Source organism: Devosia sp. MC1541 (genome assembly GCF_012847305.1).
GTDB lineage: Bacteria > Pseudomonadota > Alphaproteobacteria > Rhizobiales > Devosiaceae > Devosia.
On the sequence record NZ_JABBDZ010000001.1, the window covers coordinates 402,435 to 460,105 of the forward strand.

Below are 57,671 nucleotides of genomic sequence, written 5' to 3' on the forward strand. Positions count from 1 at the left end.
GACGCAGCTTGGCCAGAACATCATAGGGCGACGGGCGGATATGGCTATCGACGGACACCGAAGTGACACCACGCGGCAGTTTAATGCCGCGATCTGCCAGGCCCTCAACGGAGAATATCTCATTTTCAACCGAGACAATTTCCTCAGCGAACACACCAGCAGACTGCGCCTCTGAGGCGCGATTGAAACTGCGTTCCGCAAACAAATCAACGTCTTGCCGGGTGATGTTGTATTGCTTTGCGAGGTTCTCGGCCGTGTCACCCATGTTCACTAAGCCAGCGGGATCGAACAGGGCTTCCATGAGGAAATCGCGGAATTCGACATTGCCGAGCGAGAAGCCATTGCGGTGCGTATAGGCCACAATCGGGTTGCGGCTCATGGACTCACACCCGGCAGCCAGGGTCAGATCCATCCGACCCAGCGAGACAGAGTCCGCCGCTTGGGAAATGACTTCCAGGCCCGTGCCACAGATGCGCTGGACTAGGTGGGCAGGTGCTTCAATTGGCGCCCCCGCGTAGAGGCCAATGTGGCGCGGTGTGCAGTAGGCATCGTAGGACGCTTGGGCCATTGAGCCAGCAATGGTGTGGCCGATATGCTTTGGGTCAACGCCAACCCGCTCTACAGCGGCGCGAGCGGCCTTAATACCAAGATCGATTGGGGATATGTCCGCGAAGGCCCCGCGATAGTCCACAAAGGGCGTGCGCGCGCCGCCGAGCAGCCAGGCATCCTCAAACGTAAAGGCCAATGGTTTGGACATGCCTAGGCTCCCTTTCTGTCAAAGATCATGACTTCTTGCACTGGCTCTTCGGCGTAGAGACGCTGCATTAGCTCGGCACGGTGGGTGCGGACAGCGCGTTGATTTATCGACCCTTTATCGGTGACCTCGCCCTTATCGATGTCAGGGGGATCGCTCAGTATAATAGCCCGAGCGACGTGATTGGAACTGCCAGTGGCGTTGAGCGCGAGCTCGGATAGCGCTGTCTGAAAGCGCTCAACAACTCGGGCGTGGCCGACGGCGAGAGCAGCGTCCGTATCCTCGGCCAAGCCTGCATGGCGGCAACACGCTTGCAGGTCTGGGAAGATCATGGCGCCGATGAAATTCCGATCCAAGCCGGTGATGACCACGTCACGAATGAGCGGGGGGCAGGCGCTGATAACGGCACTGCGAACGGCAGCAAAATTCACCCAAGTGCCTGTCGACAATTTGAAATCCTCGGTCACGCGACCGTCGAAGACGAGTCCCAGATCGAGGTTCAGGGGATCGACGAGTTTGACGGCATCGCCGATACAATAATACCCTTCCACGTCAAAGGCTTCGGCGGTCTTTTCATCATCGCGCCAATAGCCGGGGGTGACATTCGGCCCCTTGATCCGCAGCTCAAGCTTTTCGGCATTGTTGACGAGTTTGATTTCCATGCCAGCGGCAGGGAGCCCGATATGACCGGCCTGCTCTACCGGCCAAGTCGTTGTAAATGCGAAAGGAGCTGTTTCGGTGGAGCCGTAGCCGGTGATCATCAACACCCGCTCACCGGTCTCAGCGACAGAGGCTTTGGCGAGGCCATCAAATACGTGTTGCGAGAGCCCCGCCCCGGCATATTGCATAAGCTTGAGATTGGCGAAGAGGTTTTTGCGTGCCAGCGGGTTCTCATCGAACGCGGCGACGAGCGCCTCATAAGCCTTTGGAACATTGGTGAAAAACGTCGGCTGCACCATGCTGAGATTTTCGAGCGTACGCCCGAAGCGCGCCGGCGTGGGCTGACCGTCGTCGATGTAGAACGTGCCGCCATTGTAAAGGGCAATGCCGACATTGTGGCTGCCGCCAGCAACGTGGTTCCAAGGCATCCAGTCGAGCAAGATGGGCGGCTCGTCGGCCAAAAAAGCTAATGCCTGCAAGATCATCTGCTGATTGCAGGCCATCATCCGATGGGTCGTAATGACCCCCTTGGGCATGCCGGTTGAGCCGGAGGTGAAGAGGAATTTGGCAATCGTGTCTGGGGTGATCGCTTGGTTCGCTGCGGCGACCGCGGGCGAAACTGGCGTCTGCAGCAGGTCGTCAAACGAATAGCCTACGCGTGAACCGATTGGATTTGTGCGCGTGATTACAGGCACTTGACCATCGAAACTGGCTTCAATGGCTGCACTGAAGGCCGCGCCGTCGCTGGCGTAGATCATGCCCGGGGTCAGGATTTTGGCGATATTTTTGAGCTTGCCAAAGTCGGTCGAAATCAGGGAATAGGCCGGAGAAATCGGCGCATAGGGAATGCCCACCCACAAGGCGGCCATGCCGAGCAAAAAGTGCTCGATTTCATTGCCGGAGAGGATGATCAGCGGCCGCTCTTGGCTAAGATTTGCATTGAGGAGAGATTGTGCAAGCGGTTGAATTTTATCGACAACTTGCGCGAACGTCAGCTTGCGCCACCCCTCACCGGCGCGATCAGCGATCAGCACACGATCCGGCGATTTTTGAGCCCAGTGCTTGAGCGCGTCGATGATTGAGCGCGGGTATGACCCCAGCGGATCAGCCGAACGAATGACAATGGAGCCGTCGTCGCGGGTCAGCGCCGTAGCGGCCATAGACCCCAATCGCACGTGGCGAATTGGTGCTGCCTGAATGTCCATGAGTCCCTCCCTCATGCATATTGTTATATTGCATAACTACATTGTTTCAAGAGGGATTTGATGGGGCACCGATTGGCCTATCGTAGGCACTATGCTGGCACTTTGGGGCGCCAGCACTGGCGTGGCAGGGGCGCTCTGTGGCGCTTAGGGCCGATAGCCGACGTCGATAACGCCGCCAGCTGAGGTGAAGCGGGAAACGCAGGCGCACATGCGATGCCCTTCCGACTTTTCCTCAGCACTGAAAAACACGTCGCGATGATCAACTTCGCTCTGGTGCTCAACAATTCGGACAGCGCAGAGACCGCATTCGCCACGCTGGCAGTCGTAAATCATGTCGACGCCGCTTTCGATCAAAGCCTCCAAGAGAGTCTGATCGGGGCGAACCTTGACGCTCATATCGCGGTTGAGAATGTCGACCTCAAAGCTTTGCTCGGTGAAGAGCCCACTGTCGCCAAAAACTTCGTAGCGCAAGCGACTGATCGGACGACCAGACGCGGCCCAAGCCTGTTTGGCGGCCTCCAGCATGCCGATGGGCCCGCAGAGGTAACACTCGGCATCGGCCGGGAGTTGAGCAAACTCTTCGGCAAAGTCGGCGTGCTGCCCCAAACTATTGTCGCAGAACTGTACGCGTTCGCCGAGGACGGAGAGTAACTCCTCGCGGAATGCCATAAGACCCTGTTCACGGGCGCTGAAAACGACACGAAGAGAGGCGCCGCGCGCCGCGAGGGCTTTGGCCATGCCGTAGATCGGGGTGATGCCAATGCCTCCGGCGATGAGGAGGTAGTGCCTTGCCCGCCAACTCAGTTCGAAGCGGTTCTCAGGAATGGTGAGGCGCGCTGCATCGCCTTGGCTATAACTCCACATAAAGCGCGAGCCGCCCCGGCTTTGCGGGTGAAGTTTGACCGCCACAGCGAGGTGGCCCGGGCGCGACGGGACAATTGTATAGGTGCGGACGGTGTCCTGAGCGTTGATGACGACTTTAATATTGGTGTGCGAGCCCGGATCAAAGCGCGGTACCCCGCCCTCGACGGCAAATTCGATATAGCGCACATCGTCGGCGATCTGGCGGACCTGGCTTACCTTGGCGTTGCGCCACTCAATCTTGTTGCGCATTCCCTACCCCACAACCAATGACAGCGCCGGTACGCGGCGGATCAGGCTCCGATCCTGATCGAGGACGAATTCGAGGTTCTGCAGAGCCAAGCGCGCGTGCTCACGCGCCAAATGTTCGGCCCGAGCCCCTTCGCGCCGCGCGATTGCCTGCACCATCGCCCGATGCTGATCTTGCGCGCCAAACAGCGAACGGCGAAACGCCGGGACATCTGCCTGCTTATCGAGAAATGCACTCGGCGACGCGAATGGCAGGCTGGTGACGCGGGCTATCTCTCGCTGGATGGTCTGGCTCGATAGGCTCCAGAAGAATGCGTGCAGCTGGGCGTTAAACCCGACATAGGCTTCAAATTCCATCGTCTCGACGCTGGCGCTGAGCGCGGCATCAATGCTGGCGAGAAGGCCATGGAGCACGTCGAGTTTTGCGCTCTCGACACCGCGCTCGGCCGCGCGGCGCAAGGCAGTCCCCTCCAGCACGCCCCGTAGCTCTATAGCGTCGACCACGTCCTCCCGGGTAAAACTGCGAACGGCATAGCCACCCGTTGGCTTGAGTTCGACCAGGCCTTCTTGTTCGAGCCGCGCTAAAGCGGCGCGCAAAGGCGTGCGCGAAATACCCAGACGCTCTGCTAGAGCGACTTCAGACAAGCGCTCACCCGACAGGATTTCTCCGCGAATGATCAAATCGCGCACGCCCATGAGGGCGCGCTGCGATTGCATCGCACGATCAGAGGTTTCGGTCATTCTGCGGCCTGCGCCAACGCATTCTCTTCGGCGATCATGCGGTCGATCAGCCTTCGCGCCCACATCGACCCGGCGTCGATGTTGAGATTGTAGATGACGTGATCGGGATTGGCGTCGATGGCCTTTTGCTGGGCCTCGAGAATGATCTCATCCTCGCGAAAAATGGAGGACACGCCTTCGCGCAGATTGTGGGTGCGAGACTGTTCGCCAAGCTTGTAGTTGCGGGCAAAGGCCCAGAAATAGTGGCAGGTTTTGCCAGTTTCCGGGGTCATGGTGTTGAGCACGAAACCGTTGACGCCTTGGCTTCGGTCGCCATTGGGAGCGCCCGTGCCCGTTGGGGCAACGCCAACGTCGATGGCAATGGTCGATGGGGCCTGAAAATTAATGATCTGCCAGCGATCGACATTACCCGGCTTGCCCAGCTGACCGCGCCAGAACGGGGGCGCGTCGATGTCGATCATCCAGCGAGTGATCGTGGCGGTCGTGTCACTATGGGTCGCCTCAAACGGCGAGTCGGCAACGGCGCGATTACCGATGGATGAACCGTGGACATAAGTTTCGTGGGTAAGATCCATGAGATTATCGATAACGAGGCGATAGTCGCATTTCACGTGAATGAGCTTGCCATCGGCAGCCCAATCCGGGTCGTCGTTCCAATGCAGGTCCGGCACCAAAGCCGGATCAGCCAGAGCCGGATCGCCCATCCAAAGCCAGATGAAGCGGTGCTTTTCAACCAGTGGATAGGATTTGACGCAGGCGGACGGATTAATCGTATCCTGCGAGGGCATGTAGACGCAGCGTCCGGTATCGTCGAACTCAAGGCCGTGATAGCCGCAGATGACATTGTCACCGTGCAGCTCGCCCAAAGAGAGTGGCAGCAGGCGATGCCAACAGGCGTCAGCTAGCGCGACGGCTGTGCCGTCTTGCTTGCGATAGAGAACGACTGGCTTGTCGCAGATTTTGCGCGCTAAAAGTCCGCGCTTGACCTCAACATCCCAGGCTGCGGCGTACCACGCATTGAGCGGAAATGTTTGAACCGTCATTTTGCCCTCCCCTGCAAACGACAGATACATAATTGTTATGATGTATACATGTCTATCGCTACAAGGAAAGCCTGTTTGAAAGGATACGCCGCATAAAGCCCCACTCGGGAGAGCAAAGCCCTCCCCTCATTGCGCGCGCGCTAGTGGATTAAGCCGCGCAGTTCATTTTGAATTTCAACAAGTTGCGGAAAGAACTTCGCAACGACTTCAGCATTTTCGTAGTGGAAGGCCGAGACGCCGATATTGATGGCGGCGATAACGACCTTGCGAGAATTGTATACCGGAACGGCGATAGAGCGCAGGCCGATCTCTGTTTCCTGATCGTTGAGCGCGTAGCCCTGCTCCCGGATTTTGGCGAATTCGGCCTGAAGACCCTCAAGGGTCGTGATGGTGTTTTTCGTGCGCGGCTCAAACGGACCTTCGCCGATCAGCGCTGTGAGATCGTGATCTTTAAGCTGCGCTAGCATGGCGCGTCCCATCGAGGTGCAGTGAGCCGGAAGGCGCGAGCCAGCCATCAGCGAAATCGACATGATCTTTCGCTGCGCGGCGCGAGCGACATAGACGATTTCGGACCCATCCAGAATTGAGGCGGAGCTGCTTTCGCCAATACGCTCGGAGAGATCATCAAGCATGGGCTGGATGATGCTCGGCATGGGCATGGTGGCGAGGCACGCTGTACCGAGGCGCAGGACGCGCGGCGTCAGGGTGAAATACTTGCCGTCGTAAGTGGCGTATCCCAAGTGGGCTAAAGTGAGCAGACAGCGCCGCGCGGTGGCGCGATCGAGTCCGCTCGCCGCAGCAACCTCAGAAATAGACTGACGTGGCGTATCCGCCCGGAAGGTTTCTATAGCCAATAAGCCTTTGGCCAAGCCCCCCATTATATCACGTTCCAGCACCGCGAACCCCTTTTGTGCGATAACTCAACAAAGGACACATATCGCACAAATGCAGTTGCGGGAAATCCCCTGAATGACCATTCTCCCGCGCAACAGGAAGGAGCTGTTCATGGATAAGACTATCCCAGCCCTCAGTGCCGCCGTTGCGGACATTGAGGATGGCATGACAGTGATGATTGGCGGTTTCGGTGGCGCAGGCGCGCCAATCGAACTGATCCACGCTTTGATTCAACGCTTTAAGGCAACCGGGCACCCGACCGGTCTGACCGTCATCAATAACAATGCGGGCAATGGACAAATCGGCCTGGCTGCCATGATCGCTCTGGGGATGGTGAAGAAGCTTATTTGCTCTTTCCCACGTTCTGCTGACCCGAAAGCCTTCACCGAGCGCTATCTGGCTGGGGAAATCGAACTCGAACTGGTGCCGCAAGGAACTCTGGCTGAGCGCATTCGCGCCGGTGGCGCTGGCATTCCCGCATTTTATACGCCCGCGAGCTACGGTACGACTGTTGCCGAAGGCAAGCCGGTCGGCGAATTCGACGGCAAGTGCTATGTGCAGGAACGTTGGCTGAAGGCTGACTTTGCGCTGATCAAGGCGGAAACCGCCGACACACACGGCAACCTCACCTATCGCGCTGCCGCGCGCAACTTCTCGCCGCTGATGGCAACCGCTGGCCGCGTCACCATTGTGCAGGCGACCCGTGTGGTTCCCGCCGGTGGGATTGACCCTGAAATCGTCGTGACCCCGGGCATCTTTGTGCAACGCGTTGTCGAAGTGGCGGACCCGCAGCAGGAAGAAACGCTAATGCAGCAGGGAGTGTCACACGTATGAGCAAGCTCACAAACGCACAAATGGCTTGGCGCGCAGCGCAGGACATTGCCGACGGCGCTTATGTCAATCTGGGCATTGGCTTTCCCGAAATGGTGGCGCAATTCCAACCTGCCGGTCGTCAGGCGGTGTTCCACACCGAAAACGGCATTCTCAACTTCGGCAGCGCCCCGGCCAAGGGCGAAGAAGATTGGGACATGATCAACGCCGGTAAGAAGGCCGTTACCCTCCTGCCGGGCGCGAGCTTTTTCAACCACTCCGACAGCTTCTCGATGGTGCGTGGCGGACATTTGGACGTCGCGATTTTGGGTACTTATGAAGTGGCCGAAAATGGTGACCTCGCCAATTGGAGCACGGGCGGTAAGGGCATTCCCGGCATTGGTGGCGCAATGGACCTCGTGCATGGCGCCAAGCGCGTTGCGGTATTGACCGAGCATGTCACCAAAGATGGCAAGCCCAAATTAGTGAAACGCTGCTCCTTGCCGGTTACGGGATTAGGGTGCGTGACGCGCGTGTACACAAGCCTTGCGGTGATCGACATCGAGAACGAGAGATTCGTGCTGCGCGAAAAGCTTGCCTCGATGAGCGTCGAAGAACTGCAAAGCGTCACCGGCGCAGAACTCGTTCTGCCCGCTGACATTCTCGATCTGACTGTGCCGGAGCTATAAATGCGTGAGGCTTACATCTGCGCTTACAAGCGCACCCCAATCGGCCGCTTTGGCGGCGCGCTCTCCGCAGTGCGCCCCGACGATCTGGGCGCTATCCCACTCAAGGCATTGATGGAAGATCACACCGGCGTTGACTGGGAAGCTGTCGACGACGTGATCTTTGGCAATGCCAATCAAGCAGGCGAAGACAACCGCAATGTGGCGCGTATGAGCCTGCTGCTGGCGGGCATGCCGCTTTCGGTGACGGGCACGACCATTAACCGGTTGTGCGGTTCCGGGCTCGATGCGGTTTTGACGGCGGCGCGCGCTATCATCAGCGGCGAGGCCGATCTCATGATCGCGGGCGGCACGGAATCCATGTCCCGCGCGCCTTTCGTCATGCCCAAGGCTGAGACCGCGTTTTCGCGTCAGGCGGAAATCTATGACACCACCATTGGCTGGCGCTTCATCAATCCGCTGATGAAAGAGCTATATGGCACCGACAGCATGCCGGAAACCGGCGAAAATGTTGCGCGCGACTTCGGCGTGAGCCGTGAGGCACAGGACCAGTTCGCTGTGGCCAGTCAGGCCAAGGCCGCGGCGGCACAGGCGAATGGTCGCTTTGACCGCGAAATCGTGCCGGTGACGATCAAGGGCCGCAAGGGCGATACGGTCGTGAGCCGCGACGAACATCCGCGCGCAGACACAACGATTGAGACACTGCAGAAGCTGCGCCCGCTGTTCCAATCGGGCAGCGTGACCGCTGGCAACGCCTCGGGGGTGAATGATGGCGCAGCGGCGCTGATCATCGCTTCGGCGGATGCCGCCAAAAAGCACGGACTGACGCCAATCGCGCGGATCGTTGGCGGCGCCACTGCTGGTGTTCCGCCACGCGTCATGGGAATTGGCCCAGCTCCAGCGACCCAAAAACTGCTGCAGCGTTTGAGCCTCGAGGCCGCTGATCTCGATGTAATCGAACTCAATGAAGCCTTCGCGAGCCAGGCCATTGCTGTTCTCAACGAACTTGGCATTTCGCCAGAAGATGATCGCGTTAACCCGAATGGCGGCGCGATTGCGCTGGGTCATCCGCTCGGCATGTCAGGAGCGCGTATCATCGGTAGCGCCGCACTGGAACTCGGCCTTGCCGGTAAAAAGCGAGCGTTGGCGACCATGTGCATTGGCGTCGGCCAAGGCATCTCGGCGGTGATCGAAGCCGTCTGAGCCGATATATTGCAGCCCGCCACATAACATCGATGTGGCGGGCTGCGTTTAGGTTTCCCGGAATGCGCGGCTCATGCTGTCGACGATTGGCCGTGACAGATATTCAAAGAATGTCCGCTGGGCGGTCTGGATCATCACCTCGACGGGCATGCCGGGTGTGGGCACGAAGTTTGGTACCGCTGCAAACTGTTCGGGCGAAATGCTGACACGGGCGACATAGACTTCTTGAGCGCCCTGTGTCGAGTTTTCGAGCATGGAGTCTGCAGACAGGTAATCGAGCGTGCCCTCGAGAATTGGCGTCGTCCGCTGATTGAGAGCCGACAAGCGGACGGCGACTTTAACGCCCTGTTTCACTTCATCAATCTTTTGACGCGGAATATAGGTTTCAATGATCAGTGGCACGCCGCTGGGCAGGATTTCCATGATCGGCTTGCCGCTCTCCACCACGCCACCGGTGGTGTGATAATAGGTGCGCACCACGACCCCAGAAACGGGCGAGCGGATCGTTGTGCGTGTCAGCACGCTTCTCGCCTGCCGGATTTGTTCACGCACACTATCCAGCTCAATCTGCACGTTTTGGATTTCGCTGAGGGCGGTTTGCCGATTGGCGTCACGCACTTGGATCATTTCGCCGGTATAACGCGAGATCTGAGTGTCGATCTCCTGCACTTCCGCCATCAGACGGGAAATGTCGCCGTCAGCATCGGCCACGGCTCGCTGGATTTGGCGCACTTCCGAACGGGTGATGAGGCCCTTATCGAGCAATTCCGTTTTGGTCTCCAATTCCGCAGTGAGAAGGTCTCGCTGGGCTTCCATCGATGAAATTTGCCCTCGCTCACCGGTCTGGCGATGGGTCAATGCCTCGACATTGCGCGTCAGCAGAGTGAGGTCATTGTCGAGTTTTTCCCGCCATGCCTGGAAATGGGCTTTTTGGCCAACGAGAATCTCCTGCATGGCTGTGGCCCCCTCGCCATAGGCCGCGACCGGAATTTCCGTCATGACTTTACTGTCGGCAACCTGATCGCTGAGGCGCTGGAGGATGGCGCGCAGCCGCATCTCACGCTGCATCAGCTGCTGCATATTGGTGAGAGCGGCCGTGTCATCCAAGGTCATGAGGGTCTGGTTTTCAACGACGGTTTCGCCATCGCGGACACTCAAACTAGCGATGATCCCGCCTTCAAGATGCTGGATGACCTTGTTCTCGCCTGTGGCCACAAAGGTGCCGGGGGAAATGACCGCCGCCGCCAAAGGGGCAAAGGCCCCCCAAGCCCCAAAGCCACCAAAAGTGACGAGGATAAGGGTGCCGCCAACAAGCACCTGTTTGCGGATGGAGCGCGGAACTTCGCGATACCATTCGACTTCGTGGTAACGGGCCTCGCTCACGGTCATACTGCGTCTCCCAGCGGCACGGCCGTATTGCCGTTCAAGGCACTCTTATTGGCGTTGGACTTTGCGCTGATCTGCGCCATGACCTCATCGCGCTTACCGAACAGGGCGACGCTGCCATTATTGAGCAGCATGATCTTGTCGACGACACTGAGCAAAGATGGACGCTGGGTGATCGTCACGACGGTGATCTTGCGCTTTCTGGCCTCCGTCAGCGCCTTGGCGAGGGCGACTTCGCCCTGCGTGTCGAGGTTTGAGTTGGGCTCATCCAGAACGACGAGTTTTGGCGAGCCATAGAAAGCGCGGGCCAGCGCGATCAACTGCTTTTGCCCACCCGAAAGCGGCGCGCCATCGGCGGCGACGTAGGTTTCGTAGCCCTGCGGAAGGCTCGAAATCAGCTCATGAACATTGGCCAGAACGGCGGCATCGAAGATGTCTTTGTCGGTCGCGTCATCGCGCATTCGACCGATATTGGCCTTGATGGAGCCGGGGAAGAGTTGGACGTCCTGGGGCAGATAGCCGACGTTTTCACCGAACTGACGTTGATCCCAATTGCGCAGATCCATCAGGTCCAGCCGGACATTGCCCGAGGTGGGAAGGATCGAGCCGACGAGCATTTTTCCCAGCGTCGTCTTGCCTGCGCCCGAACTTCCAATCAGCGCCAAAGACTCGCCCGGTTGCAGGGAAAAGGAGATGCCGTTGAGAATAACGCGCTTGTTTGGCGGCGGTACGAAGAGCACGCGCTCGACATCAAGCTTGCCACTTGGCGAGGGCAGCTGCAGGCGGGCGAAGTTCAATGGCGAAGATTGCAGGAGGCCGCGGATGCGCCCGATAGCGGCGCGGACATGGACGACGTGGTTCCACCCTTCAATAGCCCCTTCAATCGGCGAGAGAGCGCGTCCAGAGATGATCGACGCGGCGATCACCATGCCGCCGGTCATCTGCCCCTCCAGCGCCAAGAAGGCGCCCCACCCTAAAAGTCCCACTTGAGTACACAGCCGTACGAGCTTGGAAATACTAGAGAAAAACGTATTCATGTCCTGCGCACGCACTTGCGCTTTAAGCGACCCGGCAGTGTCTTTACCCCAGATGCGCACGGCCTCGGGGATCATCGCCAAAGCGTTGATGATCTGAGCATTGCGAGACATGGAGTCGAGATGCGCATTGGCTCGATAGAGGAAGGCATTGGCCTCACCGAAGGATTTGGCCGTGGCGCGCTGGTTGAGCAAGGCCACCACCAGCAGCACCAAGCTGGCGCCCACAATGATGACCCCGAGCGTTGGGTGAATAAGATAGACCACCACAATAAAGAGCGGCGCGAGCGGCGCGTCGAGAAGCGCCAGCAGCGTGCCTGAGGTGATGAACGAGCGAACCTGCTGCAAATCTGACAACACCTGATATTCCCGGCCATTACCCCCAAGCGAGGCGCGCGCTGCAGCGCTCAAGACCGGAGCGCCCAATTGCACCTCAGCCTCTACGGCCGTTCGCATGAGGATGATGCGCCGGGTGCCATCCAGAAAGACTTGTAAGAAGACCGCCCCGAGCACGAAAATCGTGAGCATGGCCAGGGTGTCGAGTGAGCGGCTGGTGAGCACGCGATCTGACATCTGGAAGAGATAGATGGGGATCGCCAAAACGAGGATGTTGATGAAGATGGTGAAGACGAAAACCAACACAAGATTGCGTTTGATGGTCGATAAGGCGCTCCGATAGCTGTCAGCAAAGCTGATCGGTTTCATGCGCTTATGGAAATTTCCGCCGCCATTGTCATTGGTTGCAGGCTTGTCGATTGTTACCGGGCGCTGCTCGTCCTCGTCCTGGCCATCGGTTTCAGGATCGGCGAGGATTGGCCCGCGCTCCATGTCGATGGTTGGCCCTAACGGCCGTGATCTGACAATTTCTTCGGTAGGACGAACCGGGGCGCTGCCGTTGCCCAGAGCGCCGGATACCGCACCGTAAAGCTTGGTATCAATATCGTCTCCCGCGCGAGCAGCGCGTGGATCGCCTTCCGTGATCATCCCTTCCAATGAGCGTGTAGCGCGATCGACCTGATCGAGAAAATCTCCGGCCGTCCTCGTTTGAGGGCCATAAGATTGATCTGGGCGCCCATTGCCTCGGTCGTTTGTGCCGTCCCCCACGAGAGGTCTCCCTTACACCAGCATCGACTGCATTGCGTCGAGCGAGGCGTCATGGTGTGTCGGTGCGGCGATTACGCCGTCGCTGTCCCCCCAGTCGTCCCCCTCATCTGCGCCTAAGAATGCGATTGCCTCGGTGACCAAGACGTCAGGATCAAAACGCCCGCCGTCGCCCCCGGAGAGAATATCCGCCTGGATGAGGATCGCGTCCGAATAGACGACACCATCGACATAGGCGCCGGTTCCCACCGTATCGACATCAACAATTGCGGCCAGATTGATCAGAGCATTGCTGCCGGTGGTTACCTGCCAATTGGCGGTTTGATCATCCAATATCGCCGCCTGAGCGATGGCCACTTGGTCAGCATCGCCGAGCACATTGAGCTGGCGCACATAGTGCAGATCAAAAATGCTCCCGGTTACGATCAGAACCGATAGGCCGGACATTCCGGCATAATCCGCATCACTGAGAAAACCTGAAGGCATGGCGGGTCGGTCGCCATCTTCAGCGTCCTCAAGAGCTTGTTGGTAATGGGACGGCAGGCCTAAGGCCCACTCGCCCGCACCGATGTTGGAAATCGACGCGCCATTGTAGAGCAGGTTTCCTCCGGTGCTGACCGAGCCCGCATAGCCATCACCGGAGATAAAATCATCGTCTAGCAGCACATTGGATTGCACGATAAAGTTGGCGTCGTAGAGAGTGCCACCGATGATGATGAGATCGTAATAGGTGCCCAAATCGCTGAAAGACGTGATGTTTTGTGCAAGATTGGCGCCGGTCACGAAATTAGATTGGGAGCCCGTGCTGTTGAGCACATGGATATCGTTGTCATAGATGAAAGTGGCTTGAACCAGCCATTGGGCAAAAACCAGATCGCCTTGGACGACCGTCACGCTCCAATTGGAAGGACCTGCTTCAGTGTCGCCGGTGCGCGTGCTGCTAGCAATGTCGAGTTGGGAATGGGTGAAGGTCGCGACGTTTAGCGCCATGGTGGGCGGGGCCACGGAGGCGGCAATTTCACCCACGAGGGTGTCTTGGTCGCTCACGCAATTGGATTGCACGATGACGTCAAGCTGACGAACATCGCCCTGAACACCGATGACACCGGTAAGCATTCCAGAATTGCTCAACTGGGCGATGTTGACGAGCAAGTTGCCGCCCGCCATCAGATCAAGGCTGCCTTCCGTTCCGGAGGAAGTCTCGTGCTGCGCGGTTACCTCTGCGGGCTCCGGCGCATCTTTGGGCTGAAACGGTTCGGGCAAGAGATCATCAAGAAGCGGAGCCTCTTCGACCAACTCGCCATTGACGTAGATGCCGGAGAGTGTGTCGCCAGAGGCGACAAGGTGATCCGGTGCAAAATCTTCTGCAGCAATGGTCTGCTGCACCGCAACAACAAAATCCCCCATCGAGGAGACGTCGGTCGGCACATCGAGGGCGCTGAATGGATTAACAGCGACCGTGTCCGCGAGCATTTCAGCAAGTCGTGGCGTTACGGTCAGATCAACCAAGGGACGGTCAGCGCCGCCGAGATCTAAGACATCATTGTCTTCGAGGAAAATCTGCTGCTTGACGACGAAGAGGACTTCACCCGGATCAGGACCGAGGTCTGGACCCGCTTCCCGGTGAACATAGCCAATCGCGCCGCCGGGCAAGGATTTGTGTGAGGGTTCACTATCGTCCTGTTCCGCAGGACGCTTGGCAGGCTTGGGGTCGAGTTTGATCCGGGCGGGATCAATGGGTGAATGACCATAGAACTCATAGGGGTGCGGCGTGTGCTCAACACCAGGCTGGAAATACTTGATAGCATGGGGCTGGATGACATCGAGCTCGTGGAGGCGTAGCGCCTCCTCATCCGGCACTTCATTTTCGCGATAGCGAAAAGTCAGTAGCTCGTGACGTAAGCGTGCTGTCTCCTCGGAGAATTCCCAGTGACCAATGAAGTGCGCGATGATTTCGTCGTATGGCGGGAGGTAAGCGTACATGAGCGTGGCCCTTCCCTGCGCAGGCATTCAACGCAGGTCGACCTGCGCTTGCGCGCAGGTCGTAAGTACTGAACGGGGTGAATTACGCTTCGGCGTCGTCGCCACCAACGCTCGTATAGTTGTTGTTTCCACCAACTACGGAGACGTCGACCGCATTCTGCTGCAGGTTCGCACCAAGGACGATTTCCTGCGTGAATGCTGTGGAGCTTAGCGACGATGCAGCACTGGAGGCTGCCGATGCTGCGATATCGTCGCCAGCATCGATAGACCAGCCGTCTTTGCCGTCTGCATCACCGATACCGAAGCCGTCACCTGTGCTGGAGTCACCACCGGCGCTATCCCAAGTCATATCGAAGGTGCCGCCGTTATTCTGCTGCACATTGCTCAGGTTGTCATTGTCGACCAGATCGGCGATCTGATTGACCGCAAATGCGGTGTTGTGGTCACCAGTCCCGAAGGCATTGTTGAAGATGTTTTCGAAGTTAACATCGTCACCGGGATCGAAGGAGATATCGCCACCACCATTGGTCATGAAGATATTGTCGAAGTCGACGTCCTTCATATCGATGTCAGCAAAATCAGCGTCGTCAGGGACACGTGGTGTGTCCAGATCGAGGTCCACATCGACATTGACGTTCACATCAGTGGTCGATGTGTTTTCGTTGACGTTGACGTTTTCGTTGCTGCTGCCGTTCAGGTTCACATTGCCATTGAGATTGCCGTTAAGGTTCTCACTGGACGAATGCTGCCACTGGCCCTGGTCCTGACCCTGCTTCTGGTCTTGATCCTGATCTTGTTTCTGATCCTGATCTTGATCCTGTTTCTGATCTTGGTCCTGAGCTTGGGCTTCTAGCTGCGCCTGCAGCTGGGCTTGCAACTCGGCCTGCACCTGTGACTGGTCCTGGGAGGGGTCGATGGTGCTTGGAGTGTGGTGATTGTTGTTGTTTCTATTAGATCTAGTCATTTCTCGCTCCACGAGAATAACACTGTGGCGAGACCCAACTCATTTCCAAAGGGTCCATAGTCACGGTGTTGGTGACCGGCTCTGAATCAGGCACACCACAATAGGCTCCGCGAAATGATCGCAGATGGCGTAGCGTTATGTACATGAACTCAACCGAGGGCAGTAAGACGATCTCGGACAACTATCCTGAGCGTCGGTAAGACAAGCTCACCATTCCGAGGCCCACCCGGAACATCACCGTTGGAGCATCGATTTCGGGCTAGAGTTAAGACGATCTTTAAGACTAGCTAGAACGGGCTATACGGATTTTTCAGGAAATTCTTGCATCGCAAAGACTTGATTTCAGAAACCCTTTTCCAAAGTTGAGCGAGATAAGTCGTTTTAACAATTAAGACTATTTTTTATCCAAACCCTTGTAGCTATAGTCGCCCTCAAGTCTCGATGCGTAATTCTCCCCAGAGTGTGGAGACGCGCAAAGTCTGGATTGGAGGGTACAAGTGTCGCTGCTTGGAAATGTCTTCCCCAACGTGGGGTCATTGGGCCCTGCTGCGCCTCCAGACTTGGGCGAAAACACGATCATATTGGGAGTTGAAGAGGATGCGTTATTTCAGGGCTTAGCGCATGCTATGAGCTTGGCATTCCCCAATTACACGGCGCGCTTTGACGAGAAATTGGACGCGCCGCACTCGCCCTCACTCATCCTTTTGCCTTCGGACAAATCCGATAATCTGCTTTCGACGCTGGCCGCGCTCAAAGAGAAATATCCCGCCTCGATCATTGGAGTCGTGGTTGTAAACGGCAAGTCTTGCGACGAAAAAGTACTGAGCGCAGCGGCGGCACAAAACCTCGCCCATGGTGTCTTGCCCATCAGCCTGTCGCTGCGCGTTTGGCTCGCCGCTGTCTGGCTGCTGCTCAACGGCGGGCGCTATCTTCCGCCCAGCCTTTGGACGCACGCAACCGAACCCAGCTTTAGTGGACTGGACACACCGGTGCTCACGCAAGCGCCCAGTTCAATTCTCTCCCCCGCCCTGAATATCGCCCCGAACCACCTCGAAAATCTGACGATCCGTGAACGCGAAGTCCTCCGGCTTTTATCGAAGGGATTTCAAAACAAGATCATCGCCGCACGCCTAGACCTGTCGGAACACACGATTAAGATCCACGTCCACAACATCATCCGCAAGCTTGGCGTTCACAACCGAACCCAAGTGGCTTGGCTGTTCCGAAACCGATCCGACGACCCAGAGTAGGCATCACCTCAGAAGGGAAACTGCATCATGAGCACTCTCGAGAGTGCCTTACAGCGCGTCGGTCGCCTGAACTATGTCTGGACCAATACCGAGAGCCTGTTCATCTACCTGATCGCCCATCTGCTTGGCGCATCGAAGGACGGCGCGATCATCGTCTTTCTGACCCTCAACACCACGCGGGCGCGGCTCGACCTCCTGCAGCGCTTGGCCAAACTCCCCGCAGTCGATCCGGATGACCGGCAGGCTGTGCTGTCCATCACAGATCGCCTCGGAAAAGAAAGCGCGCTTCGCAACAAGTTCAACCACTGCATCTACTCTTTCGATCGAGATGGCGCGATCACCACGCAGCTGATGCGCATTTCCGATCTTCATGACGATATTCGCTATGGGAAAACAGAGGCTTTGGATGACGCCGAGCTCAAGCGCATCGACGCGGCCATAAGCAGAATTGTGGCGGTCAACAAGGCGATCTTAGCCTTCATCCAAGCCAAAGGGATTAGCTATTGACCCCGCTAAGGGCATACCCCCATCGGACTAGCTACTAAGCAGCAAATCGGTTGCGACGTAATATTCCCTAAACCCAAGGGGAAACGCGATGCTGGTCACGGCCATTTCCACCACCACCGAATTGTCCGCACTCGAGGGCGAGTGGAATAGGCTCTATGCGCAAGATCCCCATGCGCATTATTTCCTCTCCTATGGTTTCATGCGCGATTGGCTGGTGGCTCTTGAAGGCGGCTGGCAGGTTTTGATCGCCCGCAACACGGCCGAAGGGGAGATTGTCGCCCTCCTCCCCTTGAGGTTCCGCCTGCGCACGCTGCCCTCGGGAAGATTCTATGTCACCTTGCTGATGGCCGGGAACTATGGCGCTGATTATACGGGGCTGATTTGCCGTCCGCAGGAGACGCGTCATGTTATCCCCGCGCTGGCCAAGGCAATCCGACACCTCGATTGGCAAGAGCTAGACTTCGACTACATCCAGGCCGCCGACCCGCGCTACGAGAAACTGCTCGATGAGTTTTCCGCTCGGCGATTTGACCGGACAGCAGGCGTGCGGACCAATGAGGAGCACACCAATAACCTCCTGTGTCCTGTCGTCACTCTGCCAGCAACCTTCGACGAGCATCTCGGCCAGCTCAGCGCCAATATGCGCCAAAAGCTGCGCCGCCTCTTGCGCACACTCGACGATCAGAATTCGGTCGAAATCACCTATCCGACCGCCGAGACATTTAACGCCGCCTATGACCAACTGGCCCAATTCTGGTGGCAAAAATGGTCCCACAAGAAGGGAGCAGAACGCTCGCAAAGCATCTTGCGGACCAATCGGCGGATTACCTTCAATGCCCTACAGGCGGGGTCGCTTTATATGCCGCTGCTGACGGTAGACGGACGGCTCGTTGCTGGGCTCATCACCTTTCTCGACCCGGTGCGCGGCACCGCCAATTTCTTTATGACAGGTCGCGACGAAAGCTATGAAGGCCCCTCGCCCGGCCTCTTGCTCCACGCCTTTTCCATTAGGGAGATGATCAGTCGCGGCTACCGCGAGTATAATTTCCTGCGTGGCGACGAACCCTACAAACTGCTCTTCGGCCCCAAGCTGGAACAGCTCCAATGCGTGCGCGTCAAGCGACGCAAATCCAGTGGGATGTTACCGCAAGCCGTGCTTGATCGCGCCGCGGTATTGGCAACTGCCGCGCACCAGAAATCGCGCTTCAAACAAGCGGCCGCCGGCTATACCCAAATCCTGCAATCGGCACCCAATACCGTCAATATCCTCTATAGGCTCGGACAATTATATGAGCAGACGGGACATGAGGATGCTGCCTATCTGACCTATGCAAAAGCCGCCCAATTGGTGCCCCGCAACCAAATGCTGAAAGACCGGCTCACCCGGCTTCGCCCCGCCCCCCATACCATGCCGCCTTCCGCGGCACTGAGCGCCCCATCACGCGACGCGAACTAGCAAAAAGCGCCATTTTACTTGGCCGGGTTTTGGCGTCCATCTTTGCGCTTGACTTGTATGGAAGGCGGCGCAATGTTGCGGTATCTGAGCAGGATATTCCTCTCAGGATCGGCCGGAGACGCGTCATGGACCTTTTGGGTCCAGCCAGGGTATGTGGTCAAGCGCGAGCTACGCGGTACGTCTGCTGTCGGACCGATGAGTAACGGACAGCTGCTCGTATCGACCTTCTGAGTTGCCTGCGAAGTAACAACCGTGCGGTCGCGGTTGGCGGGCACTACCGTTCCCTGCACCGCAGTTTGTCCCTGATAGACAGCGAGAGAACGGTTCGGCATCAGCCCACCTCCCTCTCCCCGAGACTAAAAATGAGCCAGAACCGTTCGGGCATTCTGGCGTGAGGAATTTAGAGGTACGTAACTCATGATTTCCGGGACTGGTTTGGAGGAACCACCCAGAGATCAGAAGAATGTTCTAGGGAGGAACACATGAGCAGACTTTCAAGACGCACATTCTTGGGCGCTTCGGGCTCAGTTTTGGCGCTCGCGGCGATGGGCCGTCCGGCCTTTGCGCAAAGCGCTGACATCCGCCATTTCTGGTGGGGCAATCCAGAGCGCGACAAACGCACTTTAGCCGTCATCGACATATTCAATGGCAAGAATCCGTCGATCAAGGTCTCCGGTGAGACCCTTGGTTTTGCGGACTATTTCACCAAGCTGACCACGCAGATTGCGGGCGGCAACATGCCGGACGTGATACAGCAAGGTTACGGGGTTTTGTTCGAATACATCGCCAATGGTGCGGTGGTTCCGCTGGATGAGTTCGTAGGCAAGAGCCTCGATATTTCCAAGATCGACCAGAGCGCAATCGACGCCGGTACTGTGGACGGGAAATTCTACGCCCTCTCCATCGGCGCCAACAGCCATATGGCGGTCTATAATACCCGCCTCTTTGAAGAAGCTGGGATCAAGGTGGGCGAAGACTTCGACCCTTATGGCTACACCTATGACCAACTCGCAGAGATCGCGGCCGAGGTGAAGAAGGCAACCGGCGTTCCAGGCACTGACGACAACACGGCCGACTATCAGAATTTTTCCGACTTCACGGTCCAAAAGGGTGCCAACCTCTATAATGAGGACAGCTCCTACGGCCCAACGCAGGAAATCGTCGAAGAATACTTTGCGACCTGGGAGAAAATCCGCAATGCGGGTGGCACGCCAGCAGGTGCTGAAAGCGCAGGCCTGTCGGGCGTTTCTGACCTCGCAGCCCAGGGCGTGGTCACCGGCAAGTCGGCCATGACCTATTTGTGGTCCAACCAATTGGTCGGCATTCAGGGCCTGATGCAAGATGCACTCGGCTGCGCCATGTATCCGAACACGGCAGAAATGCGTCCGGGGTCTGTCGTGCAGCCCAGCCAGTTCGTCTGCCTGACACGCGACAGCAAGAACCCAGAAGCTGCCACCGCCTATATGAGTGCCTTCGTCAACGATCTCGACATGACCAAGATCCTTGGCTTGGAGCGCGGTATTCCGAGCCAATCTGATGTGCGCGCTGCATTGCAGCCGCAGCTTTCAGAAGTTGAAGCCCGCTCGGTCGAGTTCTTTGACAAAATCCAAGGCAAGACCGCAGCGCTGACCGCCCCACCGCCGAGTGGCTCGGGCGAAGTCGAACAGACCTTTGAGCGCCTTGCCGTCGGCGTCTTGCTCGGAGAGCGCTCGATTTCAGAAGTGGCTTCCGACTTCGTCTCCCAGGCTCAGGCCATTCTCCGGCGCGCCTGACGCCTGAACCCGTCCGGCGCCTCTCTCCCGTGGCGCCGGCTTCTCCGGGAGATGCTGCAGCTCTGCCACTGGTCACGGGCAGGTGCTGCAGCCTTCCTGAGCCTTTGCACGAAGCGCTATCGAGGACTGAACTGGTGCAGAAATTCTTCGCCCGCAACTTTGCTGGCTACGCCTTCCTAACGCCTTGGCTGATCGGCTTCTTCCTCCTGTCGATCGGGCCCATTCTGGCCTCGTTCTATCTCGGCTTCACCAAGTACAATGTGGTGCGTCCACCGCAGTGGATCGGCCTCGATAACTACGCCTATATGCTGAAATTTGATCAGCGGTTCTGGAAAGCCCTGCAGGTCACCTTCACCTTCGTTGTCGTGTCTGTGCCGCTCAAGCTGATCTTCGCCCTCGGCGTGGCAATGGCGCTCGATAAGGGCATTCGCGCCATAGGCTGGTATCGGGCGCTGTTTTACCTACCATCCATTCTCGGCGGCTCTATCGCCGTGGCCATCCTATGGCGGCAGCTGTTCAACTATGATGGCGTCATCAACTCTGCCTTGAGCCTTATCGGTATCGACGGCCCCTATTGGCTCTCCGATCCAAAGTTTTCGCTCTGGACGCTGGTGGTCCTCGCCGTTTGGCAGTTCGGCTCCCCCATGCTGATTTTTTTGGCGGGCCTTCGCGCCATTCCGCAGGAGCTTTATGAAGCCGCAGAGATCGACGCGGCCAGCCCAAGCAAGAAGTTCTTCGCCATTACCGTGCCACTCCTCGCCCCCGTGATCTTCTTCAATCTCGTCTTGCAGATGATTGAGGCTTTTAAGAGCTTTTCCGGAGCTTTCATCATTTCTGGCGGCACCGGCGCGCCTTTGGACAGCCTACTTTTCTTCACGGTCTATCTTTACAATGAAGCTTTCAGCTTCCTTCGCATGGGCTATGCCTCGGCGCTGGCCTGGGTTCTGCTGCTGATCATTGCTCTATTCACCGCCATCGCCTTCTGGACCTCCAAATATTGGGTCCACTACGAAAATGAGAGGGGTTGAGCCATGAGCATGACTGCGACACTGCCTCAATCGACAAGCACGACTTCCGAAATCGCCCGCGCCTATCGCGTTGAAAAGGCCAAACGGGCAAAACGCGCCGCGCTGCTCAAGCACGTGTTCCTGATCGCAACCTCGCTGATCATGATCTATCCGCTACTGTGGATGCTCGCATCCTCACTCAAGCCGGATAATCAGATTTTTGGTGATCTGGGGCTGTGGCCGCGCGAGTTCCGCTGGGACAATTATACCAAGGGTTGGAACGCCCTGCCCGTCAGCTTTACGACCTTCTTCTGGAACTCCACCGTCGTGACCGTCCTCTCGGTCATCGGTAATGTCATCTCGTGCTCTTTCGCCGCCTATGCTTTCGCCCGGCTCGAATTCTCCGGCAAAACCATATGGTTCAGCCTGATGATGATGACCCTGATGATCCCCTATCACGTGGTTCTCATCCCCCAGTATCTCCTCTTCCTACAGCTGGGATGGGTCGACACCTATCTGCCGCTGATCGTGCCGAAATTCCTCGCAGGAGAAGCCTTCTTCATCTTCCTGATGATCCAGTTTTTCCGCCAGCTTCCGCGCGAACTTGACGAAGCGGCCATGATCGACGGTTGCTCGCCGTTCAAAATCTATTGGGCGATCATCATGCCCCTGTCGCTCCCTGCCATGGCGACAGCGGCGATCTTCTCGTTCATCTGGACGTGGGAGGATTTCCTGGGACCACTGGTCTATCTCAATGATCAGGCCGACTATACCGTCCCCTTAGCGCTGCGCAGTTTCATCAGCTCTGATGGGGTCAGCCAATATGGCGCGATGTTCGCCATGTCGATCCTCTCCATCCTGCCCATCCTGTTGTTCTTCATTATCTTCCAGCGTCTCATCATTCGCGGCATCGCGATGAGCGGACTGAAATAAGGCGTCTGACCATGGCCTCTGTCACCCTCAGCGAAGTCCGCAAAGCCTATGGCAATATGGAAGTGATCCACGGCATTGATCTGGCCATTGAAGATGGTGAGTTTCTGGTGCTGGTCGGTCCCTCTGGATGCGGCAAGTCTACCCTGCTGCGCATGATTGCGGGGCTGGAAGAGATTACCGATGGAACGGTCGCTATTGGCGATCGGATCGTCAACGACCTCTCAGCCAGCCAGCGCAACCTCTCCATGGTGTTCCAGTCCTATGCGCTCTATCCGCATATGAGCGTGCGCAAGAACCTTGCCTTCGGCCTATCCAATTTGAAGATGCCCAAGGATGAGATCGAGCGGCGCGTGGCGGACGCGGCCAGAATTCTCCAGATCAACGAATTGCTTGAGCGCAAGCCTCGCCAGCTCTCCGGCGGGCAAAAGCAGCGCGTTGCCATCGGGCGGGCCATCGTCCGTGAGCCGCAACTGTTTCTCTTCGACGAGCCGCTCTCCAACCTCGACGCTGAGCTGCGCGTGCAGATGCGTGTCGAACTGGCCAATCTCTACAATCGCCTGCGCACCACCATGATCTATGTGACCCATGATCAGACCGAAGCGATGACCATGGCGACACGCATCGCCGTGTTGAGCAAGGGCAATCTTGAGCAGATCGGCACGCCGCACGAGCTTTACAACAGACCACGAAACCTCTTCGTTGCCGGGTTCATCGGTTCACCGAAGATGAATTTTTTCAATGGCGTAGCTGGCAATGCAGGGATAGAGCTCGAGAAGATCGGTCAAGTGAATGTTACACTTCCGCAGGCCGGAGCTGTCACTGTAGGCATTCGTCCCGAGCATATCGAGATTGGCGCTACCGGCGCCTTGTCGGTCGAGGGCGATATTACGCTGGTCGAATATCTCGGAAGCGAGGTTTTTCTCCACCTCTCCCTACCAGGCAACAATAGTGTTCTGGTTCAAGCGCCTGGCAACGCGCCGCACAAGCGCGGCGAAAAGCTGACGATTTCATTCTCGCCCGCTGACATGCATTTCTTTGATGTCGACGGGCTGCGCATTGAGAGCGTGTTGTGACCCTCTCTCTGCTTGAGACGTTGCGTTCATCGCCATTGGCCGACCGGCTGGGGCCACTGCCCCGTGCCGAGCATCAGCAACTGCTTGAGGAATGGCAAAAGTCGGGCGTCAATTTTGTCTCCTCGTCGGAGCGGCTCACCGCGCGATATGAGCAAGCGGTGCGCGAACTGTTTGACTGCATTGGACCCGCTGCCGACGACACGCCTATTTTGCACGAGGGCGGGATTTATCACGGCTGCTGGCTCGAAAGCACGGGCACGATCAATGCCGAAATTCTCTCGCGCTTTCTGCCGAGCATCGCGCAGGCAACCTTTTCGGCCTTTGCCCGTCATCAGCGCGATGATGGTCTCTTTCCCTATAAAATGACGGCTGCGACTGGCCCGAAATTTAGCCAGATCCAGCTGGTATCGCCACTGGCGCGCAGCGTTTGGACCCACGCGCGCCTCAATAGACCTGACACTGAATGGCTACGCACCATGTATGAGGCGATGGCACGTTACGATGCCTGGATCGCGGAGTACCGCGATACGCGTGGGACCGGAGGCGTCGAGGCGTTTTCGACCTACGACACAGGGCATGACCTGTCTTCGCGCTTCTGGCACGTGGCCGATAGTCCGTTTCAAAACGACCCAACGCGCTTTGATGCAGACAGTCCAATCTTGCCCTTTATCGCCCCCGATCTGACTGCCAATATTGCCTGCCAGCGGCATTACCTTGGGGCCATTGCGGCGACATTGGGCGAGAATGCCGATGCATGGGCGAGCAAGGCCGCTGCCAGCACTGACGCGCTGTTCCGAGAGTGTTTTGATGACGAGGATGCCCTGTTCTACGACAAGGACCGCAATGACCGGCACGTTCGCATTCAATCGGATGTGCTGCTGCGGGTCCTTGCCTGTGAGATCGGCGATGGTGACCTCTTCCGCACGGCGTTGACGCGCTATTTGCTGAATACGCGAAAATTCTTCGCGCGGTTTCCGCTCACATCCGTCGCGCTCGATGATCCGCGCTTTGACCCCAATCCGGGTCAAAATAGTTGGAATGGTCCCACCAATTTCCTTACGCTGATCCGCACGCCGCATGCTTTCGAGCATCATGGGCACCACACGGAGCTGACATGGATCATGCAGCCTGTGCTCGACGCGCTGATCCATGCAGAGCGCTTCCCGCAGACGCTCAATCCCTATACAGGCGCAGCGGGATTTACCGAAAAATACTCCCCGGCCATTCTGTGCCTTCTTGATTTTCTGGAGCGCACGTGCGGGATCGCGCCAAGACCGGATGGCTCCGTCTGGTTCACGAGCCTTCTCCCCAAACCGACCATGCATCAGCATCAGACTTGGGACACTGCCTATAGCAGAGTGATCGACGGCGTCACCTACGAGCTGATCAATCTAGCGCAGGGCAGCGAGATCTATCGGAACGGCGCGTTGCACGTCCGTACGCCAGCGGGGCTGCGCGTTTGCCTTGATCGGAGCGGCGCGCTCCTCAGCGTAATCGGCGTTGCGGCCAGAACGGTGGTTGAGACTATTTGGTACCGCGGCGCGGAGATCGCCATCAATGCCGCGGCGAACCAAGAGCTCGCCTTCGAGGGTGCAGCATTCAACACCACGCGTGACCCGGGCATGGTCCTGCCGCAGTATGACTGAACCGCTCTAGCGGCGCGGATCAATCCCACAGCACGCGGACCGACATGGTTGCGGCAGCCGTGCGATTTTCAATGCCGAGCTTTTCGAAAATCTGCTCAAGGTGCTTGTTCACCGTTCGCGGGGAGAGCTGCAGGATTTCAGCGATTTCCTTGTTGGATTTGCCATGGGTCAGCCAAAGCAGCACCTCCGCTTCGCGCAGGCTGATCCCGAAGGCAGCGGCAAGGCGTTCCTCGCCCGTGCCAATGGCGCGATCGATCAGGCGGAGCAGCACGGCCCCCTCGTTGCCGCGCTCCATGATCCGGAATTCAACCTCGCGGTCAAAACGCCGGTAGAGCCGCGCGGTGCTTTCACTGCCTTCACTGTCAACCAGCCATTGCTTCAATTCCCAGGGGAGCGCAGCGCCTTCATCGGACCGTAGGCCGATACGGGTCAGCAATTCCTGCGCCTGCGGGGTGGCCCAAGCGATGGCCCCATCGCGACCAACGGCAGCAATGGGTCGGCCGATGGCGTCGAGAGCATCGCGCGCTGAGCGCGTTTTGCGCGAATTTGCCAAGTGAACGCGCATGCGCGCGAACAATTCGTTCAAGACAATGGGTTTGGGAACGAAATCAACGCCGCCACAGGCGAGAGCCTTGACAACATGTTCGCTATCATTGCGACCGGTCATGAAGACCACAGGTAAGTCAGCATACCCCATTTCCGACTTGAGCACGCGGCACACCTCAAACCCATCCATGCCCGGCATCATAGCATCGAGCAGAATGATATCCGGCCGAGTCTGGCCGACCAAGGACAAGGCGGCTCGCCCATCCACGGCTTTCAGAGGTGCCATGCCCTCAAATTCCAAGGCATCAAAGAGCATGGACAGCGTTTCGGGCTGGTCGTCGACAATCAGGACTTTAGGCGCGCTCGGCGTCATCATCTGATCAGCGTATCCTCAATGTTTGGCGGGAGTGCTTCGTCGGCTTCGATCCATTGCAGGGCCAGCGTTGCGCCGATCTGCTGGACGAGATCGTCAATCTTGAACGGCTTGATGTGATAGCCGTCATAAAGCGAGCTATGCTCGGACTGACGCCTGTCGGTTCCAGCATCGGCGGAAATCATGATGATTGGCAATCGTTTCATGATATCGCCGCGCAGTTTTCGCGCAACTTGCCACCCATTTTGCCCCGGCATGGACACATCCAGCAAAAGCAGGTCTGGCCTGTGCTTTCGTACCGCCCGCAAACACTCAATGCCATCGGCGACGGTTGACACCTCAAACCCCAGCCCGCCGAGCAGGTCGGTGAGGAGTTCGCGCTGGGCCGGATCATCGTCAGCCACTAGAATCGAACGACGCGGACCGTAGTACCCGGTGATGCGAATAGTAGAATGCTTGGGCTCGTCTGGCATCCAAGTCGAAGACAATAACATGCGCATTGTAAAGCACGTCCCGACGCCCGGCTCGCTGCGCACTGTCAGTTCCCCGCCCATAATCTCGACGAGCAATTTGGTGATGGTCAGACCCAGTCCCGTTCCGGGCTGCGGCTCTGCGCCAGGAGGATAGCTGCCCCGTTGGAAGGGAAGAAAAACCTGCTCCAATTCGTCGGCGGCTATGCCGATGCCGGTATCGATAATTTCAAAAGTCGCAATCTGGCTCCGGTAGCTGATGCGTAAGGTCACCGAGCCCTGCTGGGTGAATTTTATGGCATTGGAGAGGAGATTGATGAGGATCTGTCTCAGGCGCTTCTCATCAGTGTAGACATAGCCGGGGATCGGGGTCTGCTGATCAAAGATGAAGTCGATCCCCTTCTCCCGTGCCTGCAGGGAGAACATCTCGACCATTTGGTGGATATTGGCAGGCAGCGCCGTTTTGTCGCGAAACAGATACAGCTTGCCGGCCTCGATCTTGGAAATATCGAGAAGCCCCTCAATAAGCCCCGACAAATGCTCGCCCGAGCGCAGGATTGTGCGAGCGGCTCGCGTCACCATGGGTTGCTCCTCGCGCTGCCGTTCAAGCAATTGGGCGTAGCCAAGAATGGAATTGAGCGGCGAGCGCAACTCGTGGCTCAGTCCCGTCACATAGCGCGATTTCGCCAAATTGGCGGATTCAGCGGCTTCTTTCGCCCGCTGTAACTTGCGGTCGGTTTCTTGATGCGCCTCGATCTCCTCCACCAGTAAGGCGGTATGGCGCCGTGCCTCTTCTTCGGCGAAGTCACGACTCTCGCGGTTGAGGACAAAAAGCCAGATAACAATACCCGTGATAATGAAGAAAACGACGAACAGTTTTGTCAGAATTGAATCGATGGCCGCGCGTGCCAAAAGCCCATCCAGCGTGGCCTGATAGGCGAACACCATCAGAACGGCCGCCATCAGCGCCCCAACGATTGCCATTAGGAACAGATAGTGCCCCAGCCTGCTGCGGAGGGCGCGGGCAATGGGCGCGGGAAAGAGTTTTGTGACCACGGTCGAGAGTTGATCAGAAATTCGAGCATCGGTCTTGCAGCGGTCGCCGCAACGGGCATCGAGCGAGCAACACAATGAGCAGATCGGGCCGCCGTAAACAGGGCACCGAGCCATATCTTCGGGCTCAAAGCTGTGCTCACAGACGTGACACTGAATGGGTTCACCGCTGCGCGCCGAAAGCTCACTCTCGCGCGCGATATAATAACGCCCACCGGTTAGCAGCGCGATGATCGGCACAAAGACCATGGCCGACACCAGAGCGACATAGGAATAGAGCGCAGCCGCTACGTCTCCGAACACGCCCAAATAGGACAAGACAGCCAAAGCCACCGCAATCAGCATCGAGCCAAAGCCAACTGGATTGATGTCATAGAGGTGGGCGCGCTTAAACTCGATATGGCGGGGCGACAGTCCGAGCGGCTTGCATATCACGAGATCCGCGACAATCGCCCCAAGCCAGGCAATGGCGAGAATGGCGTAAAGCCCGAGGATTTGCTCAAGCGCTCGATAGATGCCGAACTGCATTAGCATCAGGCCAATCAAGACGTTAAAGACCACCCAGACCACCCGGCCCGGATGGCTATGGGTCAGGCGCGAGAAAAAGTTCGACCACGCGATCGACCCTGCATAGGTATTGGTGACGTTGATCTTGAGCTGGCAGACGACAACAAAAATGCCTGTCGCGGCAAGCGCGAGTTCGGGGCTGGCCAGCATCAGCCCAAAGACCACGAGATACATTTGCGTGGGTTCGGCAGCACTCTCGAAGGCGACCCCATGGCGGAAGGCGTAGTAGGCCAAGAACGATCCAGCCATGACCTTGATGCCACCGATGATGATCCACCCCGGACCGGCGCCGATGAGCGCTATCCACCAGGTCAGGCGGTTTTTGTGCGTCGAGCGCGGGAGAAACCGCAAATAGTCCACCTGCTCGCCAATTTGAGCGACCAGCGCAAACATGACCGCCGACGCCGCGCCGAACAGCGAGAGATTAAAACTCCCGTCCAACTCGCCCATTAGACCGGTATAGCCGGTCCATTCCCGCACCGACGGCATGCTTTGTGCGCCGATGAAGACAAAGGGCAGGATTTGCAGAACCAGCCAGAACGGCTGGGTCCACATTTGGAACCGGTTGATCAGTGTGATCCCATAGGTCACGAGTGGAATAGCGACGAGCGCGCTGACAAAATAGCCAATGGTCAGCGGCAGTCCGAAGCAGAGTTCCAGCGCCGTCGCCATAATGGCCGCTTCAATGGCAAAGAAGATGAAGGTGAAGCTGGCATAGATCAGCGAGGTTATGGTTGAGCCGAGATAGCCAAAGCCAGCGCCGCGGGTTAGCAAATCGATGTCGACGCCGTATTTGGCAGCGTTATAGACGATGGGTATGCCCATCAGAAAAATGATCAGGCAGGTTGTGAGCACGGCCCAAGCGGTGGTGTGGAAGCCGTAGTTAAGCGTCAGCGCCCCGCCTATCGCTTCAAGGGCCAAAAAAGATGCGGCGCCTATCGCTGTGTTGGCGATGCGTGCAGGCGACCAGCGACGCACCTTCTGTGCGGTAAAGCGCAGGGCAAAGTCTTCCAGCGTCTGATTGGCGACCCACTTATTGTAGGTCCGCCGTACCCGCGTCACTTTCGGATGCGCCGTCATCGTTTCTCCCAACCGAGCGCCCCCACCGCGTTCGGGTATCGTGCCATTCGCATTTCATCGTAGTCGCGAGGGTATCGTCCCTCAGATCGCTCGCGACATAACGCAGACTAGGGGGAAATCTCGCGCACTGGAATACGTCAAATGCCCCGTTGAGAGGCAAAGCAATAAAATGCCCAATCCTTGCTCAGTTGCTGGTGAAACCCGCCGCAGCCGCGAACAGGGACAGGGCATTTCAATGACTGATGCAACGGGCCAAGGCCCCTTCAATCTCAACCGCCGCAAACTCTTGGCGGCAATGGCAACCATTCCAGCGCTGGGCATGCTGGGCTCCACGCGCGTTTTCGCCGACACATCGACGGCCGCAGTCAATACCAGCGGCCTCGCCGTCACCGATACAGATGTGACCGTGGGCATCCTCCACTCGGTGACCGGCACCATGGCGATTTCCGAGACCGGTTCGGTGCAGGCGGAAATACTTGCCATCGAGCAAATCAACGCCGCTGGCGGCGTTCTCGGTCGCCAGATCAAGTATATTCAGGAAGACGGCGCCTCCGACTGGCCAACATTTGCCGAGAAGGCCAAGAAACTGCTCGTACAGGACAAGGTAGCCTCCGTCATGGGCTGCTGGACCTCGGCATCGCGCAAGGCAGTGCTGCCCGTCTTCGAACAATACAACGGCATGCTCTACTACCCCACCTTCTACGAAGGTCTCGAAGAGAGCCCGAACGTTATTTATACCGGCCAGGAGGCAACCCAGCAGATCCTTGCGGGCATTGATTGGGTGGTCGACACCAAGGGCGCAAAGAGCTTCTACCTGTTGGGCTCCGACTATATCTGGCCGCGCACCTCCAACAAGATTGCCCGCAAGCATATCGAGATGAAGGGGCTCAAGGTCGTCGGCGAGGAATATTACCCGCTCGAACATACCCAGTTCAATTCGGTCATCAACAAGATCAAGCTGACCAAGCCAGACGTCATCTATGCCATCGTCGTTGGGGGCTCAAATGTGGCCTTCTACAAGCAGCTCAAGGCCGCAGGTATCGACCTCACCAAGGAAGCGCCACTGCTGCTCACCATTTCGGTGACGGAAGACGAAATCCTCGGCATCGGTGGCGAGAACATCGTCGGCGCCTATGCCGCGATGAAGTACTTCCAATCGATCGAGAACGACAACAATGCCGCCTTCGTCAAGGCGTTCAAGGAGCGCTGGGGCGACGGCATCGTCATCGGCGACGTGACGCAAGCGGCCTACCTTGGCCCATGGCTCTGGAAGGCCGCGGTCGAGCGTGCTGGCAGCTTTGACATCGATAAAGTGCGCGAAGCATCGCCGGGCATAGAACTGACCACCGCCCCGGAAGGCTACGTCAAGGTTCACGACAACCACCACCTCTGGAGCAAGTTGCGCATCGGACACGCCCGCACCGACGGGCAGTATGACGTTGTCTACGAAACCGCCGACCTGATGGAACCCGATCCGTTCCCAGAAGGCTACCAATAAGCCGATTTTCTGACGCCAACGGCGGTCCCTTTCGGGGCCGCCAAACTCTCCATCAATCAGCGAGGCGCAAATGATCGGTGATTACACATATGACCAATTCTTCTCGATCCTGGCGATGCAGGGCTTTGCCGGGCTGAGCTTGTTTTCGGTCTTCGTGCTTATGGCGCTGGGCCTAGCCATCATCTTCGGACAGATGGGCGTCATCAACATGGCGCATGGCGAATTCATGATCCTGGGTGCCTATACCACTTGGGGCGTCAGCCTTTTCGTCACCAGTTTCGCCCCCGCCCTATTCCCAGTCTATTTCTTTATAGCCATGGCCTTGGCCTTTTGCGCCAGCTTTACGCTGGGGGTTTTGGTGGAATGGTCGATGATCCGGCATCTCTATCGGCGCCCGCTCGACACTCTGCTCGCAACCTGGGGGCTCAGCCTCATTCTGCAACAGCTCTATCGCACCGTGTTTGGTGCGCGCGAAGTGGGTGTTACCCTGCCCGACTGGATGATGGGATCGCTTCCCCTCACCGATATCATCGAAGTGCCGATCAATGGCCTCTTCGTCATGGGCCTGACGACACTGATCGCCACGAGCGTTTTCCTGCTGATGTTCAAATCCCGTTGGGGCAAGCAAGTGCGTGCCGTGACACAGAACCGGGTGATGGCGGGGGCTGTTGGCATTGACACCAAGCGGGTCGATCGTCTGACCTTTGGTCTTGGGTGCGGCATTGCCGGTGTCGCAGGATCGGCCTTCACCATGATCGGTTCGACCGGCCCAACCTCCGGCCAGCTCTATATCGTCGATACCTTCCTTGTCGTCGTTTTCGGCGGCGCTGCCAGCCTTCTCGGCACCATTGCCTCCGCTTTCGCCATTAGCCAGGCCCAATCGACAATGGAGTTTTTCCTGTCGGGCTCCATGGCCAAGGTCCTCACCTTGCTGACCGTGGTCGGCATTTTGATGCTGCGCCCGCAGGGGCTGTTCACTCTCAAAATTCGTCGCTGAAGGAGCACTCTTATGTCACTCGCGACCTCTGCATCCAAACGCCCCATAAACAAAGACCTTCTCGCCTTTGCAGTCATCGCTGCGCTGCTGCTGGTGGTTTTGCCCCTAACGCTCGATCTCTTCCGCCTCAACCTCGTCGGCAAATACCTGACCTATGCCTTCGTCGCCGTAGGGCTCGTTCTGTGCTGGGGCTTAGGGGGCATTTTGAGCCTCGGCCAAGGCATCTTCTTTGGCCTTGGCGGCTACTGCATGGCCATGTTCCTCAAGCTTGAGGCGTCATCTCCGGAAAACACCGCCATCCAATCGACACCGGGCATCCCCGATTTCATGGATTGGAATCAGGTGACCGAGCTGCCCTGGTGGTGGGTGCCATTCCAATCTTTCCCCGTGGCAATCCTTGCGATCATCGTCGTGCCGACAGTGTTTGCCTACATCATCGGCGCGGCCATGTTCAAACGCCGGGTCGGCGGGGTCTACTTCGCCATCATCACCCAGGCCATCGCCGCCATTCTGACCATTCTGATCGTGGGGCAACAGGGTTATACGGGTGGCATCAACGGCATGACCGACCTGCGAACCCTGCTCGGGTGGGATATCCGCACCGACAGCGCCAAATTCATCCTCTATTTCGTCAATGCAGCGCTGCTGCTGGGCGTTATCCTGATCGCTCTTTACGTCAAAGGCTCCAAGGTCGGCCGCCTCCTGATCGCTATGCGCGACAAGGAGGATCGGGTGCGGTTCTCGGGCTATGACGTCGCCAATTTCAAGATTTTCGTCTTCTGCCTCGCTGCTGCCTTCTCGGCCATTGGTGGCGCCATGTTCGCCCTCCAGGTCGGCTTCATGTCGCCTTCCTTTGTCGGCATCGTTCCATCCATCGAAATGGTGATCTTCTGCGCTGTCGGCGGACGCCTGTCGATCTTCGGCGCGGTCTATGGAGCGCTGCTCGTAAACTGGGCAAAGACGACGTTCTCCGAGAGCTTTCCCGAACTCTGGCTCTTTGCCATGGGCGGCCTCTTCATTGCCGTAGTCATGGCCTTCCCCAACGGATTGGCCGGCATTTGGAAGAGCTACGTCAAGCCGATTTGGGCCCGCCTGCGGGAGCGTCCGCGCCCGGCTCCAACTGTCCCCATCACGGCGGCGCCGGTGCCCCAGCCCGTGGCCTCCATAGCTCCCATCCCCTCTCAAGCTGCAGCAGAATAGGACCCCGAACTATGACGTTCATTTCAGACGTAGCGCCGAAGGATTTCCTGCTCGCAGTCGAAGGCCTCACCGTGTCCTTCGATGGTTTCAAGGCCGTGAACGACCTGTCCTTTTACGTCGATGAGAACGAGATCCGCGTCATCATCGGCCCCAATGGGGCGGGAAAAACAACCGTTCTCGACCTCATCTGCGGTCGAACGAAAGCAACATCCGGTTCCGTCCGTTTCCGCGGCAAGGAACTGACGACGATGAAGGAGCACCAGATCGTTCACACCGGGGTTGGGCGGAAGTTTCAGAACCCATCCATCTACGAGGATTTGACGGTTTTCGAAAACCTCGAACTCTCGTTTCCGCGCGGCAAAACCGTCTGGGGCGCTTTGGCCTTTCGGCGCGATCATGAGGTGATTAACCGTGTCGAGGAGATCGCGGAGATGATCTTCCTCAAAGATCACCTCGATACGGAAGCCGCCATTCTCAGCCACGGCCAAAAGCAATGGCTCGAAATCGGCATGCTGCTCATCCAGAAACCCGAACTGCTCATGCTGGACGAACCCGTTGCCGGGATGAGTGTCGCCGAGCGCGTCAAAACTGCTGAGTTGCTCAACACCATTATCAGGCAGCACTCCGTGATCGTCATCGAGCACGACATGAAGTTCGTCGAGGACATTGCCCATCGGGTCACGGTCTTGCACCAGGGCAAGGTGCTCTCAGAGGGCACGATGGACCATGTCCAAAACGATCCCAAAGTCGTCGAAGTCTATCTCGGTCATTAGGAGGCCATCATGCTCGCAATCGACAAGCTGCGCGTTTCCTACGGTCAGAGTGAAGTCATTCATGGCGTCTCGCTCGATGTCGCTCCCGGCGAGATTGTCGCCATCATGGGCCGCAACGGCATGGGCAAAACCACACTGATGAAGTCGCTCATGGGCATTGTCCCCTCACGGAGCGGCACAATCGCCGTTGACGGCAAGCTGGTGGAGACCGCCGAAAGCTTCGACCGCGTCCGCTCTGGCCTCGCCTATGTCCCACAAGGCCGCATGATCTTTTCGACTATGACGGTCAAAGAGAACATCGAGACCGGCCTCACCGTCACCGACGAACGCGAGGTGCCGCCCGACCTCTATGAGCTTTTTCCCGTACTCCTCGAAATGAAGGGACGTCGCGGGGGCAATCTTTCGGGCGGCCAGCAGCAACAGCTGGCAATCGCCAGAGCGCTGGCCTCGCGTCCAAAAGTTTTGCTGCTGGATGAACCCACCGAGGGCATTCAGCCCTCGATCATCAAAGAGATCGCCCGGACCCTGCGCCGCATCCGCGACGACAAAGGCCTCTCCATCGTCGTTTCTGAACAGGTGCTGAGCTTTGCGCTCGATATCGCTGACCGTGTGTTGGTCATCGAGAATGGCGAGATCGTCCACGAAAGCCCACGCGCCGGCATCGATGAGGCGAAAGTCTCCTCATTCCTTTCCGTCTAGCCATTGCCATTCATCGCCTAAAAGAGGACCAGACATGACCGAAACACTGATCAAGGTCGATCTCAACGAAAGCCCATACACCAACGAGAATATCCACAACCGCTGGCATCCGGACATCCCGATGGCCTGCTGGGTCGAGCCGGGCGATGACTTCAAGGTCGAAACTTATGACTGGACGGGCGGCCAGATCAAAAACGACGACAGCGCTGCCGACGTGCGCGATGTCGACCTCAATCAGGTCCACTTTCTCTCAGGTCCAATTGGCGTTAAAGGCGCGCAGCCGGGCGATCTGCTCGTCGTCGACATTCTCGACATCGGCGCTTTTGAAGACTCCCTTTGGGGCTTTAATGGCTTCTTTTCCGTCAACAATGGCGGCGGTTTTCTCGATAAGCATTTTCCGAGTGCTCAGAAATCCATCTGGGATTTCAAAGGCATGTTCACCGAGTCTCGCCATATACCGGGCGTAAAATATGCAGGCCTCATACACCCCGGCCTGATCGGCTGCCTGCCCGATCATAAAATGCTCGATCTGTGGAACACGCGCGAGAAAAAGCTCAACGATACCGATCCAACCCGCGTCCCCTCGCTCGCCAAACTCCCCGAGGTCAATGCCGCCCATCTTGGCCCGCTGAAGGGCGATGCCTTTGACGCCGCCGCTAAAACGGCCGCGCGCACGGTGCCGCCGCGTGAACACGGCGGCAATTGCGATATCAAGGACCTCTCCCGCGGCTCCAAGATCTATTTCCCCGTCTATATCGAGGGTGCGGGCCTCTCGATGGGCGATTTGCACTTCAGCCAGGGTGACGGCGAAATTACCTTCTGCGGCGCTATCGAGATGGCGGGTTGGCTGCATATTCGCGTCAGTCTGATCAAAGACGGCATGGCCAAATATGGGATCAAAAACCCGATCTTCCGCCCTTCTCCAATCACCCCGAAATATGATGACTACCTCATATTTGAAGGCATTTCAGTCGACGAAAGCGGTACCCAGCACTATCTCGATGTCACCACGGCCTATCGCCAGGCCTGCCTCAACGCCATAGAATATCTCAAGAAATTCGGATACTCGGGCGCTCAGGCCTATTCGATCCTCGGCACAGCGCCGGTGCAGGGCCATATCTCTGGCGTGGTCGACATTCCCAATGCCTGCGCCACACTATGGCTGCCGACGGACATCTTCGAGTTCGACATCATGCCCGGCTCCGAGGGGCCAAAGAAGTTCCTCGATGGCTCGGTGGACATGCCGCTGGCGCGCGACCTCTAGGGGAACATCATGGCCAATTATGACTATCAATGCCAGGACTGCGGCCCGTTCTCGGCTGTGCGTCCCATGGCCCAATCGGCAGAGCCCTGTGCCTGCCCAAGCTGTGGAGGGCCCGCGCCGCGGGCTTTCCTTACAGTCCCCTACATTGCGGGCATGGAGGCCTCACAGCGGCAGGCTTTTGCCACCAATGAGCGGGCGCGCCACGAGCCCAAACGGGGTGGATCAGCGCATGGACCAGGCTGCTCGTGTTGCAGCAGCACCGGAAAGAAGGGGCGCTCCACCTTGGTCCGAGCCGACGGCTCCAAGAGCTTCCCTGCCGCCAGACCTTGGATGATCAGTCACTAGAGAGCCTACACCAAACAAGCCTCCCCGGTTGGCCGACGAGTATCTGGGAGGCACCATTCTTCACAAGGTGAAACGAGACTGTAAGGGATCGCACTCGTCTTGGTGACGCACTGCCCAAAACTGTGCGAATGACAGGCTTCAAGCGACAGACATGCCAGTCAACATTGCGACTGCCCGAAAGCCAATAAAGCGCAAGGACTTGGCAGGGGCACCCTGACTTCAGAACAACAATTTCAAGAAAGAAAATGGCGCGAGAGACGGGGCTCGAACCCGCGACCTCCGGCGTGACAGGCCGGCGCTCTAACCAACTGAGCTACTCCCGCAGCGCTTGGGGAACATCAGTTCCGCGCAACGTGGGCTCTGTATAGGGGCGTGATTTGCCCCTGTAAAGCGGCCTCTAGAAAATTCTCAAAGCTTTTCAACATCTGTGGCGCCGATGGGCATATCATTGGCACTTGGCTGGCACTTTTGGGCGCTGTGAAGGGCTTGGCGGGGGCTTTAACGAGGGCCACGCCCTGCCCTGAACACGAAAAAATGGCGCCTCCAATGGAGACGCCTTGAGCTTTTGCGGTGCTTGGCCCTGGTTTAAGCTGGAATGAGGGCGTCCAGCTTAGAGGCCCGCCCCTCTTGGACGGCGTGGCAGGCGACGCGGGCGGGACCGGCTTGCGCCAGTGTCGGCACTTCGCTCCGGCAACGATCGTTGGCCAATGGGCAACGCGGATTGAAGGGGCATCCGGCTGGCGGGTTCATTGGCGAGGGGAGTTCGCCGGTGAGACGCAGTCGTGTGCCCCGACGGTCTGGGTCAGCCACCGGGGTCGCGGACAATAATGCCTGCGCATAGGGGTGGCGGGGATTAGCGAAGAGCTCGGCCGATGGGGCCATCTCGACGACGTGACCGAGATACATCACCACGACATCATCAGCGATGTGACGGACGACGGCGAGGTTGTGCGAGATGAACATCATAGTGAGGTTCAGCTCGCTTTTGAGCACGCGCAACAGGTTGAGGATCTGAGCCTGAACCGACACGTCGAGGGCAGACGTGGGTTCGTCACAGACCAGCAATTCTGGCTCGAGGATCAGCGCCCGGGCAATGCCGATGCGCTGACGCTGACCGCCAGAGAACTCATGCGGATAACGGTCCGCCGCTTGCGCAGGCAAGCCGACGCGCTGGAGGATCTCTCCGACGGCCTTTCGGCGGCTCGCCTCATTGCCGATGCCATGGACAGCCAGGCCTTCGGCGATTGACCGACCAATCGGCAGGCGCGGATCGAGCGATGAGTATGGGTCCTGAAAGACCATCTGGATGCGGCGGCTGGCTTCAAAGCTGACGCCAGCGTCGCCCTTATTGATCTGCTTACCGTCAAAGATGACCTCGCCGCCGGTGGCGGGGTGAAGGCCGACGACAACGCGTGCGAGGGTCGACTTTCCGCAGCCACTCTCGCCCACCACCCCAAGGGTTTTACCCTTTTCGATAGCGAGATTGACGGAGTTCACCGCCGCGACTTTGCCAACGACGCGTTGGAAGAGGCCGCCGGTGACGGCGAACTCTTTTTTCACATCGCGCAATTCCAACAAGGCGGTCATAGCAGTTCAGCCTGTTTATGCATTTCGGTAGCGGACGACGCCGTCAGCCAACACCGGGAATGGTGATCGGGGGCAACGGGCAGCAGGTCCGGAACGAGACTTGTGCAGCGCGGCTCATCGACTTCGCGGCGCGCCGTGCAGCGCGGCGCAAAACGACAGCCCTGCGGCAGGTGCGTCAGTTGAGGGACGCGGCCCTCGATGACTTCGAGCATCTCCTGCCCGGCATCCATGCTCGGGATCGAGCGGAGAAGCGCTTTGGTGTAGGGATGCTGAGGCGAGCGGAACAAGGTCCGCACGTCGGCATATTCAACCACCTGCCCCGCATACATGACGGCCACATGGTCGGCCATTTCGGCAACGACACCCAGATCGTGGGTGATCAAAATAATGGCAGTGCCAAAATCCTTTTGCAGCTCGCGCATCAGCTCAAGGATTTGCGCCTGAATGGTTACGTCGAGGGCTGTGGTCGGCTCGTCCGCGATCAGCACTTCGGGCTGACAGGCCAGAGCCATGGCGATCATGATGCGCTGTGCCATGCCGCCCGACATTTCGTGCGGATAGGCCTTCATACGGCGCTCAGGATCAGGAATGCCGACAGCGGCAAGAAGCTTGATGGCCGCCGCTTTGGCCTCGGCCTCGGTCATGCCTTTGTGCAGGCGATAGACCTCTGCGATCTGTTTCCCGACAGTGTGCACCGGGTTCAGCGCAGACGACGGGTCCTGAAAGATCATCGACAGGCGATCGCCGCGGATTTTTGAGGTTTCCGCTGCGGTCATACGGCGCAGATCGATGCCGCCAAGCATGACCTCGCCGCCGACGACCTTGCCCGGATAGGGGACAAGGCCGGCAATGCTCAGGGCGGTAATGGACTTGCCGCAACCGCTCTCGCCGACGACACACAGGGTCTCCCCCGCTTTCAAATCAAAGGAGACTTTATCGACGGCAAGGGCATTGCCGTTGCGCGTGGTGAAGAGAGTGCTGAGGTCTCGGACCTGAAGGATTGGTTCGCTCATCGCCGCCTCACGAGTTCAAACGTGGGTCGAGCGCATCGCGCAGACCATCACCCAGCAGATTGAAGCCGAGCACTGTGATGACGATGGCGATGCCGGGGAAGAAGACCAAGTGCGGCGCGGAGAAGATCTGGTCTTTCTCGCTACCAAGCATGGTGCCCCATTCCGCCATTGGCGGCTGAGCGCCAAGACCAAGGAAGCTCAGGCCCGCAGCTTCAAGAATGCCGCCAGCGACGCCCATAGTGGCAAGAACCACAATCGGGGTGAGCGAGTTCGGCAGAACGCGGGTGAACAGAATGCGCCACTTGCTCGCGCCAAGGACGCGGCTGGCAGCGACGAAGTCTTGTGACTTTACCGACAACACGCTGGCCCGCGTCACACGGGCGTATCCGGGCACAGAGACCACGGATATGGCCAATAGCGCGTTGACGATGCCAGGCCCCAGCACGGCGACAATGGCGATAGCCAGAAGCAGAGATGGGAAGCCGAGAATGACGTCCATGATGCGCATGATGATGTTGTCGAGCCAGCCACCGAAGTAGCCAGCGATTGCGCCGAGCAGCACGCCCATAACGAGAGCCGCAGAAACGGTGACAATGCCGATCATCAGACTGATGCGGGAGCCATAGACAATACGGGAAAAGACGTCGCGAGCGTTGCCGTCAATGCCCATCAAATGCTGGGGCTTGGCAACATCGCAGCCGAACATATGGATACATGGCGCTTCGCGGCGTTTGATATCCTCAACGCCAAGCAGCACCTGATTTGGATCATAGGGCGCAATGAGCGGCGCAAAGATTGCGACCAACACCATAAAGCCGATGAAGAGCATGCCCAGTTGGGCCGAGCGCTTACGCAGGAGACGCTTCCACGTCTGCTTCCATAGCGGCACTGGATCGCCGAGCAGGCCCTCTTCCAGCACGATTTCAGCGGCCCTGGCAGTTGCAGTATTTAGGCTATTCATATCAGGGTCCTATTGCGGCCGAACGCGCGGATCGAGGTAGGTATAGGAGAGGTCCACGATGAGGTTCACGACCACGTAAATGGTGGCGATGAGCACGGTGAAACCCTGTACGATTGGGTAGTCGCGGGCGAAGATCGCCTCCATCAACATGCGCCCTACCCCAGCCAAGCCAAAAACGGTCTCGGTGAGAACGGCGCCGCTCAAAAGCGCGCCCATTTGCAGGCCCAGAATGGTGACGACAGGCAGCATGGCGTTGCCAAGTGCGTGGCGCTGAACGACTTTGTTGTCGGGCACACCCTTGGCGCGCGCGGTGCGGACATAATCGCGACCGAGGACGTCGAGGAGCGAGGACCGGGTCATGCGCGCGATAACTGCCATTGGAATGGTCGCCACGGCCATTGCAGGCAAGATCATGTGGCGGACCGCGTCATTGAAGACGGTCCAGTTGAAGGTGATGAGCGCGTTGAAAATGAAGAAGTTGGAGATGAACTCGGCGATCTGGCCGAAGAACGTGCCCTTGGTGATTTCCCAACCCCATGCCTCATAGAAGGGCACGGACACCAAACCAGCCGTCAAACGCCCTGAGGGCGGAAGCCAGAATGGGGTACCTTTGAGCATAACGCCAAACACATAGGCCATCATCAGACCAAGCCAGAACACCGGCATAGCAATACCGACATTGGCGATAGCCATGGTGCCGACGTCAGCGGCGGTGTTGTGACGGCGAGCGGCGAAAATGCCGATAGCGATGCCGCAAATCGTGGCGATCACCAGAGCCGACAATGCCAGCTCCATGGTCATCGGCAGACGCTCAATGATGATCTGGGTTACCGGACGCGAAAAGCGAATGGAATTGCCAAAGTCGCCCTGCGCAACGTCACGGATATAATAGAAGAATTGTACCCATATAGGCTGATCCAGCCCAAAACTGCGCTCAAACTCGATACAGGTCGCTTCGCTGACCTTGTCACCCAGCATGGCTTTACAGGGGTCGCCGGGTATCAGGCGAGAGAGTGAGAACGTGACCAGCAGAATGCCAAACAGCACAGGAATGGCGCTCAGTAGACGCTTTATCGCATATCCAAGCATCGGGCTTTTTCTAAAAGAGCAGAAATCTGATGAAGCGGGTGCCGGAGCACCCGCTTCGCTCGAAGCGATAATCGCTTAGTTGGCCGGAGCGTTAATCAGGCCCCAGAGGTACGAGTAGTAGTTGAACGTACCAGTGTTGCCGACGTGCGCTGGGTTGGTCACGTCAAGACCGGCAGCATAGGATGCAACGACGTCATTGGCATCGAAGTCCGAACCGTCCGAGAACTTTACGCCTTCACGCAGGTTGCAGGTCCACAGAGTGGCGTCTGCGTTCGCGTCGCAGCTGGTTGCGAGACCACCGACGATGGAACCGCTGTCCTGAGCGTAGTCGAGCAGGGTTTCGATGATCTGGGTGCAGACCAGGGTCGACTCGCCGTCAGACTCGTCACCGCAGTACAGGCTGATTGGCTCAGCGTTCTGCATAACGACCATGGTGTCCTTGCCGGGGTTTGCCAGGCTGAACTGCTTAGCGCCGAATGGGCGATAGCCGGCATTTTCGACATAGGAGCGCGCAGCCGAAGCCGCAGCCGCGTGGGAGATCGGGATCATCGGAACGAGATCACGAATGGCGTTGTTGGCAGATTCGTAGAGTGGCTTAGCCGCTTCAACGTCCGCAACGGTCGCGCCTTCAGCCAGTGGGCCGGAGATTTCTGGGAAGGAGTTACCGAACTGCTTTACCTCAGAACCGAAGTGGTAATCGAGGAAGTTGGTGATGTGCGGATAGTCTGCACCCCAGCCGAGCAGGTGGAAGCCATCAAGGTCACCGGCGCTCGCCTGACCGATGAAGTCACCGGATTCCAGAGCCACAACTTCAGCTTCAATGCCGAGGTTGTTCTTGAGCTGCGACTGCAGTTCAACAGCCATGGTGTTTGGTTCAGGCAGATACGTGCGGAAGACGTCGCGGAGGAAAATCTTGGTCTTGAAGCCTTCTGGGAAGCCAGCTTCGGCCAGAAGCGCCTTAGCGGCCACTGGGTCAAAACCATACCATTCGTCACCTACGCAACCATTTGGAATGGTGCATGGGGTGAAGAACTTGGCGACGTCCGAGCCTTCAGGCAGGTAGTTGTCAACGATACGCTGACGGTCGATGCCCATGGCAATCGCCTGACGGACCTTGACGTTATCAAATGGCGCGAACTTGTTGTTCATGCCGACATAGAAGGTGTTCGGGCCAGAAATCGGCAGGAACTGCAGATCTGGATCGTTCTTTACAGCGTCAAAATCGTCTGGGCTGACAGTGCTGATCTGATCAACAGTACCCGAACGGAGTTCGTTGAGCTGGCTGGCGCCGGAGGTGCTCCAACGGAAAACGAGCGTTTCGGCGTTGGCCTTTTCGCCCCAGTAATTGTCGTTGCGCTTGAGGATGATCGAGTCACCGCGGTTCCACGTTTCAAGCGTGTATGGTCCGGTGCCGATTGGGTTGGACAGAATGTCCTTAGTGGTACCAACGGTGTTGATGTGTTCCGAAGGCTGGATGCCGAAGGACACGAAAGCGGCCTTAGGCTCGAAAGCCGGGTCCGACTTACACATTTCGAAAGTGACGGTGTGTTCATCAACCGCACGGATGGCGCTGATCTTGTTGCCAGCGTCACAGTTTGGCGCGACCAGTTCCAGCCCTTCGTAGCCGAGCGACACACCTGCCGACGACGCTGCCATCGCAAGCGCAGTCGTGCCTAGAAGAATAATACGTCTCACCACTAAACTCCCTCAAGATTACCCGAGACCGTGCGATTGGCCCCCTGCCAAACCGCAACACCCGGTAAAATTCGTGCATTCTGCTGTCCCTATTGGCCGGCCGCGTTTGCCCTTTGCACGAGGCGCAGGAAAACTTAAGCCGAGACCATTTCAGCAGAAATAGACATATGTCAGACAAATTCATGTCCCGTCCGCTGTCAACCCCAGACAAGCGTCATCATCGATTAGAAATGGGTTTCCAAGAGATGTCAGACAATTAAAATCGACATGCTGGAAGTTGCTAAGGCCCGCTTACATACAAGGATACTGAGTGTATCGCTTGGGTGTGGCGGGCGGTGTTTGCGACTTCAAAAAATTATACATTGCAAAGCGATACGGTGCCCATGTCTGAGCTCGAACCGGTCCTTCGTCAGGCCGATGCTAACCTCGAATCAAGCCTGCAGACCCTGTTTGATCTGGTCCGCATACCGTCCATATCAACCGATCCGGCCCATGCCGCTGACTGTCGACGGGCCGCGCAGGCGCTGTCGGACTATCTCACTGAGCTCGGTTTTGATGCTTCGGTCCGCGACACCACCGGGCACCCAATGGTTGTTGCCCATCATGCAGGCCCGGACGACGAGAGCCCGCATTACCTGTTCTATGGTCATTACGACGTGCAGCCGGTCGACCCGTTGCACCTGTGGGACCATCCGCCATTTGAACCTGCGATCCGCACTGGAGCGAAGGGGCAGAAGATTATCTCCGGTCGCGGCACCTGCGATGACAAGGCACAGCTGCTGACTTTTGTGGAGGCGGTGCGCGCGTATAAGGAGGTCAATGGCAAGCTGCCAGCGCGGATTTCCATCATCTTTGAAGGTGAGGAAGAATGCGGTTCGCCTTCGGCGCGGCCCTTCCTTGAGGCCAATAAGGACGAGCTTAAGGCCGATTATGTCCTCGTCTGTGACACGGGCATGTGGGACGACGAGACGCCGTCGATCTGCGCTGGGTTGCGCGGGCTGGTGGGCGAAGAGATCAAGATTTATGCGGCAAGCCACGATTTGCACTCGGGCGGGTTTGGGGCGATTGCCGCCAATCCGCTGCATATAATCGGCAAGATTGTCGCCGGACTGCATGATGAAACGGGCCGCATCACCCTGCCCGGCTTTTACGACGGCGTGCACGAGACGCCACCGGAGCTGAAGAAGGTCTGGGATGCGCTGGAAGTGTCTCGTCCGCATATGCTCGAGCAGGTTGGACTCTCGATTCCGGTTGGGGAAAAGGGCCGGTCGATGTTGGAGCTGAATTGGGCGCGCCCAACAGCGGAAGTGAACGGCATCAGCGGCGGTTATGCGGGCGAAGGGTTCAAGACCGTCATTCCGGCGGAAGCCACCGCAAAAATTTCGTTCCGCCTCGTGCATGATCAGGACCCGCACAAGATCCGCGCGATTTTCCGGGACTATGTGCGTTCGAAGGTTCCGGCGGATTGCCGCGTTGAGTTCGGCGATCATGGCGCGGCGCCAGCGGTGCAGCTGCCTTACGACGCGCCAATTCTCGACAAGGCCAAGCAGGCGTTGAAGGGCGAGTGGGATAATCCGGCGATTGTCACCGGCGGTGGTGGGTCGATCCCGATTGTCGGCGATTTCCGCTCTATTCTGGGCATGGATGCATTACTGGTCGGCTGGGGTACGGCGGACGACCGCGGGCACGCGCCAAACGAGAAATACAACGTCAAGTCGTTCGAGAAGGGCATTCGCGGCTGGATCCGCATTCTCGACGCGATTTCAAAGCCATAGGGGCATTCTGTGACCGAAAATACTAAGGCCAAGTTCGCGCGCCTGCGTGAGCGTATGGCCGAGCAAAATGTTGATCTGATTGCGCTTGCACCCAGCTCCCACATGGACTGGCTGGTGGGCTTTCACCCCATGTTGTGTGAACGCCCGTGCCTGTTGCTGATCGGCCCTGAGCGCGAAGCATTTGTGATGCCGGCGCTGAATGCGGAAGGCTCGCGGGCCGAGACGGATATCGCCTTCCATGTCTGGTCCGATGATATTGGGCCCAAGCAGGCGTTTCTGGCGGCACTGGCCGATGTTGGTACGACTGAGGCCAAGCACATTGGCTTTGACGAAACCATGCGCATCGACTTTGCCATGCTGTTGCTCGACGCCCTGCCCGCGGCTAAGCGCAGCTTTACCGACGATACGCTGAGCTATTTGCGCATGCGCAAGGATGAGCGCGAATATGCGGCGCTCAAGAAGAATGCGCTGATCGCGGACCGCGCCATGCAGGCGGCGTTCAAGGCTATTCGGCCCGGCATGACTGAAAATGAACTCATGGCGATCATCGGCGATCACTTTAGTTCTGAAAACGCGCCCATGCAGTTTGCCGTGGTTGGCAGTGGTCCCAATGGCGCATTTCCGCATCACCATACCGGTGACCGCAAGCTTACCGATGGAGACGCGATAGTGCTCGACATCGGTGGCCGCACGGATGGTTTCCCGAGCGATATCACGCGCATGGCGATAATCGGCCAAGGTCCGGATGGGTATGCGGAGATCCACGACATCGTGGAGCGTGCGGTGCAGGCGGCGTTGAAGGCGGCGGTTCCGGGCGCACTGGCTCGCGATGTTGACGCGGCCGCTCGCGGTGTGATTACCGAGGCTGGCTATGGCGAATATTTCGTCCACCGCACCGGTCACGGCATGGGCATTGGCGGGCACGAGCCACCTTATATCACTGCGTCGTCGGACACTGTTCTGGCCGAAGGCATGGTGTTCTCCATCGAGCCGGGTATCTACCTGCCGGGCCGCTTTGGCATTCGCCTTGAGGACATCGTCATCCTACGCGCCGATGGGGCGGAAATCCTCTCGTCCCTGCCTCGCTCGGTCCACACGGCATAGACCAGAACCTTGTGGGCGTCAGGATGGAAGACCTGACGCTCATTTCTCACCTGCGATCGCTCAATTATTTTCATGACCTATTGGAAGGGTTGGGCAAGTCGCGCGTATATGTTGGATGACCAACCGCCTCGCCAAAGTGATTGACCACCTGCCAGACCTGCGACGGTACGCGCTGACGCTAGCGCGCGAGCCGCAGAATGCCGAGGATTTGGTGCAGGAAACGCTGGTCCGCGCCTATGAAAAGCGCCGGTCCTTCAAAATTGGTGGCTCTCTCAAAACCTGGCTCATGTCGATCATGCACAATTGCTTCGTCGATGGGTATCGGCGCAGCGTTGTTCGCACGAGTGCCGACAAGGCGCGGGTTGGCAGCGTAAGCTACCCACCCAATCAGGACGATGCCGTACAATTGAGCGAAGTCCGGCGCGGCTTTCTTTTGCTCTCCGATGAGCAACGCGAGGCGCTGCATCTGATTGCCATTGAAGGGCTGACCTATCCCGAGGCGGCGCAGGTTCTCAATGTGCCCGAAGGCACTTTGCTGTCGCGCGTTTCCCGTGCCCGCAAGGCGCTGCGCTCTGGCGAGCTTCTCAATCCCCCCAGACATCTCAAGATCGTAGGGAGTACCGACAATGACTGAGCACGTCACTGACGAGGATCTAACTCTCTATATCGATGGTCAAATTGATCCGCTGCGGCGTGTGGTGGTTGAACAGCACCTGGCGCGCAATCCCGAGCTGGCGGCGCAGGTGATCGACGAGCTGAGGGTGAACCACGAGCTCTATTTGAGCAGCGTTGGTGCGCCAGAGGCGATCCGCGTTTCTTCGCAGGATCTCGCCCGGCGTCTACAAAACTCAATTGGTCGACGGGTCTTTTTCAATCGCCTGCGTCCCGTCGCAGCGGCCTGCGGTCTGTTGATGGTGGGCGCGTCTATCGGCGCACTGACCACTTCGGCACTCTCGCGCCCCTCCCCGATGCCCGATTATCTTGAGGCAGCGTTGCGCGCCCACGAAGTTAGTCAGGTGCGCGCGGTCATGACATCGCAGCCAGAGGTTCCCGAATACGATCCGGCGGAACTGCTCGCGGCGACTGCCATCGTCATGCCGACCCTGCCCGAGAGCTGGACCGTCGAAGACGTACAGGTTTATCCGTCCCGGTTTGGCCCAAGTGTCGAGATGTCCCTCAGTGCATCAGATTTGGGACGGGTTTCCATATTCGCAGCGCGCCCCGGCGACTTCGCTGCGCACAACCCCACCGCTATCAGCGAGGGCAATGCTGTTCTCGCGCACTGGCAAATCGGGGAAATCGCCTATGCGCTCGTCGGCGCCAGCGATGAAACCGAAATACTGAACGCAGCGCACATGCTCGCTGACACATTATACTAATGGAGACGAGACAGATGTCATCCCAGCCCAACATGCGATGGGGTAATTCGGCCACCGCTTCGCAGAACACCGCCGTCTACGACGAAGGCCTGCGCCAGCATATGCTGCGCGTCTACAACTACATGGGCCTTGGCCTGGTCATCACCGGCCTCGTAGCCTTCTTCGTCGGCTCGACACCAGCCCTCTACGTGCCGATCTTCTCCTCGCCATTGAAGTGGGTTGTCATGTTCGCGCCGCTGGCGTTCGTGATGTTCTTCTCGTTCAAGATCAACAGCCTCTCCGCTGCTGCAGCGCAAGGCATGTTCTGGGCATTCTGTGCGGTGATGGGCCTGTCGATGGCCTCCATCTTCCTGAACTTTACCGGGTCGAGCATCGCCCGTACGTTCTTCATCTCCGCTGCAATGTTCGGCGTGATGAGCCTTTACGGTTATACGACCAAAGCGAACCTCGCCAAGTTTGGCTCGTTCCTGATCATGGGCCTGATCGGCGTCGTTATTGCCTCGATCGTCAATATCTTCCTCGGCTCCAGCGTTCTGCAGTTCGCGGTCTCGATCATCGGCATTCTGGTGTTCCTCGGCCTGACCGCTTGGGACACACAGTCGATCAAGGATCAGTACGCAGAGCACAATGGTGCTGAAGGCAACCAGAAGCTCGCCGTTATGGGCGCACTGTCGCTCTATCTGAGCTTCATCAATATCTTCCAGCTGCTGCTCAGCCTGACAGGCCAACAAGACGAGTAAAGCTGAGGGGCGCTGCCGACCGATGGTCGGTGGCGCGCCTTTGCCGAGAGGGGGAATTTTATGTCGACAAAAGAGACCGCGATAAGCGGCGACGATGAAACGTTTAGTCTTTCAGCCAAGCTGGGCCAGATTGCCGGGCGCGTTGACCGGGATCGCATTTATATTCGCGACCTGCTGCTAGAGCTCGATCAGCGCGCTATCGCCGCCATGCTGTTTGTGTTCGCCGTGCCCAATACCATCCCGGTGCCGCCAGGCGTGTCAGGCGTGCTTGGAGCACCGCTCCTATTTCTGGCGGCTCAGCTGATGTTGGGACGCGCTCCATGGCTACCAGCCATCATCGCTGATCGCTCTTTTGCGCGCGCAGACTTTGCCCGCATTCTGGCCAAGGTTGGGCCATGGCTGGAGAAAGCCGAGCGGCTTATGCGCCCGCGCTTTTCCATACTGACAAAGCCACCGGCAGAATATCTGGTCGGCGCGCTCACACTCATTCTCGCTATCGTACTGTTTCTGCCCATTCCGCTGGGCAATATGCTGCCAGCTATCGCCATTTGCATCCTCGCGCTGGGTCTTATTCAGCAAGACGGGATCTGGGTTCTGGCCGGAACAGTGACCGGCATTGTCTCCCTCGTGATTGTCTCCGGCGTTATCGCAGCCTTCGCTTTTGCTGCATGGCTGGCGATATCGGCAATCTTTTGAAACGACCGCAGCCAGTGCCATCAACCCAATCAGGCGATCTGAAATGAACAGATCGACATCATCGGTCGTTCTTATGAATGACAGCACCCAATATCCAACTGACGAAGCCTTACAGGAGAAATATGTGCCGCTTCTTTTAGCGCGCACCAGGTGTCACAAATGATCGAACCAATATTGAATCTGCTGCTCGGCATAGCGATCATCATTATGATTATCGCTGTTGGCGGTTATTTCGTCGCTCAAGAATTTGCCTATATGGCCGTCGACCGCACTAAGCTCGCGGCGCAAGCGGCACAGGGCGACAAAGCCGCTGCGCGTGCCTTGCTTGTCACCAAGCAAACGAGCTTCATGCTCTCCGGCGCGCAGCTGGGCATCACTGTAACCGGCCTTATGGTTGGCTATGTGGCTGAGCCACTCGTTGGCGGTGCCCTCGGCACCATGCTTGGCGGGGTGGGTATCCCCACAGAAGTCGGTATTGCCACCGGCACCATTCTAGCGCTGCTCTTCGCGACCGTCGTCCAAATGATTTTTGGCGAACTCTATCCAAAGAACCTCGCCATCTCGAATGCCGAACCGCTGGCAAAAATGCTGGCGACGTCGACGCTGTTCTATCTCAAGGCTATGGGCTGGATCATCAGCTTCTTCGACATGTCAGCGAACGTGTTGCTCAAGCTGCTGCGGATCGAGCCTGTGCACGACATCGACGTCAGCGCTTCGCGCGAGGATCTGCCGCGCATTATCGCTGACTCGCGCAACAGCGGCGACCTGCCGGCCGAACTGGCCTGGATGATGGACCGTATTGTCGACTTCCCAGAACGTGACGTCGAGCACGCTATGGTGCCACGCTCGCAGGTGGATTGGATCGGCCCTGAAGCGACCATCGCAGAAGTGCGTGAGATGATGGCCCGCGCGCATACGCGCTATCCAGTGGTCGACGACGAAGAAGCCCCGATTGGGGTGGTGCATCTGTCGGACCTGCTCCCACAACTCGAAACCGCCGACCCGAACGCATCGGTGACCACCATCATGCGTCCTGCGCTGGTTGTACCAACCTTGATGGACCTGCCGGACGCCTTCGATAAGCTGGTCGGCACCAATAACCAACTGGCCTGTGTCATCGACGAATATGGTGGCTTTGCTGGCGTTTTGACCCTCGAAGATATCGCCATGGAGATCGTCGGCGAAATCACCGATGAGCACGACAGCGATGAAGAAGATGCCGTGACCTTTGATGGCGACGGTATCTGGATCATGGAAGGCGATGTGCACCTCGACGAAGTCGAACGCACGATTGGTCGCCCGATTGAGAAGGGCGACGTCGAAACCATTGCCGGTCTGCTTATTGCGGAAACCGGCGAACTGCCGGCTGTTGATGAAGTTGTGGTTGTGCAGCTCCCTGCCGATCAAGCTGAAGTCGCAGAGGGTATTCTGATTAGCCGTAGCCTGTCTGTGACTGTTCTCGAAGTGGAGCGCCATGTGCCCACCAGAGTGCGCGTTCAGCTCATCGAGCAGGCGGAGTGATTGCCATGAAAGACCCTACATTCGTCATTCTAGCGACTATCGCTCTCATCGTTCTCAGCGCCTTCTTCGTGATCATCGAATTTGCACTGATTGGCGCCCGTCGTCGTCAGCTCGAAGAAATGGCCCCGCAGAGTGCTTCGGCACGCGCGGCGCTGCGTGGCATGAACGACCTGACCCTCATGCTTGCGGGCGCGCAGCTCGGGATTACCCTGTGCACATTCGCATTGGGTGCAATCACCAAGCCAGCCGTAGACGCGGCGCTCGGCCCTATTCTGCTCAATGCCGGTGCTCCATTCTGGCTGGCCGATAGCGCGGCATTCCTGCTGTCGCTGTTCTTCGTCACCTTCCTGCATCTGGTTGTTGGCGAAATGGCACCAAAGTCCTGGGCGATCGCGCATCCTGAAAAGGCGGCCGTTGCCATTGGTCTGGCCGCTGAAAGCTACATCTGGCCGCTGCGCCCTGTGCTCGGCGTGATCAACCGCATTGCCAACTCTCTCGTCCGTGCCTCGGGTGTTGAGCCTGTCGAAAGCACTGCTATCGGTGGGCAGGACGCGGCAACCATCCGTCAGCTCGTTGAACATTCGGCGAAAGTGGGCGTGTTGGAAACGGAAGTGCAACAACAGCTCTCGAGCCTTATCGATCTGGGCAGTGCTTCGGTGAGCCATTTGATCGCTCCGGGTGGCAAACCCGTTTCGGTTGGCCCTAAGGCCAGTGTTGCCGAGGTGCGCAAGCTTGCCGAAACTTCGGGCCACATGCGGATTTTGCTGCTCGACGAGGGCGCATCCGGGCCCAAGGTTGTGCACGTTCGCGACACGCTTCTTGAGGGTGGGTCGGCGCCAGCCGCCAAGTTCGCGCGTGACGTTCTGGCTTTGCCAGAACACACGTCCGTCTACGAAGCGCAGGCCCGTATGCGTAAGGACGGCGAGCAACTCGCTATCGTCACCGCAGCTGACCGTATTCTGGGTGTCGTCACCATGGCCGACATTCTCAAACGCGTGCTGCCACACACCGCCTAAGCAAAACAGGTGCAGTTCGTTTGAGCGAACTGCACCTGATGATCACCGTGTTGGTCGGCTAGGCTCAGAAGGTCTCGTAAACTTCGGTGGCGGGGAGGGATAAAATCCGCTCCGCCATTTCGCTTTTTAGATATTCAAGACGCGCATTTTCGTCGTCCGTGCGATTGGCCTTTTTGCCCAAGGCGATGAACTCGTCCCGGACAATGCCTTCGCGGATACGAACGCTGACCGTGGTGCCGCGATAGCTCACCAGCCAAACGTAGCGGGCCATGGTGTCGCCGCGCTCGGTCTGCGCCAGATCGGGCTCAATCGAGAGGCGGTTTTCGGTCAGGCAACGCGTGACCATTTCCAAAGCATCGCGACCGCCCGGACCTCCGAACGAGGTGCGGAAGGAGATTTCGCGGCGCTCAGGGATTGCACCATTAGCCATGAGTGGGAGCGAGCGCTCCAGAACCTTGAACCCGTGGGCGACGCCGCCCGGAAAACCATGACCGTGATAGGCCATGAGGTCGGCATAGGTGTAGGTCAGTGGCTTGCCGTTTTCCAAAACGGTGAGAGTGGCGGCGGTCATCAGAGGCAATCCCGATCGAGTTCAGCGCGCATCCAGGGCAAGAAGCCGTCGAGGAAGCGCGTGGTGGCAGGCATGAAGTGGCTGCCGTGGTGGTAGAAGGGATCGAGCGAGGTGATGATCATCCGGCCCTTGGTGGTCACTTCGTCGATATAGAGAATGGGCTTGCCGCTTTCGTTGACGGCGAGCACTTCGGCGCCTTCGGGAACATCGAACCAGCCGTGCAAATGCCAGGTGATGTCCTTCTGGGTGAGATATTGGAAGAGGCTATGCTCAGGCTTGGCGATGCGCACGCCAAGGTCTGCGCCGGGGGTGAGCCACCACCAGAAATTGGTCGGCTGTGGGGTGACCTTGATATTGGGCAGGAAGAGTTCGCTGTCGCTCTCGCCAGTGGCGATGATGGTGCCGCCCTTATCGAGATAATCGAGCAATTGCTGCTTGAGCGGCTCCATGCGGTCGGCTGGTGTACGGCACGGGATCAGCACGACATTGAAGGCGTTGAGATCGACGTTCGGCAGGTCTTCGGGGCGCACGAGCTGATCGAAATACTGCGCGTAGCGTGGCGCTTCAAAACTTTCCAGGTGGTAGTAAGTGCCGGGATTGATGGCGAGAATGGCCATTAGAGTTCTCCCATGGTCCAAGCGATAATACGGGGGGCGACAAGGGCGTGGTTCGGGTTCGGTCCGCCCATGCCACCAATGTCATTGCCAGCGTGGCTGAAGATGCGGCCACCGGTCGGGAGGCTCCATTCCCAATCGATTGGCAAGTTGTCTGGACCAATGCCATTGACCACGAGAGCGCCTTCGGGAAGTGGGTTATGGCCACGACCGTAAAAACCTGCGACGCCCTTGTTTTCTTCAAAGGACGGCTGATCGACGCCTTCAAAAATTGGGTGTTCGTTGATGCGGGTCAGCACCAGATCGGCGCGTTTGGCCTTGATGATGGGCTGGTAGATTTTGAGCCCGCCAACCAGTTCGCGCAGGATGTGGCCATTGAAGAACCAATTGCCGCCACGCGCGAGGAAAGCCTCAAGATGCGGGCGCAGAGCAAGGAAGTTCAACTGGTCGATGTGGCTGGTGGTGATCAAGCCTTTGGCCTGAGCGAAATGCTCAGGGGTGAGGTCTTTCTCGCGCACGATAATGGCGTCGCCACGCTGCATCGCCAAATCAAATAGGCCCGGCGGTGTGCCGTAGTGCGAATGGATCAGCAGCAGTTTGCCGCTTGTCGGTTCAGTCATCGTTCTGTGTACCCTTCAACGTACAGGTTTTCGCCTAAGCGAGGTAGCGATAGAGGCGCTGCGAATGGATGAGCGGGGTGCCACTCTGGGTGGTGTAAACCGCCTCGACAGCGCCAATGATGATGTGGTGCGTGCCCACGAAACTGGTCTGGAAGACCGAGCACTCAAAGCTGGCAAGGGCTGGGTTGAGGACTGGCAAGCCAGTCTCCCCCAGCATCCAGCGCGGATCGTCAAACCAACCCTCGGCAACGCCGCCGCAGCGACCGGCGAAGAGGTCGGCAATCCCCTGCTCGCTCGCCCTAAGAAGATTGACGCTAAACCGCCCATTGGTGAGCAGTTTTGGCGTGACCCGGCTCTTTTCGTTGAGACAGATCAGAAGCGTCGGTTTCTCACCATCGGCGGCAACCGATGTCATGGACGAAACGCAGGTGCCATCGCGGCCGGCGGAACCGTCCGTGGCCACGATGCAAACCGAATTGGCGAATTGCGACATGGCGTTCAAGAACGCCTGCCGCGGAGGAACAGCCGCCGGAGCGGCCTCCAAATCTGCAGTACTCATTCGGCCAGAGCAGCCTTTCGCTCGGCTTCCGTGTCGATCAGCCAAGGCAACATACCAGCCAACATGCGGGTGGTTGCGGGCATGAAGAACGCGCCGTGATGGAAGAAAGGATCGAGCGTCGTGGCGATCAAGCGACCGGGCGCATAGGACACCTCGTCCTCGAACATCTGGCACTCACCATCGGTTGTCTCGACCAGAGATTTCTGGTTTTCATGCAGCGGCTCGAAAGCGCCGTGGAGATGGAAGGTGACGTCTTCTTTTTTGAGGTAATCGCAGACCACGTGATCGGGATCACTCATGCGCAAGCCAAGATCGGCACCGGGGGTCAGCCACCACCAGAAGTTGGTCGGCATTTCGCGCAGGCCGATATTGGGCAGCCATGTATTGGGGAAGGTCTCACCCATGGCGACAAGGGTGCCACCATTGCGCATGAACGCCTGGAACTGACGGCTCAGCGGCGCCAGATAATAGGCATTGGTGCGGCAGGGAATGATGACGATATCGAACTGGGTGAGATCGGCTTTGGCGACATCGCGCAGATAGATGATGTGATCGAAATAGGAGGCAAATGGCTCCCGGGTGATCGCGTCATGATGATAGTGCTGGCCGCCGTCGATGACGGCAACTATCGGCTTCAAAACTGTGTTCATGCTGCCACCTGCGAGGTTTGCGCCAACCAATCGAAAATGGCTTGAATGACAGGAATGCCCTGCTCTGGACCTTCGAGCATCAGCACCGCCCATAGCTCAACGCCCGAATGAACGAAGATGCGGCCGCCTTCAGGGCGCTCGTAGAGCCAATCGACGGCAACATGATCAGGTCCGACAGAGTGAATGACGGTCGCGCCTGCGGGAGCAGGATTGGTGCCTCGGCCATAAAAGCCAGCAACGCCTTTGCGCAGCGTGAGCTGTTCAGCGGTGACGGAGGCAAACATCGGGTGCTCGGTCTCGCGATGAATGACCAGCTCGGCTTTGCCGCGCTTTTCCATCGGCTCATAGCGTTGCAATTCCGGCAGGAATGGGCGCGCCACATGACCATTGATGACCAGCGTGCCGCCGCCATTGAGGTAGGCCTGCAGCTTCGCCGTGATCTCCACAAGGTGAACCTGATCGGCGCTCATGGAGATGATGACTGCATCGTAGACCGACCAATCGAGCCGGTCTGTGTCGTACTGCTGGTAGATATCAAGAGTGTGGTCTGCGACACGCAAAAGCGCAGGCGGGGGGCCACCGTAACTATTCTGCAAATAGAGAAAACGTCCGCTCATCTTTGTCTTTCTGTGCGTCAGGCCGCTGCGATCAGCTTGCGCGTGTAGTCATGTTGTGGGGTTTGGACGACAGCGTCCGCATCCCCGTGCTCAACGATCCGGCCTTCGCTCAACACTATGAGCCGGTCGCAGAAGTGGCGTGCCAAGGCGATGTCGTGGGTGATGAAGAGGAAGGCCGTGCCGTATTCGCGGCGTAGGTCTTCCATCAACTGCACGATTTCCATGCGCACGGATTGATCAAGCATTGAGGTTGGCTCGTCGGCGATGATCACCTTGGGGTCACAAACCAATGCTCGGGCGAAGGCGACACGCTGGCGTTGTCCGCCAGAGAGCTGAACCGGGCGACGGGACATGAAATGCCCATCGGACGGTAGACGTACTGCCGCTAATGCTGCCGCAACCTTGCGCGCGATAACGCCATCGTCGCGTTCGCCGTGGATGCGTAGCGGTTCGGCAATGATGTCGCGAATGGACATGCGATTGCGGATGGACTGGTACGGGTCCTGGAACACCATATGGACGGCGCGCGCCATGGTTTTACGGGCGGTACGACCCGCACCAAGCGGAGCACCGTTATAGGCAATCGTGCCGCTATCGGGCTTGATCATGCCCATGACCAAACGGGCCAGGGTCGATTTACCCGCCCCACTGCCCCCAACCAGCCCAAGCTTTTCGCCGGGACGCAGGGTGAAGGACACATCGTTTAGCGCTTTGTGCGGTGCGCCGAGATTGAGGCCCAAAACCGAATTTGGGTAATAGGTTTTCGTCACGCCGGTAAAGGCAATGACGGGATCGCCATTCGGCACGCCCTGCGGCCAAAGTTTTGGGTCGTCGATCTCTGGGAGGTTGTCAAAAAGCGCCCGCGTATGAGCATGAAGAGCCGCCGTGCGCAGGCTTTCTGGCGCGCCGAGATCGACCAATTCGCCCTGATACATAACCGCCAAACGATCGGCATGGCGCGCGATCAAGGGGAGATTATGAGTGACGAAAAGAATAGATAAATTAAGGCTTTGTCGGAGATTTAGCAGAAGTTGCATGATCTCTTCCTGCACCAGCACATCAAGGCCAGTGGTCGGCTCATCGGCGATCACCACCTCGGGCGTGTTGCACAGGGCAATAGCGATGACGGCACGCTGACGCATACCGCCAGAGAGTTCATGGGCGTAGCTGTTGGCGTGCTTGGTTTGGAGGCCAACCTTGCCCAGCCACTCGTTCACCTTGGCGGATTTTTGGTCGCTGGGCAGCTTATCGCCACGCTCAAGAGCTTCCTCGATCTGCGCACCAATGGTGAGCACGGGATTGAGTGCGTTCATGGCACTCTGAGGGATAAGGGCGATCTTGCGCCCCCGCAGCGCACGAAGCTCTTCGGCGTCTTTTGCCAGCAGATCATCGTCACCAAGCCAGACCGCGCCGTGCGTGACACGGGCCGGATGGCGCAGGAGACGCAGGATGGCGAGCGAGAGTGTGGTTTTGCCGGAACCGGACTCACCAACAAGGCCCAAAAGCTCGCCCTTTTGGAGGGTCAGATCACAGGCTTTTACGGCGGTGTTGGTGCCAAATTCAGTATCGTAAACAATGGTCAGGCCCTGAGCGGACAAGGCCGCGCCAGGCTGCGGCGCAGCATGAGCTGGCGCTAGCGGCAGTGCCTGCTTCTTGACCTTGATGCGTGGCGCGAGCGAGGCGTCATAGCCAAAGCCGATGAAGGCCAGAGCCAAAACGGTGAGCGAGACGGCTATGCCGGGCGGCAAGATCCAATAGATCCAAGTGCCGGTGAGGAAAGCGGCGCGCGCATTGGCGTGGAAGAGGATCGACCCCCAAGAGTTTTGCAGGGGATCGCCCAGACCCAAAAAGCTCAGCGAGGTTTCGACCATTATCGCCGCAAGGGCGATGCGCACAAACTGCGGCACAATGAGAGGCGCAATCTCTGGCAGGATATGTTTGAGACCGACGAACCAGCCCCCTGCCCCCATAGCAATGGATGCCTCAACATAACCGGCTGATCGAATGGACAAAATTTGCGCGCGCAACTCGCGCACAGGGCTCGCCCACATGACGAGCGCGATCACAATAATCTGCGTCTGGATGGAGGCCCCGAAATAGACGCCCAGAACGATGACCAGCGGCATGAATGGCATGGCTTGTACCACGTCGATGAACCGCATGACGAGGCGATCAACCCAGCCGCCATGATAGCCAACGAGAATGGCAACGGCGGTGGCAATCACGGTTGAGACCGTAGCGACCGAAAGGCCGACGATGAGAGAAACTCGCGCACCATAAAGCAGCTGGGACCAGATATCGTAGCCCGCATCATCACAGCCCAGAATATGGGCCGCGCTTGGCGTTTCGAACGGTGCGCAGCTTAGGGCGCGCGGCAGATAGCCAGCAAAAAGCGGCGCCATGACCGCGAGCAGGACAATGATGCCCAGCATGGTGATGCCCAGCCATTGCACCTTGCCGGTTGCCGTCGAGAACGGCGCGATGACACGTCTGGTATTGGAATAGTGTGCTGTCGACATGGACTTAACCCGCCCGCCGCGTGCGCGGGTCAATCAGGGGATAGAGAAGGTCGGTGACAAAGTTCGCGGCGATGATCGAAATCGTGGTGATGACGAACAGGCCCTGCAAAAGCGGATAGTCGCGCGAGTTGACGCCTTGAACGATGAGACCGCCGAGACCGGGATAGGAGAACACAGTCTCGATGATGAGCGAGCCGCCGATGAGCGCGCCAAGGCCCATCATGGTGTGGGTGTAGAGCGGCAGCAGCGCATTGCGGAACGCGTGCTTGAAGAAGATCTTGCCCTCGGACACGCCCTTGGCGCGGGCGAACATGATGTAATCCTGATCAAGCGCCATCTGCATGGAGGAACGGGCAATCAGAAGGACCGAGGTGGTTTGGACAATGGCAAGAGCCAGCACCGGCATGATCAAGCGCAGCCCCACCCCTTGGAACCAATTCAGGCTCGGGAAGGACGTGCCCACTTTGTAAGCGCCGTAGGATGGCAGCCAGCCAAGGGTCGTCGAGAAGAGAATGATGAGCATCATCGCCAGCCAGAACGGCGGCAGTGAACCGACGAAGAGCACGCCGCCCATGGTTGCAATGTCGGCAATTTCACCGCGCTTCCAGGCGGACATGACGCCTAGAACCGTGCCGATCACAGTCGAGATGACCAGCGCAAAACCCATCAGCAGCAGCGTCCACGGGAGCTTCTGGATGAGGGCATCCCAGACGGGCATGCCCAGCTTGATCGACATGCCGAAATCGCCGGTGAATATGCCGGTGAGATAGTTCCACAACTGCACGTGGAGGGCATCATGGATGCCAAGTTCCCTCGCGACCTGCGCCACCTGTTCTTCGGTCATGGTCTCAACGACGTCTGC

Annotated in this window: 51 protein-coding genes and 1 tRNA gene (2 of these 52 cut by a window edge); 26 read left to right on the top strand and 26 right to left on the bottom strand. The window is 58.0% G+C overall.

What is annotated here, in order from left to right; translation table 11 throughout:
• The 6 genes from HKD40_RS01855 to HKD40_RS01880 form a co-directional block, all read right to left on the bottom strand.
• Positions 1-757, bottom strand: partial view of a thiolase family protein gene (locus tag HKD40_RS01855; RefSeq protein ID WP_169194012.1) — the 5' portion only. Its footprint begins 482 nt before the window's first position; the window shows 757 of its 1,239 coding nt (coding positions 1-757); the start codon lies at positions 755-757; its stop codon lies off the left edge, out of view.
• 2 nt (positions 758-759) lie between these two features.
• Positions 760-2,619, bottom strand: a complete 1,860-nt coding sequence (locus HKD40_RS01860; RefSeq protein ID WP_169194013.1) for a feruloyl-CoA synthase — start codon at positions 2,617-2,619, stop codon at positions 760-762.
• A 144-nt stretch (positions 2,620-2,763) separates the two neighbouring features.
• On the bottom strand, positions 2,764-3,732 hold the full coding sequence (locus HKD40_RS01865) for a PDR/VanB family oxidoreductase (RefSeq protein WP_169194014.1): 969 nt from the start codon (positions 3,730-3,732) through the stop codon (positions 2,764-2,766).
• A gap of 3 nt (positions 3,733-3,735) precedes the next feature.
• Positions 3,736-4,470 carry a GntR family transcriptional regulator gene (locus tag HKD40_RS01870; RefSeq protein ID WP_169194015.1) on the bottom strand — a complete coding sequence of 245 codons (735 nt, stop codon included), beginning with the start codon at positions 4,468-4,470 and terminating at the stop codon, positions 3,736-3,738.
• Positions 4,467-5,513 (bottom strand): aromatic ring-hydroxylating dioxygenase subunit alpha, encoded by a 1,047-nt coding sequence (locus tag HKD40_RS01875; RefSeq protein WP_169194016.1) that lies wholly within the window; start codon positions 5,511-5,513, stop codon positions 4,467-4,469. The genes HKD40_RS01870 and HKD40_RS01875 overlap by 4 nt, the downstream gene beginning before the upstream one ends.
• Positions 5,514-5,653: 140 nt before the next feature.
• Positions 5,654-6,391 (bottom strand): IclR family transcriptional regulator C-terminal domain-containing protein, encoded by a 738-nt coding sequence (locus tag HKD40_RS01880; protein ID WP_169194185.1) that lies wholly within the window; start codon positions 6,389-6,391, stop codon positions 5,654-5,656.
• Positions 6,392-6,518: 127 nt separating this feature from the next.
• On the opposite strand from HKD40_RS01880, the gene HKD40_RS01885 reads away from it, so the two are divergent.
• From HKD40_RS01885 to pcaF, 3 genes are read left to right on the top strand one after another with little or no spacing between them, the layout of a single operon-like run.
• The gene (locus tag HKD40_RS01885; protein ID WP_169194017.1) at positions 6,519-7,241 is read left to right on the top strand and encodes a 3-oxoacid CoA-transferase subunit A; all 723 of its coding nucleotides are present in this window, start codon (positions 6,519-6,521) and stop codon (positions 7,239-7,241) included.
• Positions 7,238-7,906 carry a 3-oxoacid CoA-transferase subunit B gene (locus HKD40_RS01890; protein ID WP_169194018.1) on the top strand — a complete coding sequence of 223 codons (669 nt, stop codon included), beginning with the start codon at positions 7,238-7,240 and terminating at the stop codon, positions 7,904-7,906. Before HKD40_RS01885 ends, HKD40_RS01890 begins: the two co-directional genes overlap by 4 nt.
• On the top strand, positions 7,907-9,106 hold the full coding sequence (gene pcaF / locus HKD40_RS01895) for a 3-oxoadipyl-CoA thiolase (protein WP_169194019.1): 1,200 nt from the start codon (positions 7,907-7,909) through the stop codon (positions 9,104-9,106). It abuts the gene before it with no gap.
• Between the two features lie 48 nt (positions 9,107-9,154).
• Here pcaF and HKD40_RS01900 read toward each other — a convergent pair whose 3' ends face one another.
• From HKD40_RS01900 to HKD40_RS01915, 4 genes are all read right to left on the bottom strand, one after another.
• Complete coding sequence (locus tag HKD40_RS01900; protein ID WP_169194020.1) at positions 9,155-10,495, bottom strand: HlyD family type I secretion periplasmic adaptor subunit; 1,341 nt, start codon at positions 10,493-10,495, stop codon at positions 9,155-9,157.
• Positions 10,492-12,630, bottom strand: coding sequence for a type I secretion system permease/ATPase (locus HKD40_RS01905; RefSeq protein ID WP_349236779.1), 2,139 nt, complete (start codon positions 12,628-12,630; stop codon positions 10,492-10,494). Before HKD40_RS01905 ends, HKD40_RS01900 begins: the two co-directional genes overlap by 4 nt.
• Positions 12,631-12,642: 12 nt before the next feature.
• Positions 12,643-14,610, bottom strand: coding sequence for a hypothetical protein (locus HKD40_RS01910; RefSeq protein ID WP_169194021.1), 1,968 nt, complete (start codon positions 14,608-14,610; stop codon positions 12,643-12,645).
• Positions 14,611-14,692: 82 nt separating this feature from the next.
• The gene (locus tag HKD40_RS01915) at positions 14,693-15,574 is read right to left on the bottom strand and encodes a hypothetical protein (protein ID WP_169194022.1); all 882 of its coding nucleotides are present in this window, start codon (positions 15,572-15,574) and stop codon (positions 14,693-14,695) included.
• A 497-nt stretch (positions 15,575-16,071) separates the two neighbouring features.
• Here HKD40_RS01915 and HKD40_RS01920 point away from each other — a divergent pair, with 497 nt between their 5' ends.
• The 8 genes from HKD40_RS01920 to HKD40_RS01955 all read left to right on the top strand — a co-directional run bounded on the left by HKD40_RS01920 (position 16,072) and on the right by HKD40_RS01955 (position 25,218).
• Positions 16,072-16,824 carry a response regulator transcription factor gene (locus HKD40_RS01920; protein WP_169194023.1) on the top strand — a complete coding sequence of 251 codons (753 nt, stop codon included), beginning with the start codon at positions 16,072-16,074 and terminating at the stop codon, positions 16,822-16,824.
• Between the two features lie 27 nt (positions 16,825-16,851).
• Positions 16,852-17,331: a hypothetical protein gene (locus HKD40_RS01925; RefSeq protein ID WP_169194024.1), complete on the top strand. Its 480-nt coding sequence runs from the start codon at positions 16,852-16,854 to the stop codon at positions 17,329-17,331.
• Positions 17,332-17,419: 88 nt separating this feature from the next.
• A complete protein-coding gene (locus tag HKD40_RS01930) occupies positions 17,420-18,787 on the top strand; it encodes a GNAT family N-acetyltransferase (protein ID WP_169194025.1) in 1,368 nt (455 codons plus the stop codon).
• A gap of 482 nt (positions 18,788-19,269) precedes the next feature.
• Positions 19,270-20,559, top strand: a complete 1,290-nt coding sequence (locus tag HKD40_RS01935; protein ID WP_169194026.1) for an ABC transporter substrate-binding protein — start codon at positions 19,270-19,272, stop codon at positions 20,557-20,559.
• Between the two features lie 134 nt (positions 20,560-20,693).
• Positions 20,694-21,587 carry a sugar ABC transporter permease gene (locus tag HKD40_RS01940; RefSeq protein WP_169194027.1) on the top strand — a complete coding sequence of 298 codons (894 nt, stop codon included), beginning with the start codon at positions 20,694-20,696 and terminating at the stop codon, positions 21,585-21,587.
• 3 nt (positions 21,588-21,590) lie between these two features.
• On the top strand, positions 21,591-22,499 hold the full coding sequence (locus HKD40_RS01945) for a carbohydrate ABC transporter permease (protein ID WP_169194028.1): 909 nt from the start codon (positions 21,591-21,593) through the stop codon (positions 22,497-22,499).
• Positions 22,500-22,510: 11 nt separating this feature from the next.
• Positions 22,511-23,572, top strand: coding sequence for a sn-glycerol-3-phosphate ABC transporter ATP-binding protein UgpC (ugpC, locus tag HKD40_RS01950; protein ID WP_169194029.1), 1,062 nt, complete (start codon positions 22,511-22,513; stop codon positions 23,570-23,572).
• A complete protein-coding gene (locus tag HKD40_RS01955) occupies positions 23,569-25,218 on the top strand; it encodes a hypothetical protein (protein WP_169194030.1) in 1,650 nt (549 codons plus the stop codon). Before ugpC ends, HKD40_RS01955 begins: the two co-directional genes overlap by 4 nt.
• A gap of 19 nt (positions 25,219-25,237) precedes the next feature.
• Here HKD40_RS01955 and HKD40_RS01960 read toward each other — a convergent pair whose 3' ends face one another.
• Complete coding sequence (locus HKD40_RS01960; RefSeq protein ID WP_169194031.1) at positions 25,238-26,140, bottom strand: response regulator; 903 nt, start codon at positions 26,138-26,140, stop codon at positions 25,238-25,240.
• Positions 26,137-29,307, bottom strand: coding sequence for an ATP-binding protein (locus HKD40_RS01965; RefSeq protein ID WP_169194032.1), 3,171 nt, complete (start codon positions 29,305-29,307; stop codon positions 26,137-26,139). The genes HKD40_RS01960 and HKD40_RS01965 overlap by 4 nt, the downstream gene beginning before the upstream one ends.
• 235 nt (positions 29,308-29,542) lie before the next feature.
• On the opposite strand from HKD40_RS01965, the gene urtA reads away from it, so the two are divergent.
• The 7 genes from urtA (at position 29,543) to HKD40_RS02000 (ending at position 36,083) form a co-directional block, all read left to right on the top strand.
• Positions 29,543-30,805 carry an urea ABC transporter substrate-binding protein gene (gene urtA, locus HKD40_RS01970; RefSeq protein ID WP_169194033.1) on the top strand — a complete coding sequence of 421 codons (1,263 nt, stop codon included), beginning with the start codon at positions 29,543-29,545 and terminating at the stop codon, positions 30,803-30,805.
• Positions 30,806-30,875: 70 nt separating this feature from the next.
• A complete protein-coding gene (gene urtB, locus HKD40_RS01975; RefSeq protein ID WP_169194034.1) occupies positions 30,876-31,802 on the top strand; it encodes an urea ABC transporter permease subunit UrtB in 927 nt (308 codons plus the stop codon).
• Positions 31,803-31,814: 12 nt separating this feature from the next.
• Positions 31,815-33,002 (top strand): urea ABC transporter permease subunit UrtC, encoded by a 1,188-nt coding sequence (gene urtC, locus HKD40_RS01980; RefSeq protein WP_169194035.1) that lies wholly within the window; start codon positions 31,815-31,817, stop codon positions 33,000-33,002.
• A gap of 11 nt (positions 33,003-33,013) precedes the next feature.
• Positions 33,014-33,775, top strand: coding sequence for an urea ABC transporter ATP-binding protein UrtD (gene urtD / locus HKD40_RS01985; RefSeq protein ID WP_169194036.1), 762 nt, complete (start codon positions 33,014-33,016; stop codon positions 33,773-33,775).
• 9 nt (positions 33,776-33,784) lie between these two features.
• Positions 33,785-34,474 carry an urea ABC transporter ATP-binding subunit UrtE gene (urtE, locus tag HKD40_RS01990; RefSeq protein WP_169194037.1) on the top strand — a complete coding sequence of 230 codons (690 nt, stop codon included), beginning with the start codon at positions 33,785-33,787 and terminating at the stop codon, positions 34,472-34,474.
• Between the two features lie 34 nt (positions 34,475-34,508).
• Positions 34,509-35,738 (top strand): formamidase, encoded by a 1,230-nt coding sequence (gene fmdA / locus HKD40_RS01995; RefSeq protein ID WP_169194038.1) that lies wholly within the window; start codon positions 34,509-34,511, stop codon positions 35,736-35,738.
• 9 nt (positions 35,739-35,747) lie between these two features.
• Positions 35,748-36,083, top strand: coding sequence for an FmdB family zinc ribbon protein (locus HKD40_RS02000; protein WP_169194039.1), 336 nt, complete (start codon positions 35,748-35,750; stop codon positions 36,081-36,083).
• Between the two features lie 246 nt (positions 36,084-36,329).
• Here the strand turns inward: HKD40_RS02000 and HKD40_RS02005 are convergent.
• The 6 genes from HKD40_RS02005 to HKD40_RS02030 all read right to left on the bottom strand — a co-directional run bounded on the left by HKD40_RS02005 (position 36,330) and on the right by HKD40_RS02030 (position 42,428).
• Positions 36,330-36,406 (bottom strand) — tRNA-Asp (locus HKD40_RS02005).
• A gap of 262 nt (positions 36,407-36,668) precedes the next feature.
• Positions 36,669-37,670: a dipeptide ABC transporter ATP-binding protein gene (locus HKD40_RS02010; protein ID WP_169194040.1), complete on the bottom strand. Its 1,002-nt coding sequence runs from the start codon at positions 37,668-37,670 to the stop codon at positions 36,669-36,671.
• Positions 37,667-38,683: an ABC transporter ATP-binding protein gene (locus HKD40_RS02015; protein WP_169194041.1), complete on the bottom strand. Its 1,017-nt coding sequence runs from the start codon at positions 38,681-38,683 to the stop codon at positions 37,667-37,669. The genes HKD40_RS02010 and HKD40_RS02015 overlap by 4 nt, the downstream gene beginning before the upstream one ends.
• Before the next feature lie 7 nt (positions 38,684-38,690).
• Complete coding sequence (locus HKD40_RS02020; protein ID WP_169194042.1) at positions 38,691-39,644, bottom strand: ABC transporter permease; 954 nt, start codon at positions 39,642-39,644, stop codon at positions 38,691-38,693.
• Positions 39,645-39,653: 9 nt separating this feature from the next.
• A complete protein-coding gene (locus tag HKD40_RS02025) occupies positions 39,654-40,733 on the bottom strand; it encodes an ABC transporter permease (RefSeq protein WP_169194043.1) in 1,080 nt (359 codons plus the stop codon).
• 75 nt (positions 40,734-40,808) lie between these two features.
• A complete protein-coding gene (locus HKD40_RS02030; protein ID WP_349236780.1) occupies positions 40,809-42,428 on the bottom strand; it encodes an ABC transporter substrate-binding protein in 1,620 nt (539 codons plus the stop codon).
• 383 nt (positions 42,429-42,811) lie between these two features.
• Here HKD40_RS02030 and HKD40_RS02035 point away from each other — a divergent pair, with 383 nt between their 5' ends.
• The 8 genes from HKD40_RS02035 (at position 42,812) to HKD40_RS02070 (ending at position 50,659) form a co-directional block, all read left to right on the top strand.
• Positions 42,812-44,203 (top strand): M20/M25/M40 family metallo-hydrolase, encoded by a 1,392-nt coding sequence (locus HKD40_RS02035; protein WP_169194044.1) that lies wholly within the window; start codon positions 42,812-42,814, stop codon positions 44,201-44,203.
• Positions 44,204-44,212: 9 nt separating this feature from the next.
• Complete coding sequence (locus HKD40_RS02040; RefSeq protein WP_349236781.1) at positions 44,213-45,307, top strand: Xaa-Pro peptidase family protein; 1,095 nt, start codon at positions 44,213-44,215, stop codon at positions 45,305-45,307.
• A gap of 115 nt (positions 45,308-45,422) precedes the next feature.
• The gene (locus tag HKD40_RS02045; RefSeq protein WP_169194045.1) at positions 45,423-45,941 is read left to right on the top strand and encodes a sigma-70 family RNA polymerase sigma factor; all 519 of its coding nucleotides are present in this window, start codon (positions 45,423-45,425) and stop codon (positions 45,939-45,941) included.
• Positions 45,934-46,686 carry an anti-sigma factor gene (locus HKD40_RS02050; RefSeq protein WP_169194046.1) on the top strand — a complete coding sequence of 251 codons (753 nt, stop codon included), beginning with the start codon at positions 45,934-45,936 and terminating at the stop codon, positions 46,684-46,686. Before HKD40_RS02045 ends, HKD40_RS02050 begins: the two co-directional genes overlap by 8 nt.
• 14 nt (positions 46,687-46,700) lie before the next feature.
• The gene (locus tag HKD40_RS02055) at positions 46,701-47,426 is read left to right on the top strand and encodes a Bax inhibitor-1/YccA family protein (protein WP_248305855.1); all 726 of its coding nucleotides are present in this window, start codon (positions 46,701-46,703) and stop codon (positions 47,424-47,426) included.
• Positions 47,427-47,486: 60 nt separating this feature from the next.
• Positions 47,487-48,122, top strand: coding sequence for an exopolysaccharide biosynthesis protein (locus tag HKD40_RS02060; protein ID WP_169194047.1), 636 nt, complete (start codon positions 47,487-47,489; stop codon positions 48,120-48,122).
• A gap of 159 nt (positions 48,123-48,281) precedes the next feature.
• Positions 48,282-49,643 (top strand): hemolysin family protein, encoded by a 1,362-nt coding sequence (locus HKD40_RS02065; protein WP_169194048.1) that lies wholly within the window; start codon positions 48,282-48,284, stop codon positions 49,641-49,643.
• A gap of 5 nt (positions 49,644-49,648) precedes the next feature.
• Positions 49,649-50,659, top strand: coding sequence for a CNNM domain-containing protein (locus tag HKD40_RS02070; protein WP_169194049.1), 1,011 nt, complete (start codon positions 49,649-49,651; stop codon positions 50,657-50,659).
• A 64-nt stretch (positions 50,660-50,723) separates the two neighbouring features.
• Here the strand turns inward: HKD40_RS02070 and HKD40_RS02075 are convergent, their stop codons facing one another.
• The 8 genes in view from HKD40_RS02075 to HKD40_RS02110 are tightly spaced (at most 34 nt apart) and all read right to left on the bottom strand, a layout consistent with a single transcriptional unit that may run on beyond the window.
• Entirely contained in the window at positions 50,724-51,230 is a 507-nt protein-coding gene (locus tag HKD40_RS02075; protein ID WP_169194050.1) for a hypothetical protein, read from the bottom strand.
• The gene (locus HKD40_RS02080; RefSeq protein ID WP_169194051.1) at positions 51,230-51,847 is read right to left on the bottom strand and encodes a hypothetical protein; all 618 of its coding nucleotides are present in this window, start codon (positions 51,845-51,847) and stop codon (positions 51,230-51,232) included. The genes HKD40_RS02075 and HKD40_RS02080 overlap by 1 nt, the downstream gene beginning before the upstream one ends.
• Positions 51,847-52,464: a hypothetical protein gene (locus HKD40_RS02085; protein ID WP_169194052.1), complete on the bottom strand. Its 618-nt coding sequence runs from the start codon at positions 52,462-52,464 to the stop codon at positions 51,847-51,849. The genes HKD40_RS02080 and HKD40_RS02085 overlap by 1 nt, the downstream gene beginning before the upstream one ends.
• Before the next feature lie 34 nt (positions 52,465-52,498).
• Complete coding sequence (locus HKD40_RS02090) at positions 52,499-53,023, bottom strand: flavin reductase family protein (RefSeq protein WP_169194053.1); 525 nt, start codon at positions 53,021-53,023, stop codon at positions 52,499-52,501.
• A complete protein-coding gene (locus tag HKD40_RS02095) occupies positions 53,020-53,673 on the bottom strand; it encodes a hypothetical protein (RefSeq protein WP_169194054.1) in 654 nt (217 codons plus the stop codon). Before HKD40_RS02095 ends, HKD40_RS02090 begins: the two co-directional genes overlap by 4 nt.
• Positions 53,670-54,290 carry a hypothetical protein gene (locus HKD40_RS02100; protein ID WP_169194055.1) on the bottom strand — a complete coding sequence of 207 codons (621 nt, stop codon included), beginning with the start codon at positions 54,288-54,290 and terminating at the stop codon, positions 53,670-53,672. Before HKD40_RS02100 ends, HKD40_RS02095 begins: the two co-directional genes overlap by 4 nt.
• A gap of 17 nt (positions 54,291-54,307) precedes the next feature.
• Positions 54,308-56,809 carry a nickel ABC transporter ATP-binding protein NikE gene (gene nikE, locus HKD40_RS02105; RefSeq protein WP_169194056.1) on the bottom strand — a complete coding sequence of 834 codons (2,502 nt, stop codon included), beginning with the start codon at positions 56,807-56,809 and terminating at the stop codon, positions 54,308-54,310.
• Positions 56,810-56,813: 4 nt separating this feature from the next.
• Positions 56,814-57,671, bottom strand: partial view of an ABC transporter permease gene (locus HKD40_RS02110; protein ID WP_169194057.1) — the 3' portion only. Its footprint extends 114 nt past the window's final position; 858 of the gene's 972 nt are visible here — the last part of the coding sequence; its start codon lies beyond the right edge, outside the window — the gene reads right to left on this strand; the stop codon is at positions 56,814-56,816.

What these genes read in the sequence shown, in the direction of transcription:
- HKD40_RS01860 (WP_169194013.1), bottom strand. Translation starts at nt 2,619, where the DNA reads ATGGACATTCAGGCAGCACCAATTCGCCACGTGCGATTGGGGTCTATG.
- HKD40_RS01865 (WP_169194014.1), bottom strand. Translation starts at nt 3,732, where the DNA reads ATGCGCAACAAGATTGAGTGGCGCAACGCCAAGGTAAGCCAGGTCCGC.
- HKD40_RS01870 (WP_169194015.1), bottom strand. Translation starts at nt 4,470, where the DNA reads ATGACCGAAACCTCTGATCGTGCGATGCAATCGCAGCGCGCCCTCATG.
- HKD40_RS01875 (WP_169194016.1), bottom strand. Translation starts at nt 5,513, where the DNA reads ATGACGGTTCAAACATTTCCGCTCAATGCGTGGTACGCCGCAGCCTGG.
- HKD40_RS01880 (WP_169194185.1), bottom strand. Translation starts at nt 6,391, where the DNA reads ATGGGGGGCTTGGCCAAAGGCTTATTGGCTATAGAAACCTTCCGGGCG.
- HKD40_RS01885 (WP_169194017.1), top strand. Translation starts at nt 6,519, where the DNA reads ATGGATAAGACTATCCCAGCCCTCAGTGCCGCCGTTGCGGACATTGAG.
- HKD40_RS01890 (WP_169194018.1), top strand. Translation starts at nt 7,238, where the DNA reads ATGAGCAAGCTCACAAACGCACAAATGGCTTGGCGCGCAGCGCAGGAC.
- pcaF (WP_169194019.1), top strand. Translation starts at nt 7,907, where the DNA reads ATGCGTGAGGCTTACATCTGCGCTTACAAGCGCACCCCAATCGGCCGC.
- HKD40_RS01900 (WP_169194020.1), bottom strand. Translation starts at nt 10,495, where the DNA reads ATGACCGTGAGCGAGGCCCGTTACCACGAAGTCGAATGGTATCGCGAA.
- HKD40_RS01910 (WP_169194021.1), bottom strand. Translation starts at nt 14,610, where the DNA reads ATGTACGCTTACCTCCCGCCATACGACGAAATCATCGCGCACTTCATT.
- HKD40_RS01915 (WP_169194022.1), bottom strand. Translation starts at nt 15,574, where the DNA reads ATGACTAGATCTAATAGAAACAACAACAATCACCACACTCCAAGCACC.
- HKD40_RS01925 (WP_169194024.1), top strand. Translation starts at nt 16,852, where the DNA reads ATGAGCACTCTCGAGAGTGCCTTACAGCGCGTCGGTCGCCTGAACTAT.
- HKD40_RS01930 (WP_169194025.1), top strand. Translation starts at nt 17,420, where the DNA reads ATGCTGGTCACGGCCATTTCCACCACCACCGAATTGTCCGCACTCGAG.
- HKD40_RS01935 (WP_169194026.1), top strand. Translation starts at nt 19,270, where the DNA reads ATGAGCAGACTTTCAAGACGCACATTCTTGGGCGCTTCGGGCTCAGTT.
- HKD40_RS01945 (WP_169194028.1), top strand. Translation starts at nt 21,591, where the DNA reads ATGAGCATGACTGCGACACTGCCTCAATCGACAAGCACGACTTCCGAA.
- ugpC (WP_169194029.1), top strand. Translation starts at nt 22,511, where the DNA reads ATGGCCTCTGTCACCCTCAGCGAAGTCCGCAAAGCCTATGGCAATATG.
- HKD40_RS01960 (WP_169194031.1), bottom strand. Translation starts at nt 26,140, where the DNA reads ATGATGACGCCGAGCGCGCCTAAAGTCCTGATTGTCGACGACCAGCCC.
- HKD40_RS01965 (WP_169194032.1), bottom strand. Translation starts at nt 29,307, where the DNA reads ATGACGGCGCATCCGAAAGTGACGCGGGTACGGCGGACCTACAATAAG.
- urtA (WP_169194033.1), top strand. Translation starts at nt 29,543, where the DNA reads ATGACTGATGCAACGGGCCAAGGCCCCTTCAATCTCAACCGCCGCAAA.
- urtB (WP_169194034.1), top strand. Translation starts at nt 30,876, where the DNA reads ATGATCGGTGATTACACATATGACCAATTCTTCTCGATCCTGGCGATG.
- urtC (WP_169194035.1), top strand. Translation starts at nt 31,815, where the DNA reads ATGTCACTCGCGACCTCTGCATCCAAACGCCCCATAAACAAAGACCTT.
- urtD (WP_169194036.1), top strand. Translation starts at nt 33,014, where the DNA reads ATGACGTTCATTTCAGACGTAGCGCCGAAGGATTTCCTGCTCGCAGTC.
- urtE (WP_169194037.1), top strand. Translation starts at nt 33,785, where the DNA reads ATGCTCGCAATCGACAAGCTGCGCGTTTCCTACGGTCAGAGTGAAGTC.
- fmdA (WP_169194038.1), top strand. Translation starts at nt 34,509, where the DNA reads ATGACCGAAACACTGATCAAGGTCGATCTCAACGAAAGCCCATACACC.
- HKD40_RS02000 (WP_169194039.1), top strand. Translation starts at nt 35,748, where the DNA reads ATGGCCAATTATGACTATCAATGCCAGGACTGCGGCCCGTTCTCGGCT.
- HKD40_RS02010 (WP_169194040.1), bottom strand. Translation starts at nt 37,670, where the DNA reads ATGACCGCCTTGTTGGAATTGCGCGATGTGAAAAAAGAGTTCGCCGTC.
- HKD40_RS02015 (WP_169194041.1), bottom strand. Translation starts at nt 38,683, where the DNA reads ATGAGCGAACCAATCCTTCAGGTCCGAGACCTCAGCACTCTCTTCACC.
- HKD40_RS02020 (WP_169194042.1), bottom strand. Translation starts at nt 39,644, where the DNA reads ATGAATAGCCTAAATACTGCAACTGCCAGGGCCGCTGAAATCGTGCTG.
- HKD40_RS02025 (WP_169194043.1), bottom strand. Translation starts at nt 40,733, where the DNA reads ATGCTTGGATATGCGATAAAGCGTCTACTGAGCGCCATTCCTGTGCTG.
- HKD40_RS02035 (WP_169194044.1), top strand. Translation starts at nt 42,812, where the DNA reads ATGTCTGAGCTCGAACCGGTCCTTCGTCAGGCCGATGCTAACCTCGAA.
- HKD40_RS02045 (WP_169194045.1), top strand. Translation starts at nt 45,423, where the DNA reads ATGACCAACCGCCTCGCCAAAGTGATTGACCACCTGCCAGACCTGCGA.
- HKD40_RS02050 (WP_169194046.1), top strand. Translation starts at nt 45,934, where the DNA reads ATGACTGAGCACGTCACTGACGAGGATCTAACTCTCTATATCGATGGT.
- HKD40_RS02055 (WP_248305855.1), top strand. Translation starts at nt 46,701, where the DNA reads ATGTCATCCCAGCCCAACATGCGATGGGGTAATTCGGCCACCGCTTCG.
- HKD40_RS02060 (WP_169194047.1), top strand. Translation starts at nt 47,487, where the DNA reads ATGTCGACAAAAGAGACCGCGATAAGCGGCGACGATGAAACGTTTAGT.
- HKD40_RS02065 (WP_169194048.1), top strand. Translation starts at nt 48,282, where the DNA reads ATGATCGAACCAATATTGAATCTGCTGCTCGGCATAGCGATCATCATT.
- HKD40_RS02070 (WP_169194049.1), top strand. Translation starts at nt 49,649, where the DNA reads ATGAAAGACCCTACATTCGTCATTCTAGCGACTATCGCTCTCATCGTT.
- HKD40_RS02075 (WP_169194050.1), bottom strand. Translation starts at nt 51,230, where the DNA reads ATGACCGCCGCCACTCTCACCGTTTTGGAAAACGGCAAGCCACTGACC.
- HKD40_RS02080 (WP_169194051.1), bottom strand. Translation starts at nt 51,847, where the DNA reads ATGGCCATTCTCGCCATCAATCCCGGCACTTACTACCACCTGGAAAGT.
- HKD40_RS02085 (WP_169194052.1), bottom strand. Translation starts at nt 52,464, where the DNA reads ATGACTGAACCGACAAGCGGCAAACTGCTGCTGATCCATTCGCACTAC.
- HKD40_RS02090 (WP_169194053.1), bottom strand. Translation starts at nt 53,023, where the DNA reads ATGAGTACTGCAGATTTGGAGGCCGCTCCGGCGGCTGTTCCTCCGCGG.
- HKD40_RS02095 (WP_169194054.1), bottom strand. Translation starts at nt 53,673, where the DNA reads ATGAACACAGTTTTGAAGCCGATAGTTGCCGTCATCGACGGCGGCCAG.
- HKD40_RS02100 (WP_169194055.1), bottom strand. Translation starts at nt 54,290, where the DNA reads ATGAGCGGACGTTTTCTCTATTTGCAGAATAGTTACGGTGGCCCCCCG.
- nikE (WP_169194056.1), bottom strand. Translation starts at nt 56,809, where the DNA reads ATGTCGACAGCACACTATTCCAATACCAGACGTGTCATCGCGCCGTTC.